At 37.7% G+C, this 57,671-nt stretch carries 58 protein-coding genes, 1 pseudogene, 1 riboswitch and 1 other annotated feature (2 of these 61 cut by a window edge); of the genes and pseudogenes, 48 read left to right on the top strand and 11 right to left on the bottom strand.

The window, feature by feature from the left end; all coding sequences use genetic code 11:
• From ezrA to LBYS11_RS17095, 5 genes are all read left to right on the top strand, one after another.
• Positions 1 to 793 carry the 3' portion of a septation ring formation regulator EzrA gene (gene ezrA, locus LBYS11_RS17115; RefSeq protein ID WP_054549944.1) on the top strand. 908 nt of this gene lie to the left of the window's left edge, so the window shows 793 of its 1,701 coding nt (coding positions 909–1,701); its start codon lies beyond the left edge, outside the window; its stop codon occupies positions 791 to 793.
• Between the two features lie 89 nt (positions 794 to 882).
• A complete protein-coding gene (locus tag LBYS11_RS17110) occupies positions 883 to 1,350 on the top strand; it encodes a GNAT family N-acetyltransferase (RefSeq protein WP_103118661.1) in 468 nt (155 codons plus the stop codon).
• Between the two features lie 106 nt (positions 1,351 to 1,456).
• Positions 1,457 to 2,608, top strand: a complete 1,152-nt coding sequence (locus LBYS11_RS17105; protein ID WP_103118660.1) for a cysteine desulfurase family protein — start codon at positions 1,457 to 1,459, stop codon at positions 2,606 to 2,608.
• Positions 2,609 to 3,817 (top strand): tRNA uracil 4-sulfurtransferase ThiI, encoded by a 1,209-nt coding sequence (thiI, locus tag LBYS11_RS17100; RefSeq protein ID WP_048393538.1) that lies wholly within the window; start codon positions 2,609 to 2,611, stop codon positions 3,815 to 3,817. It begins immediately after the preceding gene.
• Between the two features lie 145 nt (positions 3,818 to 3,962).
• Entirely contained in the window at positions 3,963 to 4,181 is a 219-nt protein-coding gene (locus LBYS11_RS17095) for an alpha/beta-type small acid-soluble spore protein (protein ID WP_004226165.1), read from the top strand.
• A 70-nt stretch (positions 4,182 to 4,251) separates the two neighbouring features.
• Here the strand turns inward: LBYS11_RS17095 and thiE are convergent, their stop codons facing one another.
• From thiE to thiM, 3 genes are read right to left on the bottom strand one after another with little or no spacing between them, the layout of a single operon-like run.
• Positions 4,252 to 4,896 carry a thiamine phosphate synthase gene (gene thiE / locus LBYS11_RS17090; protein WP_103118659.1) on the bottom strand — a complete coding sequence of 215 codons (645 nt, stop codon included), beginning with the start codon at positions 4,894 to 4,896 and terminating at the stop codon, positions 4,252 to 4,254.
• The gene (thiD, locus tag LBYS11_RS17085) at positions 4,886 to 5,710 is read right to left on the bottom strand and encodes a bifunctional hydroxymethylpyrimidine kinase/phosphomethylpyrimidine kinase (RefSeq protein ID WP_066037556.1); all 825 of its coding nucleotides are present in this window, start codon (positions 5,708 to 5,710) and stop codon (positions 4,886 to 4,888) included. The genes thiE and thiD overlap by 11 nt, the downstream gene beginning before the upstream one ends.
• On the bottom strand, positions 5,698 to 6,465 hold the full coding sequence (gene thiM, locus LBYS11_RS17080) for a hydroxyethylthiazole kinase (protein ID WP_048393544.1): 768 nt from the start codon (positions 6,463 to 6,465) through the stop codon (positions 5,698 to 5,700). Before thiM ends, thiD begins: the two co-directional genes overlap by 13 nt.
• A gap of 83 nt (positions 6,466 to 6,548) precedes the next feature.
• Positions 6,549 to 6,646: riboswitch (TPP riboswitch) on the bottom strand.
• Positions 6,647 to 6,836: 190 nt separating this feature from the next.
• On the opposite strand from thiM, the gene mbcS reads away from it, so the two are divergent.
• From mbcS to LBYS11_RS17055, 5 genes are all read left to right on the top strand, one after another.
• Complete coding sequence (gene mbcS / locus LBYS11_RS17075) at positions 6,837 to 8,420, top strand: acyl-CoA synthetase MbcS (RefSeq protein ID WP_103118658.1); 1,584 nt, start codon at positions 6,837 to 6,839, stop codon at positions 8,418 to 8,420.
• 185 nt (positions 8,421 to 8,605) lie between these two features.
• Complete coding sequence (sppA, locus tag LBYS11_RS17070; protein ID WP_048393549.1) at positions 8,606 to 9,619, top strand: signal peptide peptidase SppA; 1,014 nt, start codon at positions 8,606 to 8,608, stop codon at positions 9,617 to 9,619.
• A 12-nt stretch (positions 9,620 to 9,631) separates the two neighbouring features.
• A complete protein-coding gene (locus LBYS11_RS17065; protein ID WP_103118657.1) occupies positions 9,632 to 10,258 on the top strand; it encodes an RDD family protein in 627 nt (208 codons plus the stop codon).
• Between the two features lie 124 nt (positions 10,259 to 10,382).
• A complete protein-coding gene (gene tpx, locus LBYS11_RS17060) occupies positions 10,383 to 10,886 on the top strand; it encodes a thiol peroxidase (RefSeq protein ID WP_004226187.1) in 504 nt (167 codons plus the stop codon).
• An 89-nt stretch (positions 10,887 to 10,975) separates the two neighbouring features.
• Positions 10,976 to 11,905 (top strand): class I SAM-dependent methyltransferase, encoded by a 930-nt coding sequence (locus LBYS11_RS17055; RefSeq protein WP_103118656.1) that lies wholly within the window; start codon positions 10,976 to 10,978, stop codon positions 11,903 to 11,905.
• Between the two features lie 61 nt (positions 11,906 to 11,966).
• On the opposite strand, the gene LBYS11_RS17050 is transcribed toward LBYS11_RS17055, so the two are convergent.
• Positions 11,967 to 12,416, bottom strand: coding sequence for a universal stress protein (locus tag LBYS11_RS17050; protein WP_004226191.1), 450 nt, complete (start codon positions 12,414 to 12,416; stop codon positions 11,967 to 11,969).
• A 421-nt stretch (positions 12,417 to 12,837) separates the two neighbouring features.
• On the opposite strand from LBYS11_RS17050, the gene ald reads away from it, so the two are divergent.
• Positions 12,838 to 13,953, top strand: a complete 1,116-nt coding sequence (ald, locus tag LBYS11_RS17045; RefSeq protein WP_004226195.1) for an alanine dehydrogenase — start codon at positions 12,838 to 12,840, stop codon at positions 13,951 to 13,953.
• Positions 13,954 to 14,004: 51 nt separating this feature from the next.
• Here ald and LBYS11_RS17040 read toward each other — a convergent pair whose 3' ends face one another.
• Positions 14,005 to 15,093 (bottom strand): M24 family metallopeptidase, encoded by a 1,089-nt coding sequence (locus LBYS11_RS17040; RefSeq protein ID WP_103118655.1) that lies wholly within the window; start codon positions 15,091 to 15,093, stop codon positions 14,005 to 14,007.
• A 233-nt stretch (positions 15,094 to 15,326) separates the two neighbouring features.
• Here LBYS11_RS17040 and LBYS11_RS17035 point away from each other — a divergent pair, with 233 nt between their 5' ends.
• Both LBYS11_RS17035 and LBYS11_RS17030 read left to right on the top strand, forming a co-directional pair.
• Entirely contained in the window at positions 15,327 to 16,010 is a 684-nt protein-coding gene (locus tag LBYS11_RS17035; protein ID WP_016994815.1) for a metal-dependent hydrolase, read from the top strand.
• A gap of 152 nt (positions 16,011 to 16,162) precedes the next feature.
• Entirely contained in the window at positions 16,163 to 17,470 is a 1,308-nt protein-coding gene (locus tag LBYS11_RS17030) for a DRTGG domain-containing protein (RefSeq protein ID WP_004226205.1), read from the top strand.
• 55 nt (positions 17,471 to 17,525) lie between these two features.
• Here the strand turns inward: LBYS11_RS17030 and LBYS11_RS17025 are convergent, their stop codons facing one another.
• Positions 17,526 to 17,831 (bottom strand): YtpI family protein, encoded by a 306-nt coding sequence (locus LBYS11_RS17025; RefSeq protein ID WP_048393558.1) that lies wholly within the window; start codon positions 17,829 to 17,831, stop codon positions 17,526 to 17,528.
• Between the two features lie 90 nt (positions 17,832 to 17,921).
• On the opposite strand from LBYS11_RS17025, the gene LBYS11_RS17020 reads away from it, so the two are divergent.
• From LBYS11_RS17020 to LBYS11_RS16985, 8 genes and pseudogenes are all read left to right on the top strand, one after another.
• On the top strand, positions 17,922 to 18,866 hold the full coding sequence (locus tag LBYS11_RS17020; protein ID WP_082148153.1) for a DHH family phosphoesterase: 945 nt from the start codon (positions 17,922 to 17,924) through the stop codon (positions 18,864 to 18,866).
• Positions 18,867 to 18,888: 22 nt separating this feature from the next.
• Positions 18,889 to 21,972 (top strand): DNA polymerase III subunit alpha, encoded by a 3,084-nt coding sequence (gene dnaE / locus LBYS11_RS17015; RefSeq protein ID WP_103118654.1) that lies wholly within the window; start codon positions 18,889 to 18,891, stop codon positions 21,970 to 21,972.
• Positions 21,973 to 22,104: 132 nt separating this feature from the next.
• Positions 22,105 to 22,746, top strand: a complete 642-nt coding sequence (locus tag LBYS11_RS17010; protein WP_048393566.1) for a FadR/GntR family transcriptional regulator — start codon at positions 22,105 to 22,107, stop codon at positions 22,744 to 22,746.
• 24 nt (positions 22,747 to 22,770) lie between these two features.
• Positions 22,771 to 23,627 (top strand): annotated as a pseudogene (gene accD, locus LBYS11_RS17005) (acetyl-CoA carboxylase, carboxyltransferase subunit beta).
• Positions 23,620 to 24,576 (top strand): acetyl-CoA carboxylase carboxyltransferase subunit alpha, encoded by a 957-nt coding sequence (locus tag LBYS11_RS17000; RefSeq protein ID WP_103118653.1) that lies wholly within the window; start codon positions 23,620 to 23,622, stop codon positions 24,574 to 24,576. Before accD ends, LBYS11_RS17000 begins: the two are co-directional and overlap by 8 nt.
• Positions 24,577 to 24,897: 321 nt before the next feature.
• A complete protein-coding gene (gene pfkA / locus LBYS11_RS16995) occupies positions 24,898 to 25,857 on the top strand; it encodes a 6-phosphofructokinase (RefSeq protein ID WP_048393573.1) in 960 nt (319 codons plus the stop codon).
• Between the two features lie 26 nt (positions 25,858 to 25,883).
• Entirely contained in the window at positions 25,884 to 27,644 is a 1,761-nt protein-coding gene (gene pyk / locus LBYS11_RS16990) for a pyruvate kinase (RefSeq protein ID WP_048393575.1), read from the top strand.
• Between the two features lie 203 nt (positions 27,645 to 27,847).
• Positions 27,848 to 28,237 (top strand): FxsA family protein, encoded by a 390-nt coding sequence (locus LBYS11_RS16985; RefSeq protein ID WP_054549955.1) that lies wholly within the window; start codon positions 27,848 to 27,850, stop codon positions 28,235 to 28,237.
• Here LBYS11_RS16985 and LBYS11_RS16980 read toward each other — a convergent pair.
• Positions 28,221 to 29,186, bottom strand: a complete 966-nt coding sequence (locus LBYS11_RS16980) for an AI-2E family transporter (RefSeq protein ID WP_048393721.1) — start codon at positions 29,184 to 29,186, stop codon at positions 28,221 to 28,223. The genes LBYS11_RS16985 and LBYS11_RS16980 overlap by 17 nt on opposite strands.
• A gap of 250 nt (positions 29,187 to 29,436) precedes the next feature.
• On the opposite strand from LBYS11_RS16980, the gene citZ reads away from it, so the two are divergent.
• The 25 genes from citZ to LBYS11_RS16855 all read left to right on the top strand — a co-directional run bounded on the left by citZ (position 29,437) and on the right by LBYS11_RS16855 (position 53,772).
• Positions 29,437 to 30,552 carry a citrate synthase gene (gene citZ / locus LBYS11_RS16975; RefSeq protein ID WP_048393579.1) on the top strand — a complete coding sequence of 372 codons (1,116 nt, stop codon included), beginning with the start codon at positions 29,437 to 29,439 and terminating at the stop codon, positions 30,550 to 30,552.
• Positions 30,553 to 30,631: 79 nt separating this feature from the next.
• Positions 30,632 to 31,894 carry an NADP-dependent isocitrate dehydrogenase gene (gene icd, locus LBYS11_RS16970; RefSeq protein WP_048393581.1) on the top strand — a complete coding sequence of 421 codons (1,263 nt, stop codon included), beginning with the start codon at positions 30,632 to 30,634 and terminating at the stop codon, positions 31,892 to 31,894.
• 178 nt (positions 31,895 to 32,072) lie between these two features.
• Positions 32,073 to 33,011 (top strand): malate dehydrogenase, encoded by a 939-nt coding sequence (mdh, locus tag LBYS11_RS16965; protein WP_004226243.1) that lies wholly within the window; start codon positions 32,073 to 32,075, stop codon positions 33,009 to 33,011.
• A 158-nt stretch (positions 33,012 to 33,169) separates the two neighbouring features.
• Complete coding sequence (locus LBYS11_RS16960; protein ID WP_004226245.1) at positions 33,170 to 33,610, top strand: MaoC/PaaZ C-terminal domain-containing protein; 441 nt, start codon at positions 33,170 to 33,172, stop codon at positions 33,608 to 33,610.
• Between the two features lie 52 nt (positions 33,611 to 33,662).
• Entirely contained in the window at positions 33,663 to 34,379 is a 717-nt protein-coding gene (locus LBYS11_RS16955; RefSeq protein ID WP_016993215.1) for a response regulator transcription factor, read from the top strand.
• A complete protein-coding gene (gene pnpS / locus LBYS11_RS16950) occupies positions 34,376 to 35,911 on the top strand; it encodes a two-component system histidine kinase PnpS (protein WP_103118652.1) in 1,536 nt (511 codons plus the stop codon). Before LBYS11_RS16955 ends, pnpS begins: the two co-directional genes overlap by 4 nt.
• A 350-nt stretch (positions 35,912 to 36,261) precedes the next feature.
• Complete coding sequence (locus LBYS11_RS16945) at positions 36,262 to 36,630, top strand: CidA/LrgA family holin-like protein (RefSeq protein ID WP_103118651.1); 369 nt, start codon at positions 36,262 to 36,264, stop codon at positions 36,628 to 36,630.
• On the top strand, positions 36,627 to 37,340 hold the full coding sequence (locus LBYS11_RS16940; protein ID WP_048393589.1) for an LrgB family protein: 714 nt from the start codon (positions 36,627 to 36,629) through the stop codon (positions 37,338 to 37,340). Before LBYS11_RS16945 ends, LBYS11_RS16940 begins: the two co-directional genes overlap by 4 nt.
• Before the next feature lie 149 nt (positions 37,341 to 37,489).
• The gene (gene hflK / locus LBYS11_RS16935) at positions 37,490 to 38,461 is read left to right on the top strand and encodes an FtsH protease activity modulator HflK (protein WP_103118650.1); all 972 of its coding nucleotides are present in this window, start codon (positions 37,490 to 37,492) and stop codon (positions 38,459 to 38,461) included.
• Entirely contained in the window at positions 38,461 to 39,471 is a 1,011-nt protein-coding gene (hflC, locus tag LBYS11_RS16930) for a protease modulator HflC (RefSeq protein WP_103118649.1), read from the top strand. The genes hflK and hflC overlap by 1 nt, the downstream gene beginning before the upstream one ends.
• Before the next feature lie 185 nt (positions 39,472 to 39,656).
• A complete protein-coding gene (locus LBYS11_RS16925; RefSeq protein WP_048393595.1) occupies positions 39,657 to 40,073 on the top strand; it encodes a hypothetical protein in 417 nt (138 codons plus the stop codon).
• A 280-nt stretch (positions 40,074 to 40,353) separates the two neighbouring features.
• Positions 40,354 to 40,713 carry a hypothetical protein gene (locus LBYS11_RS16920; protein WP_048393597.1) on the top strand — a complete coding sequence of 120 codons (360 nt, stop codon included), beginning with the start codon at positions 40,354 to 40,356 and terminating at the stop codon, positions 40,711 to 40,713.
• A 53-nt stretch (positions 40,714 to 40,766) separates the two neighbouring features.
• Positions 40,767 to 40,919: a hypothetical protein gene (locus LBYS11_RS23150; protein ID WP_158651968.1), complete on the top strand. Its 153-nt coding sequence runs from the start codon at positions 40,767 to 40,769 to the stop codon at positions 40,917 to 40,919.
• Positions 40,920 to 40,923: 4 nt separating this feature from the next.
• Positions 40,924 to 43,551, top strand: coding sequence for a DNA polymerase I (gene polA / locus LBYS11_RS16915; RefSeq protein WP_103118648.1), 2,628 nt, complete (start codon positions 40,924 to 40,926; stop codon positions 43,549 to 43,551).
• A gap of 12 nt (positions 43,552 to 43,563) precedes the next feature.
• Positions 43,564 to 44,436, top strand: a complete 873-nt coding sequence (gene mutM, locus LBYS11_RS16910) for a bifunctional DNA-formamidopyrimidine glycosylase/DNA-(apurinic or apyrimidinic site) lyase (protein ID WP_103118647.1) — start codon at positions 43,564 to 43,566, stop codon at positions 44,434 to 44,436.
• A gap of 13 nt (positions 44,437 to 44,449) precedes the next feature.
• A complete protein-coding gene (gene coaE, locus LBYS11_RS16905; protein WP_103118646.1) occupies positions 44,450 to 45,046 on the top strand; it encodes a dephospho-CoA kinase in 597 nt (198 codons plus the stop codon).
• 203 nt (positions 45,047 to 45,249) lie between these two features.
• Entirely contained in the window at positions 45,250 to 46,272 is a 1,023-nt protein-coding gene (locus tag LBYS11_RS16900; RefSeq protein ID WP_004226274.1) for a glyceraldehyde-3-phosphate dehydrogenase, read from the top strand.
• Between the two features lie 187 nt (positions 46,273 to 46,459).
• Positions 46,460 to 46,930, top strand: coding sequence for a transcriptional regulator NrdR (nrdR, locus tag LBYS11_RS16895; RefSeq protein ID WP_004226277.1), 471 nt, complete (start codon positions 46,460 to 46,462; stop codon positions 46,928 to 46,930).
• A gap of 16 nt (positions 46,931 to 46,946) precedes the next feature.
• The gene (locus tag LBYS11_RS16890) at positions 46,947 to 48,311 is read left to right on the top strand and encodes a replication initiation and membrane attachment family protein (protein ID WP_048393607.1); all 1,365 of its coding nucleotides are present in this window, start codon (positions 46,947 to 46,949) and stop codon (positions 48,309 to 48,311) included.
• A 27-nt stretch (positions 48,312 to 48,338) separates the two neighbouring features.
• Entirely contained in the window at positions 48,339 to 49,268 is a 930-nt protein-coding gene (gene dnaI, locus LBYS11_RS16885) for a primosomal protein DnaI (protein WP_255409672.1), read from the top strand.
• Between the two features lie 553 nt (positions 49,269 to 49,821).
• A complete protein-coding gene (thrS, locus tag LBYS11_RS16875) occupies positions 49,822 to 51,753 on the top strand; it encodes a threonine--tRNA ligase (RefSeq protein WP_103118643.1) in 1,932 nt (643 codons plus the stop codon).
• 171 nt (positions 51,754 to 51,924) lie between these two features.
• Positions 51,925 to 52,073, top strand: a sequence feature (ribosomal protein L20 leader region).
• 95 nt (positions 52,074 to 52,168) lie between these two features.
• A complete protein-coding gene (gene infC, locus LBYS11_RS16870) occupies positions 52,169 to 52,672 on the top strand; it encodes a translation initiation factor IF-3 (protein WP_016994853.1) in 504 nt (167 codons plus the stop codon).
• A gap of 31 nt (positions 52,673 to 52,703) precedes the next feature.
• Positions 52,704 to 52,904, top strand: coding sequence for a 50S ribosomal protein L35 (gene rpmI / locus LBYS11_RS16865; protein WP_004226312.1), 201 nt, complete (start codon positions 52,704 to 52,706; stop codon positions 52,902 to 52,904).
• Between the two features lie 57 nt (positions 52,905 to 52,961).
• Positions 52,962 to 53,321 (top strand): 50S ribosomal protein L20, encoded by a 360-nt coding sequence (rplT, locus tag LBYS11_RS16860; RefSeq protein WP_025114500.1) that lies wholly within the window; start codon positions 52,962 to 52,964, stop codon positions 53,319 to 53,321.
• A gap of 187 nt (positions 53,322 to 53,508) precedes the next feature.
• Positions 53,509 to 53,772, top strand: coding sequence for a DUF1294 domain-containing protein (locus tag LBYS11_RS16855; protein WP_048393614.1), 264 nt, complete (start codon positions 53,509 to 53,511; stop codon positions 53,770 to 53,772).
• Between the two features lie 23 nt (positions 53,773 to 53,795).
• On the opposite strand, the gene LBYS11_RS16850 is transcribed toward LBYS11_RS16855, so the two are convergent.
• On the bottom strand, positions 53,796 to 54,191 hold the full coding sequence (locus LBYS11_RS16850) for a hypothetical protein (RefSeq protein WP_016994855.1): 396 nt from the start codon (positions 54,189 to 54,191) through the stop codon (positions 53,796 to 53,798).
• 105 nt (positions 54,192 to 54,296) lie between these two features.
• Between LBYS11_RS16850 and LBYS11_RS16845 the strand changes: the two genes are divergently transcribed.
• Together LBYS11_RS16845 and LBYS11_RS16840 are read left to right on the top strand one after the other, a co-directional pair.
• The gene (locus LBYS11_RS16845; protein ID WP_054549960.1) at positions 54,297 to 54,782 is read left to right on the top strand and encodes a dUTP diphosphatase; all 486 of its coding nucleotides are present in this window, start codon (positions 54,297 to 54,299) and stop codon (positions 54,780 to 54,782) included.
• Between the two features lie 94 nt (positions 54,783 to 54,876).
• On the top strand, positions 54,877 to 55,965 hold the full coding sequence (locus tag LBYS11_RS16840) for a M42 family metallopeptidase (RefSeq protein ID WP_016994857.1): 1,089 nt from the start codon (positions 54,877 to 54,879) through the stop codon (positions 55,963 to 55,965).
• A gap of 411 nt (positions 55,966 to 56,376) precedes the next feature.
• On the opposite strand, the gene LBYS11_RS24005 is transcribed toward LBYS11_RS16840, so the two are convergent.
• The 3 genes in view from LBYS11_RS24005 to LBYS11_RS16825 are tightly spaced (at most 41 nt apart) and all read right to left on the bottom strand, a layout consistent with a single transcriptional unit that may run on beyond the window.
• Positions 56,377 to 56,715 carry a serine hydrolase gene (locus tag LBYS11_RS24005; protein ID WP_369823921.1) on the bottom strand — a complete coding sequence of 113 codons (339 nt, stop codon included), beginning with the start codon at positions 56,713 to 56,715 and terminating at the stop codon, positions 56,377 to 56,379.
• 41 nt (positions 56,716 to 56,756) lie between these two features.
• Positions 56,757 to 57,374, bottom strand: coding sequence for a serine hydrolase domain-containing protein (locus LBYS11_RS24000; protein WP_103118641.1), 618 nt, complete (start codon positions 57,372 to 57,374; stop codon positions 56,757 to 56,759).
• Positions 57,375 to 57,396: 22 nt separating this feature from the next.
• Positions 57,397 to 57,671 carry the 3' portion of a MarR family winged helix-turn-helix transcriptional regulator gene (locus LBYS11_RS16825; protein ID WP_054549962.1) on the bottom strand. It continues 172 nt past the right edge of the window, so only the last 275 of its 447 coding nucleotides appear in the window; its start codon lies beyond the right edge, outside the window — the gene reads right to left on this strand; the stop codon is at positions 57,397 to 57,399.

Here is a 57,671-nt window from a genome sequence, read left to right as displayed (position 1 = left end):
AAATTATGTAGATCAAAATTGTGATCGTTTATTAAGTTCTATTACCAATGTCATTTCTTCAACAAAATTAGTGAATGACGAGGCAACGTATGTACAGCAAAGTTATCATTTAAATGAAAAAGATGCCGAAATTCCAAAAGCCGCTTTAAAACAATTGGAAGCACTGCAACGTCGCTATGATCTATTAGCTATGCGAGTTAGGGAAGAAAAATCAGCTTATTCTAGCTTACAGGAAGAGTTAATCGAAATTAGTGAAGAGCTTGAACGAATTCACGAAGAACAAGGTCATCTATCGAATACAATGAAGAAACTTCGAATAGATGAAAATAAGGCACGCGCTCAAGTCGAAAACTTAAAGAAAATATTACAGGATACTGATCGTTTATTGAACAAGGCAAATATTCCAGGAATTCCTGAGGAGATGGATGCACGGCTTGATGAGGCAGCAGAGCACATCTATGTTGTCATGCAAAGCTTGCAAGAAGTACCACTTAATATGGGTACTGTTCATAATAATCTAAATGCAGCAACACTCTGTGTAGAGGATGTTAAAGTAAAGGCACATGAGTTAATAGAAAATGTGATGCTCATTGAGCGTATTATTCAGTACGGTAATCGCCATCGCGCATCGAACCCAAAATTGAACGGACGTTTAAGAGAAGCAGAAGAGGCTTTCCATCAATTCCGTTATGCAAAGGCTTTAGAAGAAGCAGGTACAGCAGTGGAAGAAATGGAGCCAGGTGCCTTAAAGCGTATTCAAGAAATGGTTGCCGAAGAATTCATAGCAAAATAATTCAAATAACATTTTGAGCTGTCTAAAAAGTATAGCGATTACTTTTTAGACAGCTTTCTATTTATGCTTAGATTAGGATGTGATTCAGTATGAAATTGTCAATCAAAGAAATGAATGAACATTTCGCAAGTGAAATTTTACAATGGCGATATGTAGCACCTTACGATTTTTACAATAATGAATTATCGGGTGAAAATGTACAAGAAATGCTTGATAATCCTTACTTTGCGATCTTTAATAATCATAGTGAATTAATTGGCTATTATTGTACAGGTAAAGCAGCCCAAGTGCCAAAAGGGCAAGGTTTTGGGGCGTATGAAGAACACTGTATAGATATTGGAATTGGGTTGAAGCCAAATCTAACGGGTCAAGGATTAGGAACGGCATTTTTTTCGTTTATTGTTCAAACAGTTCAAGAAGAATATCAGCTGCCATTACGTTTAACAGTTGCACTATTTAATAAGAGAGCAATCCATCTTTATGAAAAATTTGGTTTTGTTAAAGCAATTGAATTTAGTACACCAACAGAGTTTGTCACGATGGTGAAAAAAATGTAGGATATCAATTAAAATTTAAATAATTGTTAAAGTTAGTGGTCAATCGCCAAAGATTGCGTTATGATAAATACCGTTAAATCAACGTTTTGAAAGTGTGTGAAAAGTTATGGTTAATACAATTTATTTGGATAATAGTGCAACAACTAAGCCTTTAAAAGAGGTTATGCAGGCTTTTATGGTTGTAAATGAGCAGTATTATGCCAACCCTGCTTCCATCCATGCTATGGGTGTTGAAGCAAATGATTTATTAATACGTGCGCGTGAGCAAGTAGCAGATATTTTGCAGACAGAGGCAAAAAATGTGCTATTTACTTCAGGTGGTACAGAATCAAATAATGCAGCTATTTTTGGCATAGCACGTAGTAATACGCATATAGGAAAGCATATTTTAACGACTGAAATTGAACATCCATCAGTGCTAGAAACAATGAAACAACTTGAAAAAGAGGGCTATGATGTTGAATATCTTCGTGTCGATCGAAGAGGTGTGATTTCTCTAGATGAGCTTCGTACTAAAATACGAAAAGAAACAATTTTAGTTAGCATCATGCATGTGAATAATGAAATGGGTGCAATTCAGCCTATTAAGGAAGCAGCAAAAATGATTCATGAAATGAGTCGTGCTGCCTTTCATGTTGATGCTGTGCAAAGCTTTGGGAAATTAGCAATATCCTTTAAAGAAGAAGGACCTGACTGTATTTCTATCTCTGGTCATAAAATTCATGGCTTTAAAGGCTCAGGAGTGTTAGCATTCCGTAAACCCATAAGATGGCAGCCCTTTGCTCTTGGTGGAGGTCAGGAATTTGGTATGCGTAGTGGTACTGTAGCAGTTCCGCAAGCTGTTGCTTTAGCGAAAGCGGCTCGACTTGCTGTTGAAACAATGAACGAACGCACAAATAAATACCGTCAATGGCACGATGAAATCCGAACTCAGCTAGAAAGTTATGGCGAAGCAGTCCATGTTTTATCAACGCCACAGGGAGCTGCGCATATTGTGTCATTTAGTGTTCGTGATTTAAAAGGGGAAGTCATTATTAATGCTATGCAAAAACGTGGTGTCATTGTGTCGACATCAAGTGCATGTTCTTCCAAGCAAACGAAAACAAGTCATGTCGTCGAGGCGCTTCACCTTGATGAGCATTATAAAAAAGGCGTGATTCGCCTTAGCTTTGGCGCACATAACACAATAGAAGATATAGAAAACTTTAAACAAGTACTAGCAGAAGTAATGTTGGAACTCAAAGGAGAAAAAAAGTAAATGATTTGGAAAGAAATTTTAATTAGATATGGTGAGCTTTCTACAAAAGGTCGCAACAAAATGGATTTTATCCGCCGTTTACGTGAAAATATTCGTCATGCCTTTGCAGATTTAGGACAACTGCATATTCGCACAGAACGTGACCGTATGTTTATTGCCATAGAAGACGAAGCACAAATGCAAATGCTAATTACAGGTTTACCTAAAATTTTTGGTATTCAATCATTTAGCCCTGTCGCTGCATGCGAAAAAGATATGGACAGTATGAAAAAGCTCGCTATCACTATTATGGAGACATTTAAAGATGAGCCACATACATTTAAAGTAGAGGTAAAACGTACTGATAAAACATTTCCTTTAGAATCTCATGCCATCCAACGTGAGATCGGTGGCTATGTTTTACCACAATTTCAAAATTTATCTGTTAAAGTGAAGCAGCCTGATATTGAGCTACGTGTAGAAGTTCGCCATGATGCAACTTATATGATGGCACAAGTCATTCCTGGTGCAGGTGGAATGCCTGTAGGATCAAATGGCAAGTCTTTATTAATGCTATCTGGCGGTATTGATAGCCCTGTCGCAGGTTATTTAATGATGAAGCGTGGTGTGCGATTAGAGGCAATTCACTTCTTTAGTCCACCTTATACAAGCCAAAATTCATTGGAAAAAGTTAAGGTGCTTGCCAATGAATTAACAAAATTTGGTGCTAGTATTCGCTTGCATGTCATTCCTTTTACTGAAATACAAGTTCTTATTAAAGAAAAAGTACCTTCTAATGTATCGATGACGACAACACGCCGAATGATGTTGAAGGTTGCTGATCAGGTGCGTGAGGAAATTGGTGCACTTGCTATTGTAACGGGCGAAAGTCTTGGACAAGTGGCGAGTCAAACGCTTGAAAGTTTAACAGCAATAAACGCAGTAACAAATACACCTATCCTTCGTCCGCTGATTTCAACTGATAAATTAGAGATTATTGATATTGCAGAAAAAATCGGCACATACGAAACATCTATTCAGCCATTTGAAGATTGCTGCACGATTTTTACACCAGCAAGTCCAAAAACAAAACCGAAGCTTGAAAAGGTTGAGCATTATGAAAGCTTCTCTGACTTTGATGAATTGATCGAGCGAGCAGTGAAGAATCGCGAGGTCTATATTTTCCCTAAGAAAGAAGAACAACAAGATAAATTTGCAGATCTACTATAAGGATTCAAAAGCCGTCTCAAAGCCCATTTTGAGACGGCTTTTTTGTATGGATATTGTTATTCCAATAGAGGTACAATTTACCTCTAAATTTTTTGTATTAAAAATCTAATATCGCACATTCTATATTCACAAGGAGGTGAGAAACATGGCTTCAAACAACAACCGTAGTTCAAACCAGCTTGCAGTACCTGGTGTACAACAAGCACTAGATCAAATGAAATACGAAATTGCACAAGAATTTGGTGTTCAATTAGGAGCTGAAGCTTCAGCTCGTGCCAACGGTTCCGTTGGTGGTGAAATCACTAAACGTCTTGTACAAATGGCAGAATCTCAATTAAAAGGTATGCCAAACAACAACCAATAAATGCTGATTAAGCATTTATAAACTTAAAACCAGTGACCGTAAAAGGCACTGGTTTTAGTTTGTTTATTGATCATTTATTTATACGAGATAAGGATCTAAATGTAGCTACTGTATGATCAACATCTTTGCTTTGACAAATAGCTGAAATAACAGCAACACCATCAACCCCCGTTTGAAATACAGAATGTACATTTGTGAAATTTATTCCACCAATTGCTACAATTGGTAATTCAGGATGTAATGAATGTGCCTCCTGTAAAAAAGATGTACCACATGGTGGTTGTGCATCACTTTTAGAGGATGTTGGAAAGATTGGACCGATACCAACATAATCAGCTTGATGGTTAATAGCTATTTGCAATTCTTCCTCGCAATGGACAGATACACCAAGAATCATGTTCCCGATTCTTTTACGTGCTACACTTACAGGTAAATCATCTTGTCCGATATGAACACCATCAGCTCCTAGTCGTATCGCTAGATCAACATCGTCATTAATGATAAAGGGCACATGATAGTGATGACATAGTTTTTGACATTGGCGTGCAAATTGTTCATAGGCAAGTCCTGTTAACGCGTGAGGACCTTTTTCACGAAATTGAAACATTGTAATGCCTGCTTGCAAGGCTTTTTCTAGGATATAGATAGGTTGTTCTTGAGGAGGAACATTGCTCGTACCCATAATAAAATAAAGCTCCAAATCCTCACGTTTCATGAATAATCACCTCACAGCCTTCCTTATACTGTTGATAAGCAAAATGATTAGTGGGTCCATGACCATTTCCAATCGATAAATTAAACATAATAGCTAATTGGATAAATTTTTTAGCTTCTATAATGGCATTTTCCAGAGCAAATCCTTGTCCAAGAAAAGCAGTAAGTGCTGCGGAAAATGTACATCCAGTACCATGCGTATTTTTTGTTTGGATTCGTGGAGACTGCAAAGAAAAAGAACGTCCATTTTTGCAAAATACATAATCAATGGCATAAAGTGGATCTGCTAAATGACCACCTTTAATGATGACACATTGTACACCTAGCTGTAACAAGCTTTGAGCTACTTCTTTCATATCTTCAAAATGATGAATAGATCTCCCAGTAAGTGTCTCTGCCTCGGGTATATTGGGCGTAACAACCGTAGCAAGTGGTAATAAAGTTGAGCGTAAGGCATCGATAGCTTCTTGCTGTAATAGGCTTTCCCCACCTTTTGCAATCATCACCGGATCAACAATCAGTGGAATGTTTAGCTCCCTGATCTTGTGTGCAATTGCTTTGATAATTTCTGAGGAATAAAGCATTCCTGTTTTAATCGCAGCGATTGGAAAATCTTCTACTAAGGCCTCTAATTGTTTTTTTATAAAGGAAACGTCAATAGGGCAAACACCTGTTACACCCAAAGTATTTTGAGCAGTTAGAGCAGTAATAACAGAAGTACCGAACACTTCTAATTCCTGAAATGTTTTTAAATCAGCCTGTATACCCGCGCCACCACCACTATCTGAGCCAGCGATTGTTGTTACAATATGCATGAAGCTGCACCATCCTTTGATAAGCGATGTATAGCATTGAGTAAGGCTATTTGAAAATCACCAATGTCTGCAGTAAATGCGGATGCCAGTACACCTGCTTTTTTATAGTAAGTAAGTGTTTCTGTTAATTGTTGGTAAGGATTATGGCTTACACTATAGGCTGCGCCACAAATTGCGCTAAGTAAACAACCTGTACCCGTTACTTCCGTCATTTGTGGATGACCACCAGCGATCCATTGGCTATGCTTGCCATCAGTTATAAAATCGCGTTCTCCTGTGACAATAACAATGCATTGATAGCGTTGAGCCAATGATGTGGCTTCTAATTCCATAGCGATAGTGCCATGACCACTATCGACACCTTTTTGTTGCCAATTTACACCAACTATTGCTGCTAGCTCGCCGAGATTACAGCGAATCACGGCAAAGTGTATGTTTTCCAGTAAGTATCTTACGGTTTCCTTACGATAAGTTGTGGCTCCAACTCCGACAGGATCTAAAATAACAGGAATACCAAGTTTATTGGCTTTTTCACCTGCTAATAACATGGCACTTTTTGTGCGATCATTAAGTGTTCCAATATTAATTAATAATGCTTGAGCAATGGCCACCATCTCCTCTACCTCTTGGTAGTCATCGGCCATTACTGGTGAAGCACCTATCGCTAATAAACCATTTGCTTGAAAATTTGCCACTACATAATTGGTTATACAATGGATAAGTGGTTGCTGTTGACGAATTGTTTGAAAAATCATTGTAGTCCTCCTTTAGGGATGGACGTAAGCATGCAAAAAAGGCTCTTTTTGTGTAAAAATGCACGAAAAGAGCCTTTCATCTGAAAACGATGTTTATTGCTCCCTACGTCAGTATTAACTAACAGGTTCAAAGGGTCAGGTTTTACCTTCTCAACTCTTACGAGTCCCCCTGCAATCTTGCTTTTAGTTGACCAAAATGTACCATACTTTTCATTTGTATTCAATAGCAAGTTTTCCTATAGATAAAATGTGACCGATGCCATATAGGAGGGTATGATAGTTGTCATGACTTTACCGAAATTAAGCACAAACCATTGAAAATGCTGAAAAAAGAGTTTTATAATGTGTCATAACAAAAGGGGGCAATTGCCATGAAAAGACAAGATTTAGTTGCACCAGAATGGTATAACATAGTAGAGGAAATTGAAAAATATGCTCAGGATGCAGCCAAAAATGCTTTAATCATTTATGAAGAAAACCAAGACATCCAATGTATTACATATGCACATTTATTGGAAAAAGCGAATCAAGCAGCACATGTATTCACCAAGCAAGGTTTAAAGAAAGGTGATGTCATTTTAGTAATGGTACCACGTTCGGTTGAAGCATATATTGTGTATATTGCTGCATTGAAAGCGGGTTTAACTATTATTCCAAGTTCTGAGATGTTAAGAACAAAGGATATTGAGTATCGAATTCATCATGCAAATGCTAAAGCAGTTATTGCATTTGAACCCTATATTGAACAGTTCGATAAAGTGGGAAATTTACAAGACATACCGCAATTTGTCATAGGGAATGCACATGAACCTTGGCAGAACATACTTGAAAAAATGAATAATCAACCTACAACCTACATAAATCCTATCCCAACAAAAAGCACAGACAATGCATTTTTAGCCTATACAAGCGGAACAACAGGAAATCCAAAAGCAGCAGTGCATACGCATAGTTGGGGCTATGCTCATTTACGAACAACAGCACCACATTGGTTGGGTGTACAAGAAAATGATATTGTTTGGGCGACTGCAGCACCAGGGTGGCAAAAATGGATTTGGAGTCCATTTCTAGCTACTTTAGGCAGTGGTGCTACTGCATTTGTCTACAAAGGTAAATTTGAAGCAGCTTCTTATTTAGCATTGCTTGAGAGATTCAAAATCAATGTACTATGCTGTACACCAACTGAATATCGTTTTATGGCAGCGCTTGAAAATTTACATGAATATGATTTAAGTGCAATTCGCCAAGCTGTATCAGCTGGTGAGCCATTAAATAGTGAGGTTATTAGAGTATTCTTGGAAGCATTCAAATTACAAGTGCGAGATGGCTATGGACAAACGGAAAATACATTATTGGTAGGCACAATGGTAGGGATGGAAGCGAGAGTTGGGTCTATGGGAAAACCTACTCCTGGCAACACTGTTGAAATTATTAATGATTTGGGCAAACCTGTTACAATCGGAGAAGTTGGTGATATTGCTGTTCATCGCGAAACGCCAGCACTCTTTAAAAAATATTTAAATGATCCTGAACGTACAAATTTACAATTTCGTGGGGATTGGTATATTACAGGAGATCGTGCCTATAAAGATGAAGATGGCTACTTTTGGTTTGACGGACGAGGAGACGATGTTATTATATCCTCAGGCTATACAATTGGCCCTTTTGAAGTAGAGGATGCTTTAATGAAACATCCAACTGTAAAAGAGGCTGCTGTTATAGCGAGCCCTGATAAAGTAAGAGGAAATATTGTCAAAGCATTTATTGTTCTGCGCAATGGTGAAAAAGGTGATGGAGCGCTTATTCAAACACTCCAAAGTCATGTTAAATCATTGACCGCTCCTTATAAATATCCACGTGCTATTGAATTTGTAGAGGAACTACCAAAAACATCTTCTGGGAAAATTAGACGTGTCGAATTACGGCAACAAGAAATCAAACACCTCCAATTATAATCATTTCCTAGGAAATAATGTCGAAAATCAAAGTTCATCAAAGGTATGGACTTTGATTTTTTTATTTTTTTAGGTAAGGTAATATGAGGAAATACATAGCTTAAAGCTTTTTGTGTTTAATTATTGCAAAAAAATGAAACAAATTGGCAAGTCATACGTATTACGTGTTGAGGAGGCGGAAAGACATGAATGTAAAAAGGTGGGTTGCTTTAGTAGTGGCTGGTGTTCTTTTACTATTTTCGTTAGGAATTAATACCATTTTTGCGCTATTTAAAGCAGATTTCCTAGGTAATTTTGATAGCTTAATGGCAGGTAATAGCTTAGATGTATATGAAAATGTTATTGAAGGGGAGAATTTTGATAAGCGAATTGCTTATTTAAAGGTAGATGGAACGATTCAAGATATCGGCTCAAGTACATTGTGGCAACCAGTTGCCTATGATCATCAATTTTTCTTAGAACAATTGGATAATATTTTATATGATGAGTCCATACAGGGTGTTGTTTTAAGCGTTAATTCACCAGGTGGTGGTGTAAAGGAATCTGCAGATATCTATAAAAAGCTACTAAAAATAAAAGAAGAACGACAAATTCCAATTTATGTATCAATGGATTCTATGGCAGCTTCAGGTGGTTATTATATTTCTGCACCAGCAGATAAAATATTTGCCCATCGTGATACAATAACAGGCTCTATTGGTGTCATCATGCAATCAATTAACTATCAAGAGCTGGCTGAAAAAGTAGGAGTCAAATTTGAAACGTTTAAATCGGGAGAGCATAAAGATATGCTAAGTCCAATGCGTGAAGTGACAGCAGAGGAACGTGCAATGATGCAAGATATGATTAATGAAACGTACGAAGAATTTGTAGATATTGTAGAGCAGGGACGTAATATGTCTGAAGCAGAAGTGAAGAAGGTTGCAGATGGTCGTATTCTTGGCGGTACAAAAGCACTTGAAGCAGGGTTAATTGATGAAATTGGTGATGAAGAAGCGGCCATTGCAGCTCTTCGTGAGGATTATGGACTTGAAGATGCAGCTTTATTTGAGTATTCATACGATATGGGTGGCTGGCAATCGTACGTAGGTATGAAAATTGGCTCCATGTTCGGTCCCTCTGCCGAAGAAAAAATGCTAATGAAAATCATGACGGACTATAGCGCTCCGAAAATGATGTATCTATATGGGGAATACTAAGGGGGGAGCACAATGACAAACGATGAAATTGTTATGCAAGGTTCACCCTCATTGGAAAATGGCTTCTATATAAACACTTCAGGAAAATCAGCACATGAAAAAAACTATGCATTAAAAACTGCTGGTTTTTGGGTACGATTTTGGGCATTTTTATTAGACGGATTCATCATTTCTGCTGTAGGTGGAATACTCGTCAATCCTATCTTCTATTTAATGGATTGGTCTTTATCTGATTCGGTTTGGTATGCGCCAATTTCTATTATTACAGCAATTTTCTACTATAGCTATTTTGTGCTGATGACCAAGTTCTTTGGGCAAACACTAGGGAAAATGGTGTTCGGATTACGTGTAATTTCATTAAAGCACGATCAGCTAACTTGGTCAGATGTGTTATTCCGTGATTGGATTGGTCGTATCATCAATAATATTTTTATGCCACTGTATATTTTGGTAGTGATTTTGCCAGAAAATCAAGGCTTACATGATTATTTTGCCGATACAACAGTGGTACACGAAAAAATCTTTATTGAAAAGGCTTCAACACCGACTACTTTACCAAAACAAGAAGAACATATAGAAATTACTGTGCAAGAAGAAAAAATAGACTTAGCCAAGCTAGAGGAAAAAAATGAACAATAAACATAAGACTGTCTCAAATTAGGAGACAGTCTTATCTATTTCTAAGTATGTAAGCTATCATAGTTGCAATTAATTCCCTTCATTTAGTAATATTATGTACATATGATGATTAGGAGGCGTTTAGATGGCACAAGTAACATTTAAAAATGGTCCAGTGACACTAGTAGGAAATGAAGTAAAGGTGGGCGATCAAGCTCCAGATTTTACGGTATTAGCGAATGACCTATCACCTGTAACATTAAATGATTCAGAAGGAAAAATTCGTTTATTTAGTGTTGTACCATCATTAGATACTGGTGTATGTGATGCGCAAACACGTCGATTCAATGAGGAAGCAGCTAACTTAGGTGATAATGTAGTCATTTATACAGTATCTGTGGATCTTCCATTCGCTCAAAAGCGTTGGTGTGGTGCAGCAGGTATAGATGCAGTCCAAACTGTATCAGATCACCGCGACCTTTCATTTGGTGAGGCATATGGCGTATACATTCAAGAATTACGTCTTCTGACACGTGCAGTATTCGTTGTGGATGCAAACAATAAAGTAACATATGTTGAATATGTACCTGAAGCTACAGATCATCCAAACTATGAAGCGGCCATTGCAGCTGTCAAAGCACTAGCATAATAAGCTGCTTTTAGGCTAAGATAATACTAGACAAAGGGGCTGTGACAAGTGTTTGTCACGGCTCTTTTCTGCGTGAAAGGAAGTTAGATATGGAAAATATCGAAAAGTTATTTGGTTTGCTAAATGAGCATGCCGAAAAAATCGAAAAAGAACACAATATAACGTTACTAGAAGGATTATTAGATGGGTTAGAGGCATGGCTTGATGGCGAAGTTGATTTTTCTCAAAAAGATGCAACAAAAGAGGATATTCGTAAAGCTATTCAAATTGCTATTTTAAAAGGGATGCGCAAAGGCTCACAGCCGAATCATCAAATGACTCCTGACACGTTAGGGCTATTAGTGGGCTACTTTGTGGAGCAGATTTTTGCAGAGCGTCTTGAAAATGAAAAGATCTCGATCATGGACCCAGCAGTAGGCACGGGCAATTTATTACTGACGGTTATGAATTTATTAGATGGAAAAGTGGAAGCAACAGGTGTAGAGGTGGATGAGCTACTTATTCGTCTTGCTGCGGCAACTGCTGACTTAACAGAACAACCTATTTCTTTATACCGTCAAGATGCCTTAGAAGATTTATTGGTCAATCCATTGGATGCCGTTGTTTGTGATCTACCTGTAGGTTATTATCCAAATGAAGAAGTGGCGCTCGATTATGAATTATGTCCAGCGGAGGGGATGAGTTATGCCCATCATTTATTCATCGAGCAATCAATGAATTATACAAAGGATGGCGGCTATTTATTTTTCCTTGCACCATCTCATCTGTTTGAGTCAGAGCAGTCTAAGCAATTACACAAATACATTCAAAAACATGCGTGGATTCAAGCGATTATTCAATTACCTGACTCGATGTTTGCAAATAAATCATTAGAGAAGAGCATTGTGATTTTACAAAAACAATCGAAGGAATTGAAAGCACCTAAAGAAGTCCTATTAGCTAAAGTACCAAATATGCAGAATAAGCAGGCACTTGCGCTATTCTTTGAAAAAGTGAAGATGTGGAAAGAGGGCAAGTAATTGCACTTGAGTGCAAGTAAAAAGGTATCCTATACAAGGATACCTTTTTATGTATTACAAATTAGTTTTCAGGCGTACGGATAACTAGTACGTCACATTTAGCTGAACGTACAATAGCCTCAGATACAGAACCGATTAGGAAGCGTTCTACTGCATTTAGACCAGTTGCACCACAAATGATTAAATCTGCGTCTACGATGTTAGAAAGCTCTTTTGTTATGATATTTTTTGGAGAGCCATACTCGATGATAAGATTAACATTCGTTAAACCTTCATCTTCAGCTTGCTTTTTGTAACCATTTAATAGTTCTTCAGAAAATGCTTGAGCACGCTCTGCAATGGAACGGTCATATGCTTCGATAGCAGCAAATGAACGAGTATCGATTACATTTACTAGATTTAACACTGCACCTTCGTTTCGTTTTGCAACATCAATTGATTTACGAAACGCGTATTCAGCTTCTTTTGAACCGTCTACTGCAACAACAATGCTTTTATAATGATTAGCCATTTGAAAAACCTCCCTGATTTGTATATGTTGATTATACCAAATGATTTTCTAAAGGAAATACTTTCCGCAAGAAAAATTATGAAAATGTGAAGGCATTTCATGTAGAAATGTTAATTAATTATAAATATCTAATTCCCACTATTTGCAGTGTGTAAACGTCTTTTGATTGGTTTCAACTACACATGAATCAGTTCCATTAACTGCTACCTATACTCCTTTTTAGTTTTTAAATATAGTAATTTATAATGATATACAACGTTTGAATATTTGTTATTTTGGAAATCTTATAAATTTTATCTGTATTTGCATTAGTTAAAGCTTTTTTTGCAATTGTTTGGTAATATGGAAGTGCAAGGGGTGCATCAAGTTTAGTTACATAAATGATGCTTATTTCTTACGTTATGGAAGGGGATAGGAAACAATGAAGATTGGTATTCCAAAGGAAATTAAAAACAATGAAAACCGTGTAGCAATGACACCAGCAGGAGTTGTCACTTTAACACATGCAGGGCATGAAGTGTACATTGAAACAGGAGCGGGGCTAGGTTCAAGCTTTACGGATGCTGATTACATTGCAGCAGGTGCTCATATTGTTCAAACAGCTAAAGAAGCTTGGTCCCAAGAAATGATTATGAAGGTAAAAGAACCTGTAGCTTCTGAGTATGATTACTTCTACGAGGGTCAAATTTTATTCACTTATTTACACTTAGCGCCAGAGGTTGAATTAACTCAGGCACTTTTAAATAAAAAAGTTGTAGGAATTGCCTACGAAACAGTACAATTAGCAAATGGTTCATTACCTTTGTTAACACCAATGAGTGAAGTCGCTGGTAAAATGGCTACACAAATTGGTGCACAGTTCTTAGAGAGAAACCATGCTGGTAAAGGTATTTTATTAGGTGGTGTATCGGGTGTACAACGTGGAAAAGTGACAGTAATTGGCGGTGGTATTGCGGGTACAAATGCTGCAAAAATTGCTGTTGGCATGGGTGCTGATGTGACAGTTATCGATTTAAGCCCAGAACGTTTACGTCAATTAGAAGATATGTTTGGACGCGATGTTCAAACATTAATGTCTAATCCATATAATATTGCAGAATCAGTGAAAGATTCAGATTTAGTTATTGGTGCTGTATTAATTCCAGGCGCAAAAGCACCGAAACTTGTATCGGAAGAAATGATTCAATCAATGCAAGCCGGCTCTGTTGTAGTGGATATTGCAATTGACCAAGGTGGTATTTTTGCAACATCTGATCGTGTGACAACACATGATGATCCAACATATGTGAAGCATGGCGTTGTACACTATGCAGTTGCAAATATGCCTGGTGCGGTACCACGTACTTCTACAATTGCATTAACAAATAATACAATCCCATATGCACTTCAAATTGCCAACAAAGGCTACAAACAAGCTTGCCTTGATAATGCAGCACTGAAAAAAGGTGTGAATACATTAGATGGACAACTTGTTTATAAAGCAGTGGCAGATTCGCAAGGACTACCATTTGTCAATGTGGATGAATTAATTCAATAAACTTTGCTGGACAGAGAAAAAGGAAGCACACTAGTTGCTTCCTTTTTTGCATTATAGAATGATTAAATCTTTCGGGAATTTTGTTAATACTTCAACGCCATCTTTTGTAACGACAACATCATCCTCAATACGTACGCCTGTTACATCTGATTTATAAATGCCAGGCTCAATCGTAAAGACCATACCTTCTTCCATCGTCATCTCATTGGCACCTGTAACAGATGGGAATTCATGCACAGAAATACCAAGACCATGTCCAAGGCGGTGCGTGAAATATTCACCATAACCAGCCTCTGTAATTGTATCACGCGCAATTTTGTCTAAGTCCATCGCACGAACACCTGGTTTTACTGCTGCGACAGCATTTGTATTGGCAGCTAAAACAGTTTGATAAATTTCTTTTTGTGCTTCACTAGGCTCCCCAAAAGCTACAGTACGTGTAATATCTGAGCAATAGCCATCGTAAATAACGCCAAGGTCAAATAGTACCATATCACCTTTATCAATTTTACGTGCACCTGGCTTCCCGTGAGGAGAGGCAGTTTTTGGACCACTCAATACCATTGTTTCAAAAGACATTTTACAGCCTTTATCTTGAATGGCACTTTCGATTGCTGTTAGGATTTCCATTTCTGTTTTACCTTCAGCAATTTCCTTGCAACCGATTTCAATTGCATAATCGGCCAATTCAGCAGCTTTACGTAATTTTTCTAATTCACTTTCATCTTTGATTACGCGCATCGCATTAATTTTTTCGTCAAGACGCACAAAGCTAGCTTGAGGGAAAGATTGCTGTAAAGCTTCCAAGCGCTCAACAATGAGTTGTGCTTTTTCAATAGCAAATGTAGCTGGGGTGATTTGGCGTGCTACAATCGCTTGAGCAAGAACTTCCATCGAATTTTCTGTATCTTGATGACCAATTACCTCATAAGACCAACCAGCAGCCTTTGCATCTGGAATCTCCATTTGTGGACAAATTAGAAAAGGCTCCGCATCTTTAAAAATCATGACTCCTAGTAATCTTTCATGTGGATTACTTTTAAAGCCTGAAACGTAAAAAACATTGTCAGGTGTTGTTACGAACGCTGCATCGATATGATTTTGCTGCAAGTAACGTTGGATTTCTTCAACCTTTGACATTAATATGTCCTCCTTTTAGTGCATTGAAAATTTTACGTAAGAAAGCTTCGACTGCCGAAAAAAGTAGCGAGGTTTCTTATCGAGTACTGAATAATTATGCTCTAACAGGGTATAAAGCTGTTAAAGAATACTACCATTATTCTCTGTACAAGCATATCAAAAAAAGGGAAAAAGCGCATGGGTAGCGAATTAAAATGTTGGACTGTACTTTGTTAATCGAGGAGGATGTTAAGATGAAAATAAGTTATCATGGACATTCAGTTGTCAAAATACAAACAAATGGAAAAACGATATTAATTGACCCTTTTATTAATGGCAATGGGCAAACAGACTTAAAAGTGGCTGACGAAGCGCCAGATATTATTTTACTTACACATGGCCATAATGATCATGTTGGAGATACAGTAGAATTAGCGAAGAAAAAAGATGCGCTAGTCATTGCGCCAAATGAGCTGGCTAATTGGATTTCTTGGCAAGGTGTAAAAACACACCCAATGCATATAGGTGGTGCGAAGGAATTTGACTTCGGTAAAGTAAAGTTTACACAAGCCTTTCATGGCTCTTCTTATGTAACAGAAAATAACGAAATAATTTATATGGGCATGCCTGCTGGAATTTTATTATTTATTGAAGGATTAACAATTTATCATGCGGGCGATACAGCTCTTTTTGGTGATATGAAACTAATTGGTGAACGACATCCAATTGATATTGCATTCTTACCAATTGGTGATAATTTTACAATGGGGCCAGAGGATGCAGCGTGTGCAGTTTCGTTTTTAAAGCCGAAAATTGTCGTACCGATTCATTACAATACATTCCCACCAATCGAGCAAGATCCACAGATTTTTGCAGATTTAGTACAAAATACAGAAGTTCAAATTTTGAAAGCTGGCGAAAAAGTAAACTGTTTCTAATCGTTGGTAATGCTGTACTATATGAATTGACACCACGCTGGTAGTTGAAATGATGGGGAAAGTTAAACAATTTCATCACTTTATATTAAATATTTTCATAAAAAATATGGTACACTAAGAGCAGAATTGAAGCTTAGGAAATAGGTGATATTTTGTCTACAAAACATGAGAAAATTTTACAATACATCGAATCACTACCCGTGGGCGATAAAATTTCAGTACGGCAAATAGCAAAGGAAATGCAAGTGAGTGAAGGAACAGCTTACCGTGCAATTAAGGAAGCTGAAAATCGTCGCTTAGTAAGTTCTATTGAACGTGTTGGAACAATTCGTATTGAGAAAAAAAAGAAAGAAAATATTGAGCGCTTAACTTTTGCAGAAATTGTTAATATTGTAGATGGCCAAGTTTTAGGTGGTAAATCAGGTCTACATAAAACACTAACAAAATTTGTTATTGGAGCTATGCAATTAGAGGACATGATGCGTTACACTGATGCAGGTAGCTTATTAATTGTTGGTAACCGTATTAAAGCACATGAGAATGCCCTTCGAGCGGGGGCAGCTGTTTTAATCACCGGCGGTTTTGATACTACGGAAGATAATAAGTTGCTTGCAGATTCATTAGATTTACCAATTATTTCAACAAGCTACGATACGTTTACAGTAGCAACAATGATTAACCGGGCAATCTATGACCAATTGATTAAAAAAGATATTCTTTTTATCGAAGACATTTATGTACCGATGACTGACACTGCAGCATTAAAAAATGATGAAACAATTCATCATTTCCAGAAGCTGAATGAACGTACAACCCATGGTGCATTTCCTGTAGTTACCCACCAAAATAAATTGGTCGGTATGATTACCGTAAAAGACGTCATTGGTCGTGAAGAAAACGAGCTTATTGAAAAAGTAATGACGAAAAACCCAATTGCTGGCTCCATGAAAATGAGTGTCGCTTCGGCAGGACATCGAATGATTTGGGAGGGGATTGATCTCTTACCAATTGTAGATGACGACAATATTTTACAGGGTGTTATTAGCCGTCAAGATGTACTGAAGGCGTTGCAATTAGCACAAAGACAGCCACAGCATGGTGAAACGATTGATGATTTAGTGAAAAATGAAATGAAGGTATTAGGTGATGAAGAACTCATCGTTGAATTTAAAGTCACACCACAAATGACTAATCAATATGGAGCAATTTCATACGGTGCTTTTACAACTTTACTAGCTGAGGTCGGTTCATTCGCATTAAAACGACGTAAACGTGGAGATGCAGTGGCAGAGAATATGACTATTTACTTTATTAAACCAGTCCAAATGGAAAGTACGCTAACTGTTAAGCCTCGGATTTTAGATATGAGTCGTAAGTTTGTGAAGATGGATTTTGAAGTGTATAATCAACAAATGCTTGTTGGTAAGGCAATGATGATGTTCCAACTATTAGAACGTTAAGTATTGAAAAGGGATGGCCTAGCGCAATTGCTTGGTCATCCCTTTGTTACATATATTATTGATTAATGCGGAATTCTTCCTCAACAAATTGTCCATAATGACGTGCTTTTTTTATATTTTCTACAATAACTAAGATGCCGAGCGCGGCAAGAATTGCTACAATAATAAATGTAAATAAGCTCGGGAATAAATAAGCTTGATTTAAAGCAAATGACAATATTAAGGAACCTAAGCCGATGTTCGCTTTGCTTTTATACCAGTTTTTAGCAATAGGTAATGGAGAACGGAATTGTTTTGTTTTAAAATAAAAATAAAAAACAAAAGATATGATAATCGCAAACACAAATATTAAATTGAGCATAGTAAACCTCCTAGCATAACTAGACATTATTGTAACGATAATTATGTAAAAATGCTAACGGTTCTTACTATCATTTTGGGGGAAATTATTGTGAAAAGACAAATCATCGACACAATTGAGGCCAATGAAACCATTATTATCCATCGTCATGTACGTCCTGATCCTGATGCTTATGGCTCACAGCAAGGCTTAAAAGAGATTATTTTAGCCAATTATCCTGAGAAAAAGGTTTTTGCTGTAGGGGAACATGATGCTTCTTTATCTTTTATGGCACAGCCTGATGAAATAGCGGATGAAGTGTATGAAAATGCTTTAGTTATTGTCACTGACACGGCTAATACAGAACGTGTTGACGACCAACGCTACACAAAAGGAAAAATGGTGATAAAAATTGATCATCATCCAAATGATGATGCTTATGGTGATCTTTTATGGGTGGACACGACAGCAAGCTCTTGTAGTGAAATGATCTATGAATTATATGAAGAAGGCAAGGAAGTAGCAAACTGGAAACTTTCAGATGCTGCTGCACGCTTATTATTTGCAGGAATAGTGGGCGATACAGGCAGATTCCAATTCCCGAGTACAACAGCTAAAACATTTAAAGTTGCTGCGGATCTGATTACATATGATTTTGATCGAAACCAACTATTTGATGGCATGTACGAAATGGAGCAAAAATTACTTAATTTACAGGGATATATTTATCAAAACTTTACAATGGATGAGCATGGAGCTGCCTATGTGAAGCTAACAAAAGAATTACTGGCAGAGCATGACACTGTGCCATCTGAGGCTTCTTTATTAGTAGGCTGCCTAGGCAGTGTTAAAGATATATGCTCATGGGTTGTTTTCATTGAAGAGGGGGATCAGATCCGTGTACGATTACGTTCGAAGGGTCCCGTTATCAATACATTAGCAAAAGAATTTAACGGTGGCGGACATCCGCTTGCATCTGGTGCTACTGCCTATTCATGGGAAGAAGCAGACCTCGTTATTGCAAGATTAAAAGAGATTTGTAAAGCGTATCATTAACAGAGAAAAGGAAGGGATTCATTTGACACATGTATATACAAAGATGCATACGAGCGCGGATTTATTGAAAAGCACAATTCGGCTTGAGCAATTGATTCCTTTTTTACAAGAACAAAAGACACAAGCCTGTGCAATCGTTAATACGAAATTGTACGGGCTTTTGCCTTTTTGTAAAGCATTGCAGCAAGTAAATATCCATGCGGTTATAGGGCTTTCGGTTAACGTTCAGTGGCATGATAAAACGCTTCCCCTCGTCCTGTATGCGCAGACACAGGAGGGCTATCAACATTTATTAAAGATTAGTAGTGCGATTTCAATTAGACAAGATGATATGCTGCCTTGGAAATGGCTTGAGGGATATTCAGCAGGTTGTATAGCGCTACTTTCTTCAGACGATTTAACAGATGTAGATGACTGGCAGGCAATGGTTTCTGCTTTGGTCCAACTGTTTAACCATCACCTCTATATGGGGATTGCTAGACCTGGAGGGATAAAAGCTGAACAAGAAGATGATTTCGTTTCTTGGTGTGAAGAACATGCTATTGCACTTGTAGCCTCTCAAAGCTGTTATTTTTTGCGTCCAGAAGATCATTTTGCTTATGAAGTAGCAAGAGCAATTGATACAGGAGAAAAGCTTGGTAATACTATGCAAACAGCTGATGTACAGGGCTATTTTGCCCCAACAGCATTCGAATGGCAAAATTGGTTTGCGGATCGTCCAGATTGGCTTGATGCCAGTATGAAAATGCTTGCTTGCTGTAAAGCTGATTTACCAAAAATGCCTGTGCAAATGCCTAGATTTCCTGTACCTGAAGGTGAAACAGCTGAAAGCTTGCTTGTTAAAGAAGCATTTACTGGATTAGAAGAGCGATTCAAGCAACTGGCAATACCCGGTGCTTACCATGAACGATTACAGTATGAACTAGAAATTATTTGCTCTATGGGCTTTGCTGACTATTTTTTGGTTGTGGCGGATTTTATGCGATATGCAAAAGAAAATCGAATTTTGACGGGACCTGGACGTGGTTCTTCAGCAGGTTCGCTTGTGGCATATAGTCTTTCGATTACCCAAGTAGATCCACTTGCCTATGGTTTATTATTCGAACGTTTTTTAAATCCTGAAAGAATTACCTTACCTGATATTGATATCGATTTTGTTGATAGTAAAAGGCATCAAGTCATTCAGTATGTTGCCCAAAAGTATGGCAAAGCAAATGTCGCACAAATTATTACATTTGGTACATTGTCTGCAAAAGCAGTTGCCAGGGATGTTGCACGGGTATTTGGCTTTGATGCGGAAATGCTAGAAAAAATTTCGAAGATGATTCCAAATAAGCCGGGAATTACATTACAAAGAGCTGTAGCAGAGTCACAGGACTTTCAAGGCTGGTTAGCGGAGAATGATAAGCATTTGCGTTGGTACGAGGTGGCGTTAAAATTGGAGGGCCTACCAAGAAACTCGTCTATACATGCAGCTGGTATTGTCGTCGCTCCATCGCCTTTAGTGAATACTGTACCGATTGAAGAAGGGCATGATGGTATTTATAGTACGCAATGGCCAATGGGAGATATTGAAGCATGTGGTCTCGTCAAAATGGATTTTTTAGGCTTGCGCAATCTCACTATTTTAGAGCAAATACGTTGGTCAATTTATAAAGCTGGTGGTCCTTGGATAGAATTCGAGCGAATCCCACTGCATGATGACAAGACGTTTCAACTATTACAAAGAGGGGATACGCTGGGGATTTTTCAATTAGAATCAGACGGTATGAAGCAAGCCTTGCGTGATATCTGTCCTACAACCTTTTTAGATATTGTGGCTGTAAATGCACTTTATCGCCCAGGTCCAATAGATTTTATTCCTGTCTATGCAAAACGGAAGGCTGGCAGAGAAATGGTAACGATGCCACATCCAGTGCTAGAGCCTATTTTACAAGAGACCTTTGGTGTGATCGTTTATCAAGAACAAATTATTAAAATTGCATCAGTACTGGCAGGCTTTACAATGGGACAGGCAGATTTGCTTCGCCGAGCAGTGAGTAAAAAAAATCGACAAGTTTTAGAGGAGCAACGCACAGCATTTGTTCAGGGGGCGCTACACCAAGGCTTTGATCAGCGTTTAGCTGAAGAAGTATACGAACTGATTGTACGCTTTGCGGATTATGGTTTCCCTAAAAGTCATGCTGTGGCCTATAGTGTTATTTCCTATCAAATGGCTTATTTAAAGGCGCATTTCCCTCAAAACTTTTATGCAGCGTTATTATCAAATGCCACGGGAAATGTAGAAAAGATTCAACAATTTGTCCATGAGGCAAAAGATAAGGGCATCCCATTTTATCCACCTTCATTAAAAAGTAGTACGAAATATTTTACGGTGGAAAAGGAAGGCATTCGCTACAGCTTATCAGGAATTAAAGGTGTGCCTCATACATTTATAGAAAAAATACATGGACTCCGTCAAACAAATCCAGAGGTATTAAATAACCTATTTGATCTAGCTGTTGCCTTAAGTGCGCAGCATTTTAAGCCAAAAGTGTTGGAATCATTGATATATGCTGGGGCGCTTGATTATCTAGAAAAAGATAGAGCCGTCCTCATCATGACAGTTGAGGCAGCTTTGAAACACGCAGAACTTTTAAGGCCAACTGAAGATATTGATTTAGCATCAGCAATGGCATTTAGTTTTGGTAAACCAAAATATATGCAGGCAGAAGCAATGTCCCAGAAGGAAAAATTGATGCATGAAAAAGAGAGCTTGGGCTTTTATATTTCTACCCATCCAGTTGCACAGGAAAGACTCTTCTGGGCGGATATCAATAGCACCTGTCGAGAGTTGAAGCAGAAGCGTGATGGTACCTCCATAAAAATGATTGGTCTGATTGAAGAAGTGAAGAAAATCCGTACGAAAAAAGGTGAGCAAATGGCTTTTGTTCAGCTACAGGATGAGTTTGGAACAGTTTCCACTACATTTTTTCCACAAACCTTTCAGTTGGTCCAAGACCTGCTGGTAGAGGAGGAAATGTTATGGATTGAAGGTGTTTTAGAAAGACGTTTTGGCAAGCCGCAAATCAAAGTAAAACATGCGCAAACGACGAAAAAGATATAAAATGAAACAAGAAATTAGAAACTGCATTAAATTTTATGCAGTTTTTTCTTTACTTTTGCACAGTTATTTTGTAAGCTAGAGTCAACGTTAAAAAGTGGTCAGACCACTTTTTTGATAAGGGGAGTTAGTCGTATGGATAAAAAAACCGAACAAAAAAAAGTGTTTTTAGAAATCGTCCAACAACTACGTCAACTCATTAAAATGGAAAAAATTCAAGCAGGTGAGAAGCTACCTTCCGAACGAGTTCTATCAGAGCGTCTAGGTGTCGGGCGATCCTCTGTGAGAGAGGCTTTGCGAAGCTTAGAGTTGCTAGGGCTTATTGAAACGAGACATGGTGGTGGTACTTTTCTTGCGTCCACACATAAGCATCAGCTCGTAGAAATACTGTCGATGTTTATATTAGAAGATGAAAAATCAAAAAAAGATGTCGAATTAACGCGACAAATTCATGAAATGGAAGCAATCCGCGTAATAAGTTGTACAGAGATTCTTCGCACACTACCTGTGTGGGATAGTTTTTTTGTGAAACTAGAAATAGAAGGTACAATTAATTGTCGAGATATTTTAAGAGAACTATTAATTACGACAGGTAATCGTCTTTCATTAAAAATCTGGTTTCAATTAGCAGCTTATGATGGCGACCGTTTAAATCGAAACTCAACAGAAGATGAAAAATTAATCATTCAAACGATGTTGAAATCGATGCAGCTGGGTTACGAAAAAGAAGCATTAAAAGCTTATGAGCAGTGGATGAGTACTGTACAGAGCATTTAGACAACAACAAAGGGGGAGTCGAACATGGCAATACGTAGCTTATTTAGTGGTAATCGAAAAAGAAAGAGGACGGGCAAGAAAAGGCATTTCCAGAAGGGTTAATGACAAAATGTCCTGAATGTCGTCACATTCAATTAACAAAAGAATTAGAAAAAAATCATAAAGTATGTACAAAATGTAGTCATCATTTCAAAATGACTGCTCAAGAACGTGTGGACTATTTCTTAGATGAAGGCTCATTCGAATCCATGGATGATCATTTACAAACAAGTAATCCTCTTAATTTCCCAGCGTATGTTGAAAAAATTGCAGCAGACCAAGAGAAAACAGGCTTGAATGAGGCTGTCCTAACAGGCGTTGGTACAATAGATGGGGAAGAAATTGTCGTAGCGATTATGGATTCGCACTTCCGTATGGGGTCAATGGGCTCTGTAGTCGGTGAAAAAATTACGCGAGCAGTAGAGAAGGCAACTGAACTAGGTGTACCATTTATTATCTTTACCGCTAGTGGTGGTGCTCGTATGCAAGAAGGCGTATTATCATTAATGCAAATGGCGAAAACTAGTGTCGCATTAAAACGCCACAGTGATCAAGGCTTATTGTTCATCTCCATCTTAACGCATCCAACAACAGGCGGAGTTTCAGCAAGCTTTGCTTCTGTTGGTGATATAAATATTGCAGAGCCACAGGCATTGATTGGCTTTGCAGGGCGACGTGTAATTGAAGAAACTGTACGAGAAAAACTACCAAGTGATTTCCAAACAGCAGAATTTTTATTAGAGCATGGTCAGCTTGATGCCATTTTCCATCGCAAAGATTTACGTAAACAAGTTTCTTTACTTGTAAAAATGCATACGAAAGGCGGCGTACAACATGTCTAAAAATTTAGCATTTGAAGAACCAGTCGTACAATTACGTGAGAAAATTGATGAATTAAAAACAATTGCTGCTGAAGCAGAAGTTGATATGACTGGTGAAATCGAGAAGCTTGAAACACGTTTATCACAATTAGAGCAATCGATTTATGCCAATATGAAGCCGTGGGATCGTGTGCAAGTAGCAAGGCATCCAGAAAGACCTACAACGCTTCAATATATTGAAGCAATGTGTGAAAATTTTATTGAATTACATGGTGATCGTACATTTGGTGATGATGCAGCCATTCTTGGTGGGATTGCCATTTTCGAAGGGCAACCAGTAACAATAATTGGACATCAACGTGGTAAGTCTACTAAGGAAAATATCCGTCGTAATTTTGGTATGCCTCATCCAGAGGGATATCGAAAAGCACTACGCTTGATGAAGCAAGCTGAAAAATTCAAACGACCAATTATTTGTTTTATTGATACAAAAGGTGCTTACCCAGGGAAAGCTGCTGAGGAACGTGGTCAAAGTGAAGCAATCGCTAGAAACCTTGTAGAAATGGCTGGCTTAACTGTGCCTGTAATTAGTATCGTTATTGGTGAAGGAGGAAGTGGTGGTGCATTAGCATTAGGTGTAGCAAACCGTGTCTTTATGCTTGAGAACTCGACTTACTCTGTTATTTCGCCAGAAGGAGCGGCATCTATTTTATGGCGTGATGGTAGTCTGGCTAAGCAGGCAGCAGAAGCCATGCGTATCACAGCACCTGATTTGAAAGAACTTGGTGTAATTGATGGCATTATTCCTGAAATTATTGGTGGAGCACATCGCAATGTAGCAAAACAGGCCCTTTCTATTAAAGAATGCATTAGTGACACACTTCATGCATTAAATTCTTTAAATGGAGAACAATTAGTTGAAGATCGCTATGAAAAATTTAAAAAAATTGGACAGTATACAGAAGTGTAAATCTGTTTGTAAAAAGATGAATGTTGTTTACTTTAATAGGATATAAAATTTAAAAGCTATATATTTGCTCGTTAAGAGACAAAATTTGTTTCTTAACATATTAAAAAGCTATAAAAATTAAAGAAGATAATAGCGCATAATAAACGCCAGACTTCTTGAAAAAATGTTAGATTTAGGATGTTTTTAGGTGGAAAGAGTGTGTGAAAGCGCATTCTTTTCATTTTTTATGTAAAAGTTATGTTTTTGTATCCCCAGAACCCTTACATAGTTTGTTTTTTCATGTTAATGTGAATAATAATAGTAACTGCAGGAGGTTCGACAATGAAAAAAATTGCTGTATTAACTAGTGGTGGAGATGCGCCTGGAATGAACGCTGCTATTCGAGCGGTCGTTCGTAAGGCAGCATTTCATGGAATTGATGTTGTCGGAATTAAGCATGGTTATGAAGGCTTAGTAAAAGGATTTATGGAAGAACTTGATTTAGGTGCAGTTGGTGGTATTATCCAACGCGGTGGCACGCATTTGAATTCGGCAAGATGCCCAGAATTTAAAGAAGATGCTGTTCAGCAACGAGGTATTGAGAATTTACGAGCTGCTGGTATTGAAGGACTTGTTGTCATTGGTGGTGATGGATCTTATCGAGGTGCCATGGATTTGGTGAAAAAAGGCTTCCCTGTTGTAGGGGTACCTGGAACAATTGACAATGATATTCCTGGAACTGAATATACGATTGGCTTTGATACAGCCCTAAATACAGTAGTAGAATCCATTGATAAAATCCGAGATACTGCTACATCTCATGAAAATTCTTTCATTGTAGAGGTAATGGGACGTGATGCAGGAGATATCGCTTTATGGGCAGGTCTTGCTGCTGGTGCTGAAACAGTTTTAATTCCAGAAGAAGATTATAATTTAGATGATATTGTCGCACGCTTAGATCGTGGTGCTGCACGTGGTAAAAAGCATAGTATTATTATTGTGGCAGAGGGTGTTATGTCAGGAAGTGAGCTGGCAAAACTGTTAAAAGAAAAAACAGGAAAAGAAACACGTGTTTCAGTATTAGGTCATATCCAACGTGGTGGATCACCTACAGCAAGAGATCGCGTATTAGCGAGTCAGTTTGGCGCACATGCAGTTGAATTACTTATGGAAGGCAAGGCTGGTCGAGCAGTAGGTATTCGCAATCATCAAGTCATTGATTATGATATGCCAGAGGCTTTTGAAAAGAATCATGAGGCTGATGTAAGCCTATATACACTAATGAAAGAACTATCAATATAATTTGTTATAAAACGGAGTGGGCAAAAATGAGAAAAACAAAAATCGTATGTACAATTGGACCTGCAAGTGAGTCACCAGAAATTTTAGAAAAATTAATCGAAGCAGGTATGAATGTAGCCCGCTTGAATTTTTCACACGGATCACATGAGGAACATGCAGGGCGTATTCATTTAATTCGTGAAGTGGCACAAAAATTAAATAAACCAGTGGGAATTTTACTTGATACAAAGGGACCAGAAATTCGTACACATAACATGAAAAATGGCGAGCTTCATTTGTCAGCAGGTCAAGTAATTGATATTTCAATGACAGAAGTAGAAGGTACTGAGACGAGCTTTTCTGTCACATATGAGCGCTTAATTGAAGACGTTGAGCAAAATTCAATTATTTTACTTGATGATGGACTAATTCAACTACGTGTATTAGCAACGGATATGGAAAAAGGATTAATTCATACAATTGTTGAAAATGCTGGCGTACTAAAAAATAAAAAGGGTGTTAACGTACCAGGTGTTTCTGTACAACTACCAGGTATCACAGAAAAAGACGCACAAGATATTTTATTTGGTATCGAACAAGGTGTTGATTTTATTGCTGCTTCATTTGTTCGTCGTGCAAAAGATGTTCTTGAAATTCGTGAATTACTTGAACAAAATGGTGGTAGTCATATTCAAATCATCCCAAAAATTGAAAACCAAGAGGGTGTCGATAACATCGATGAAATCATCCTAGTATCTGACGGTTTAATGGTTGCTCGTGGAGATCTTGGTGTTGAAATTCCTGCAGAAGAAGTACCACTTGTACAAAAGAAATTAATTCTAAAATGTAATCAAGTTGGTAAACCGGTAATTACGGCAACTCAAATGTTAGATTCCATGCAGCGTAACCCACGACCAACACGTGCAGAAGCAAGTGATGTAGCCAACGCAATTATTGATGGAACAGATGCTATCATGTTATCTGGTGAAACTGCCGCAGGTCTTTATCCAGTTGAATCGGTACAAACGATGAATAAAATTGCACAACGCACTGAAAATTCATTAGATTATCGATCAATTGTTTCTACACGTAGTCGTGAGAAAGAAGCAAATATGACAGAGGCAATTTCACAAGCTGTAGCTTATACTTCTATCAATTTAGGGGTGAAAGCCGTATTGGCACCAACTGAAAGTGGTAATACAGCGAGAATGATTGCAAAATATCGACCTGGAGTGCCAATTGTTGCCGTAACAGGCTCTACAAATACAGCTCATACATTAACACTAGTATGGGGCGTATACCCAATTGTGTGTCAACGAGTGACAACAACAGATGAAATTTTAGAACTAGCTGTGGATGAAAGCTTGAAGCATGGTTTTGTTACACATGGAGACGCAGTTGTCATTACAGCAGGTGTACCTGTAGGTGAAGCGGGTACAACAAACTTAATGAAAGTTCACATTATTGGAGATTTACTTGCACGTGGACAAGGGATCGGAAAAGCATCAGTTGTTGGTAAAACAGTGGTTGCTAAAAATGCTGCTGAGGCACTTGCCTACGATACAGACGGATGCATCCTTGTTACAGTCGGTTCAGATCGTGATATGATGCCTGCTTTAGAAAATTGTATTGGCCTAATTACTGAAGAAGGTGGACTTACTAGCCATGCAGCAGTTGTAGGGTTAAGCCTAGGTATTCCAGTAATCGTTGGTGTAAAAGAAGCAACTACATTAATCCGTCATGGTCAAGAAATTACAATGGACGCTGAAACAGGTGTGATATACAAAGGACATGCAAGCGTTCTTTAATAATTAACAAAAAGCTCTAGTGAGGTTTGTTGTACTAGAGCTTTTTCATAAAGGTTGTACACACACTTTATGGAAACTATTAATTTCTTCCTTTAACAGAAGTTGGCTTTATCTTAGAATAGGTCTATTCATTTTTTTATGAAACTAAACGGGCTATAATAACGTATAGAAGGTATAGCTTTTCAAGTAGAAAGGAGAAAAATATGCGAAAAATTTTTCTTGGTTTCATTGTCTACACATTAGCCGAATTGACGTTATTAATAGTCATTGGACAAAATATTGGTGTTTTAAGTACATTATTGCTCATTATTGCTACGAGTGTGATTGGGATTTATGTCATGAAAAATAAAGGTATGAACTCTGTTCAAAATGTGAAAAATACATTGGCACGCGGAGAAGCGCCAGGAGCTGCATTAGTGGATACTTTCTTAACTTTTGGTGGTGGTTTGCTTTTAGCGTTACCTGGATTTTTAACAGATGTCCTAGGTTTATTCCTACTCATGCCATTTTCTCGAAAAATGTTCCAACCCATTGTCTATTACTGGATGCGTAAAAAAATGAAAAAAGGTCAATTCATCATCGTTCAAAGATAGAGTTTTCTTTCAGTTTTACAGCTAGAAATAAAAAGATAGGGCTCAGTAATATACCATAAAAGCCAAATAATAGAATAGAGGCAGCACTGATAAAGAATGTATGGAATGTGCGTAGCTGAAGCGTATTGGACCAAAGCATCGAATCGGCTAGCTGCCTTGTTAATTGTACAAATAAATAGAGTAGTAAAATGGCCACACATAAAAAGGTATTGCCATTGAAATAAAAATAAATGCTCATTGGCACAAGAAAAACGCCAATTCCGAAAAACGGTAGTACATCTGCAAATGCTACAATAAATGCTTTAATAATGGCTTGTTCAAATTGAAGGATCATAAAGCCAGCACAAAGAATGAGTAGGGTAATCGTAAATAATTGAAACTCTACAAATAAGAAATAATGAAAAAGTTGCATGATTTTTGCAAAATGAGATTGCCACTCTTGACGATATTTTTTAGGCACATATTGAAAGAACCAATAGCGTGATTTACGTGTTTCTAGAAGCGCAAAGTAATAAGCGACTAAAAAGATGAAAACCTCAATGACATGCTTCATTAATAATTGGAAAAGATCTGCTGTATATACGATGATGGAATCGAAAATGGACAGTGATTTTTCTTTTAAAACTTGTACAAACATGGATTCATATTCACTGAAAAGCGGGAAATTTTGTAAAGTCTCTCGAATTTCTGGGAAAATGACGATAATACTGTTAATAGATATGACAACTAGTAGAAAAATACAGGTTAATATTAATACTTCCACAATAATTGCTGCAATCCAATACGCAATCCTGCAATATTTGTGTAAAAAATTTATGATAGGATACGTCGAAAATGATAAAAAAATTGCGAGTGACACAGGTAATACAAACCAAAGTATGACTAAATAAAAAATAAATAGCAAAACGCTCGTAGTTCTTTCGTATGAAAAATACTTTAAATTCCTCATTTTTACAAATTCACCCCAAACCAATTGATAAATTAATGTCAAAATATACAAAAAAATCTCTTTAGGACAATTATATAGTCGTTCGGACGTCTTTTTCTTTATTTGGAGGATTTTCATTCACAAAGCTGTCAAAAATGATTATAATAGCAATGTAAGCGATTTACTTAATGGTTCATATGAGCAAAATTCGTAAATGCAACATAAAAAACGCATTTGCAACAAAAAAATAAGTATGAGGGAGCGATAATTTATGTCAGCAACTAAAGGTTTAGAAGGTATCGTAGCAGCGGAATCTAAAATCAGTTCAATTATCGATGACACACTTACATATGTTGGTTACAACATTGATGATTTAGCAGAAAATGCGTCATTCGAAGAGGTAATTTACCTGTTATGGCATACTCGTTTACCAAAAGAGGACGAGCTAGCTGAATTAAAACAACAATTGGCAGACAACATGTCAATTCCGCAAGCGATTGTCGACCAATTTAAAACATACCCACTTTCAACTGTACATCCAATGGCTGCATTGCGTACTGCAGTATCTTTACTTGGTGTATTCGATGAAGAAGCGGATGTTATGGATCCAGAAGCAAACTACCGTAAAGCAATTCGTCTTCAAGCTAAAATTGCTACAGTAGTAACTGCTTTTGCACGTGTTCGTAAAGGTTTAGAACCAGTTTCACCAAAACCTGAACTAGGATATGCGGCAAACTTCTTATACATGCTTAAAGGCGAAGAGCCAGCAGATATTGAAATTGAAGCATTCGACAAAGCATTAGTATTACATGCTGACCATGAGTTAAATGCATCTACATTCACTGCACGTGTATGTGTAGCTACATTATCTGACGTTTATTCAGGTGTAACTGCAGCGATCGGTGCATTAAAAGGACCACTTCACGGTGGAGCAAATGAGCAAGTTATGAAAATGTTAACTGAAATTGGCTCACTTGAAAATGTTGAATCTTATATTCAAAATAAATTAGACAACAAAGAAAAAATCATGGGCTTCGGTCACCGTGTATATCGTAAAGGCGACCCTCGTGCTCCGCATTTACGCGTAATGTCTAAAAAATTAACTGAGCTAACTGGTAAACCAGAGCTTTACGAAATGTCAGTTAAAATCCATGACATGATCGTAGAACAAAAGAAATTACCTGCAAACGTAGATTTCTTCTCTGCGTCAGTGTATGATTCTTTAGGTATTGATCATGACCTGTTCACACCAATTTTCGCAGTATCACGTACTTCAGGTTGGGTGGCACATATCCTTGAGCAATATGCTAATAACCGCCTAATCCGTCCACGTGCTGAGTATGTTGGACCAGGCATGCAAAAATATGTTCCAATCAGCGAGCGCTAAATTGGAAAATATGCTAGAATGTTTGGGACTGTGTTATCACTAACACAGTCCTATGATTATGAATTTAGGAGGCAACAGAATGTCAAACAAAATTGTAGTTGAAAATGGCGTACTTAATGTACCAAACAATCCAGTAATTCCTTTCATCGAAGGTGATGGAATTGGTCCAGATATCTGGGCAGCAGCATCACGCGTAATTGACGCAGCAGTAGAAAAAGCTTATAACGGTGAAAAGAAAATTGAATGGTTAGAAGTTTTAGCTGGTGAAAAAGCATTTAACCAAACTGGTGAATGGTTACCACAAGAAACTTTAGACAAAATTAATGAATATTTAATTGCAATCAAAGGTCCTCTTACTACACCAATCGGTGGTGGTATCCGCTCTCTTAACGTAGCATTACGTCAACAACTTGACTTATATGTATGCTTACGCCCAGTACGTCACTTTGATGGAGTGCCTTCTCCAGTTAAACGCCCAGAAGACGTTGATATGGTTATCTTCCGTGAGAACACTGAAGACATCTACGCTGGTATTGAATTCGAATCTGGTTCAGAACAAGCTCAAAAAATCATCAACTTCCTACAATCTGAATTTGGTGTAAATCAAATCCGCTTCCCAGAAACTTCTGGTATCGGTGTTAAACCTGTATCTAAAGAAGGTACTGAACGTTTAGTACGTTCTGCTATCGAATACGCAATTAAACATAAACGCCCATCTGTTACTTTAGTTCATAAAGGTAACATCATGAAATTCACTGAAGGTGGATTCAAAAAATGGGGTTATGAATTAGCAGAAAAAGAATTTGCTGATCAAACTTTCACTTGGAACCAATACGATGCTATCAAAGCTGAACAAGGTGAAGAAGCAGCAAACAAAGCTCAATCTGATGCTTTAGCAGCTGGCAAAATCTTAGTGAAAGATTCTATCGCTGATATCTTCTTACAACAAATCTTAACTCGTCCAACTGAGTTCGATGTAGTAGCTACAATGAACTTAAATGGTGACTATATTTCTGATGCTTTAGCTGCACAAGTTGGTGGTATCGGTATCGCTCCAGGAGCTAACATTAACTATGTTACTGGCCATGCGATCTTCGAAGCTACTCACGGTACAGCTCCAAAATATGCTGGTTTAGATAAAGTAAACCCATCTTCAGTATTACTTTCAGGTGTATTAATGCTTGAACACTTAGGATGGCAAGAAGCTGCTGACATGATCACTCAATCTGTTGAGAAAACAATTTCTTCTAAAGTTGTTACTTATGACTTCGCACGTTTAATGGACGGCGCTACAGAAGTGAAATGTTCAGAATTCGCTAATGAGTTAATCAAAAACCTATAATTTTCTATTCTACAATAGAATTTATCGCTAAAGCGGATGCTTTTTTCTGCCGATATAATTAGGGTGACAGTAAATTTTAATTGAATATTTACGATAAACTTGTTTAATTGAGGGAGTGAGATGGAAGTCTCCTCCCTCTTTTAAAATATATAACCTAATTTTAAAGGAGCGTATTCAAATGTCTCTGAAACGAAAAAAAATCTCAGTTATCGGTGGCGGTTTTACAGGCGCTACTGCAGCATTTTTAGCAGCTCAGAAAGAACTTGGTGACGTCGTATTAGTGGATATTCCACAAGCAGAAAACCCAACAAAGGGTAAGGCGCTAGATATGTGGGAGGCAGCACCAATACAAGGGTTTGACTCTTATGTGCAAGGTACTTCCAATTATGCAGATACGGCGAATTCTGACGTAGTGATCATTACCGCTGGTGTTGCACGTAAACCAGGTATGAGCCGTGATGACCTTGTTCAAATCAATCAGAGTGTTATGAAAACTGTTTCAAAAGAGATTGCTACGCATTCACCAAATGCTACAATCCTTGTACTGACAAACCCAGTTGATGCCATGACATACACAGTATACAAAGAAACTGGCTTCCCTAAAAACCGTGTAATTGGTCAATCAGGTGTTCTTGATACGGCTCGTTTCTGTGCATTTGTGGCAGAAGAACTTAAGATTTCAGTGAAAGATATTACTGGTTTTGTATTAGGTGGTCACGGTGACACAATGGTACCGTTAACACGTTATTCATTTGCTGGTGGTATTCCGTTAGAAACACTTATTTCTGCTGAACGTTTAGAAGAAATTGTTGACCGAACGCGTAATGGTGGAGCAGAAATTGTCAACTTACTTGGTAACGGCTCTGCCTATTATGCGCCTGCTGCGGCACTAATAGAGATGGCTGAAGCTATTGTAAAAGACCAAAAACGTATTTTACCATCTATTGCTTATTTAGAAGGCGAGTACGGCTATCATGATTTATACTTAGGTGTTCCTACATTACTTGGCGAAAACGGTATTGAAAAAATCTTTGAGCTAGAATTAACGGACAAAGAAAAAGCAGCTTTAGATCAATCGGCAGAAGCAGTTCGTAATGTGATGAAAATTTTAGTGTAGAATATCAGTCTAAGTCTTAAAACGAGTAGGGAATGTTCCTGCTCGTTTTTTTATGTTTCCAGGGTTGAGAAAGGTAAGGTTCTTCTGCTTTTCATTGTACTTTTAGCATAAAATTGATACTATGAATGTAGTATGATAGAAAAGGGGTTGGCGTATCTTTGCTTCAAAAAAATAGTAAACTTGGTCTCACAATCGATGAAATTACAGTTGGCGAGAAAATCCATATCACTGAAAAAATTGAAGATAGGGATCTATTGCTTTATTTAGGCCTTACAAACGATAGTAACCCGCTTTATATTCAACATGATTATGCGGCTATGACACCTTTTCAAAAGCCAATTGTGCCGACAATTATGTTAAATGGTATTATTACATCAGCTGTGTCAAAGTATATTCCAGGACCAGGTGCACGAATTATTGAGCAACATTTGAAATATTTAGGACCTCTCTATCATTATGAATTGTTCGATACGCTATTAGAGGTTACAGCAATCAATAAATATGACAATACCATCACTGTATCTGTCCACTCATATAATGAGCAGAAGCAGCTTGTAATTGAAGGTTTATTGCTTGTGACTCCACCACTTGCGCTATAGACGTCTTGAGATTTGAAATGGGGGTTTCAAATCACTAACGGAGGCATTAGACATGACAAAAACGATTTTAGTAATTGAAGATGAATTTTCGATTGCAACATTATTGAAATATAATTTAGAACAGGCAGGCTATGTAGTGGAAACGGCTGCTGATGGTCAGGAAGGGCTTGAAAAAGCAATCGACTTACAGCCAAATTTAATTCTTTTAGATTTGATGCTTCCAAAACTAGATGGCATGGAGGTCTGTAAACAAATACGACAACAACGTATGAATACGCCAATTATTATGCTAACTGCTAAAGATGACGAATTTGATAAAGTTCTTGGTCTTGAGTTGGGAGCAGATGATTACATGACAAAGCCTTTTAGTCCTCGTGAAGTTTTAGCGCGTGTCAAGGCTGTATTAAGACGTTTCACGCAAAATGTTGTCGCAGATGATAAGGATGAGGCGCAGGAAAAAATGTATGAGTTTGGACAATTGCGAGTGTACCCAGAGCGATTTGAAGTATTTTTACAGGATGAGGCACTGGAATTTACACCAAAAGAGTTTGAGCTACTCATCTATTTACTTGAAAATAAAAATCGTGTATTAACACGTGATCAGCTATTAAGTGCTGTATGGAAATATGATTTTGCTGGCGATACTCGAATTGTGGATGTACACATTAGCCACCTTCGCGATAAAATTGAAGAAAATAGCCGCAAGCCGATGTTTATAAAAACAATTAGAGGTCTTGGTTATAAATTTGAGGAGCCGAAAACGACATGAAATCGATGAGCAACCGCTTATTCTTGACATTCATGCTTTTACTTGGAACGATACTAGCTGTCCTAATGATTGTTATAGGTCAGCTTTTTCCTATTTATATCGAGCAATATAACGAGCAAGCAACCACTGAGATACGGACATCAATGGACCAAGTAATCGATGAACGCAAAATGGATTTAACGAAGGAAGATCAGGAAGCTTTGTACGCAGCTCAGGCTATGGAACGAGACGAATCCTTATTGAACTATGTGCGTGCTCGCCTTTACGGAGTACTGGCTATTCTCTTTACCATCACGTTGATATTAATAGCAATTATAAGTCGTTATATGATACGTAACTTTACTGCACCGATTGATAATGTGACAGACACTGCCCTTGAGCTTGCAAAGGGTAACTATCGTGCACGTGCTCAAGAAAATGAGCATGAACGGATGATACCACTGAGTCATTCCATAAACATATTGGCACGGAATTTGCAAGATATTACAACGATACGTGAAGTAGAGGAAGAAAGACTGAAAACCTTAATTGAAAATATGGGGAGCTCCCTTATGATGATTGGTCGTGAGGGGAATATTTCCATTGTAAATCGAGTATTTCTGGAGCGCTTTGGAATGCAGATTGATGATGTACAAGGAAAGGTTTTTCGTACAATAGGCTTACCTAAATCATTAGAACAATTTATCGATCATGTTTTTCTGACAGAAATGCCTTATCGACAACAAATTAAAATGGAAGTACAGCAAGAACTTTATAACAAAGAAGTTTATGGGGCACCGGTCATCGGGGACCATGGACGATGGCTAGGCGTTGTTATCGTTATGCATGATATAACGGAACTAGTTCGATTAGAACAAATTCGGAAAGACTTTGTTGCGAATGTATCACATGAATTACGCACACCTATTACATCTATTAAAGGCTTTTCAGAAACTTTATTGGATGGGGCCTATAAAGACGAAAAAATGCTGATTTCCTTTTTGGAGATTATATATAAAGAAAGTAATCGACTTCAAATGCTGATTCAAGATTTACTAGAGCTCTCAAAGATCGAGCAGCATGGTTTTACTGTCAATATTATGCCGATGGGCTTACAGGATGTTCTAATTCGTGGAGCAGAATTGACAGCTCCGCGATTGGATGAAAAAAATATGAGCTTCCAGGTGGATATCGAACGAGATGTCCAGGTTATGGGGGATGCCAATCGTATCATTCAGATTGTGACGAATTTAATTACCAATGCGATTACATATTCACCTGAAAACACGACTGTTTCTATTCGATTAAAGGAAAATGAAACACATGGCATTATCGAAATAGAGGATCAAGGAATTGGTATTGAAAAACATGAAATAGCGCGCGTTTTTGAAAGATTTTATCGGGTGGATCGAGCGAGAAGTCGTAATTCTGGTGGAACAGGCTTAGGCTTAGCGATTGTTAAGCATTTAGTCGAGGCGCATCATGGCCGAATTCAAGTAGAGAGTGAAGTCGGCATAGGAACTAAAATGATTGTCATGATTCCGAAAAATTAACAAATCCTTTACATGAACAACATGTTACATTCATATTTGGGCACTATACTTATTTCTAGAAACCCCCAATATGATTGTTAAGACGATGACCATAAAAATCTAATAGAAGATTTTTAACTGCTTTATATTCCCCACAGAAAGAATTTAGTGTTTTTTAGACACTAGGTTCTTTTTCTGTTTTACAGGGAACGTAAATAGGTGTAAAGTATAGTAGCATAAAGTTTAACAACCATCTAACCCGCGATTGTCTGTTAGACGAACGCTTTGACAGTCAGTGAATTAACCTTCTTATCATTTGAATCGTGTTTTCCTGACTGTTGAGGCAGAGAAAAAATGAGAGAAGGATGACCATGAAAATCGTCAAAAGTATCGTGCAAATCGGCTATCTTTATATCCTATTATTAATCGGAAATACTATTGCACGCCTACTTCACTTGCCGATTCCAGGGAGTATAATAGGACTTGTCCTATTATTTTTACTGTTACAGTTTCATATAATCAAGCTTGAATGGATTGAATTAGGAGCAGCCGTACTATTAAGTGAACTCTTATTATTCTTTATTCCATCTGCCATTGGTGTTATTGATTATCATGCCTTATTTGGTGTGCAAGGAATGAAGGTTGTGCTTGTCATTGTTGTGAGTGCCATTGTGGTAATGTTTGTAACGGGGTATACAGCACAATGGCTAGAGCGGCGAAAGAAGGGTGATGCGATATGACTTTATTAATCGCCATTGTCAGCTTACTTGGGACCGTTGCTATTTTTTATATTTGTAAAATGTTTTATAAAAAATATAAAAAAGAATGGCTGACACCTATGCTGATTACACCTTTAGTCATTATAGGTATTTTACTACTGACAGGTGTATCTTATAATTCCTACAATTCTGGAGCGAGTGTCTTAACAAATTTACTAGGACCAGCAACCGTTGCGTTTGCCGTTCCTATATATAAAAATGTCAACCTATTAAAAAAACACGCATTTGAAATTTTCATCAGCATTGCTGTTGGTTCAGCGGTTGCTATTGTGTCATCCTTTATGATGGCTCTATTGGTGGGCTTAAATGATGAGTTGGTGCATAGTTTAGTGCCACGTTCTGTAACAACACCTATTGCGATGGATATTTCTAATATGATTGGTGGTTCTCCTACGCTTACAGCTGTTTTCGTTATGACGACTGGTATTTTAGGAAGCTTGTTAGCACCAATCGTTATCAAAGTATGTCGTTTTCACAGACCTTCATCTAGAGGATTAATGCTTGGTATGGGTGCTCATGGAACGGGTACATCAAAAGCATTTGAATTTGGAGAGCTAGAAGGCACATTTGCTAGTCTAGCGATGATCGTTGCTGCATTAATTAGTATTGTATTATCCACTACCATTTTCCCAGTATTTGAACATCTGGTTATCAATATCCTGTTGCCCTAAAGGTAACAGGATTTTTTTGCATTGATAAGCTTTTGTTAAGAGTGAGATACAGAGGATTCTGTCCTTTACAATCATTATATGAAAATATTTTGAAACTTTTTATAAGGGTTCACCGTAAACAATAGTACTAAGCAAAAGGAGGAACAGACATGAGTGTGAAAAGGACACTAATGATTGTTGGACTTGGAATATTTGGAATTATTGCACTTATTACAGTTTTTACTTCATGGTACACGGTAGATGAATCAGAGCAAGCTGTGGTTATTACATTTGGTCGTGCCGCTGATACAGTAACAAATCCAGGTCTTCATTTTAAATTACCTTGGCCCGTCCAATCCGTAGAAATTTTGTCAAAAGAAACGTTTAGTCTGCAATTTGGTTATAAGCAAAATAAAGCAGGTGAGTTAGAGGCATACGATGCCGAAACAAAAATGATTACGGGGGATGAAAATATTGTCTTAACAGACCTTGTTGTTCAATGGAAAATTACAGAGCCTAATAAGTTTTTATTTAATTCGCAGGATCCAGAAAGAATATTACATAGCGCGACATCGAGTGCCATTCGTTCTATAATCGGAAGCTCTTCTATCGATGCAGCGTTAACAGAAGGTAAAGCTGACATCGAAGCAAATACTCGCCAATTATTAGTTTCTCTTATTGAAAAATACGATATTGGAATAAGCGTTTTAGGTGTGAAATTGCAAGATGTAGAATTGCCAAATAAAGATGTGCGTGCTGCATTCACTGCTGTAACAGATGCACGTGAAATGAAAAATACAAAAATAAATGAAGCTGAAAAATATGAAAACCAACGCATTAGTGAAGCTGAAGGCGAACGTGATGCTATTATGTCGAAAGCAAAAGGAACTAAAACAGCCCGTATCGAGCAAGCACAAGGGGATGTAGCGGTCTTTAATAAAATGTATGAGCAATACAAGGGTAATCAGCAAATTACACGAGAGCGGTTAATTATAGAGACGCTTGAAAATGTCCTACCGAAAGCACAAATTTACATTATGAATGATGATGGTAGTACGATGAAGTATTTACCACTACAGCAACTACAGCCTCAACAGTCGCAACAGACACAAACAGAGAAAAAAGAGGGGAGCGGTAACTAATGGACCAAAAAAATAATGATCTAGAAAAATTCCTCAATTTCTTATCTGGCAAAAGTAAAAAAGCTGCTCCTTCAGAAGGTGATTCGGGAGACAATGTAGTTAAAATGTCGAAGAAAGGACCGAAGAATCCTAAAAAATATATCTCTCTAGCTGTAACCTTAACGGTCATATTCGCTCTAGTGATTACTTTATTAACGAATATTTATATAGTTAAAGAATCAGAGTATGCTGTTGTTCGGCAGTTTGGAGAGGTTGTTAAGTTTGAGCGTGAACCAGGTTTAAATATGAAAATTCCTTTTATTCAAAGTGTCACAAAGTTACCAAAAAACCAAATGACGTATGAGATTTCGGAAGAAGAAATTAATACAAAGGATAAAAAACGAATTATTATTGATAATTATGCTGTATGGCGTATTACGGATCCTAAGCTCTTGATTTCGAATGCTGGTACGATAGAAAAAGTTGAATCACGTATGGAAGAGTTCATTTATTCTGTTATTCGCTCTGAACTTGGCCGAATTAACTATACGGAGATTATAAATGATGAGGATTCTTCTCGAGGCAGCATAAACGATCAAGTAACTGAACGTGTTAATGAACTTCTTTCCAACGATAACTATGGTATTGAAGTAGTAGATGTACGTATACGTCGCATTGATTTACCGACTGAAAATGAACAATCCGTTTTTACGAATATGATTTCAGATCGTGAATCAATTGCACAAAAGTATCTTTCAGAGGGAGATGCACAGAAACGTCGTATTGAGGCACAAACGGATCAACACGTACAAGAAATGCTTGCTAAAGCAAGTAAAGAAGCTGCTTTAATTCAAGCTGAAGGAGAAGCAGAGGCTGCAAAGATTTACAATAAATCTTTCTCTCAAGATCCTGAATTTTATTCTTTATACCGCACATTAGAATCCTATAAGAAAACGGTTGGGGAAGATACGGTTATTATCTTGCCAGCTACTTCACCATATGCCAACATCTTGTCTGGTTATATTAAATAAACGCAGTTTAAAGTCGTCTCTGTCTTGAAGGAGACGACTTTTTTGTTGTACTAGAATTATAACTATCCATGAAATCGAATTATTATAGTATGAAAATAATAGAAATTTATAAGTTTGTATTCCCGAATCAACTATAATTTGATAGAATGATAATGTTTAAAAAAGAATAGTTGGGGGTAAGGGCTTTGAAATTACAAATTAGCAAATGGCTCCAAAATTTAGGGATTGCTTGTAGTATAGCTTCGATATTAACACTTTTCTACCGTCTATCCGATTTTTCGTGGGTGACGAAAAGTGTTTATCATATACCAGTATTTTTTGTTTGTATCTTTTTAATCAGTATCATTATTGCAGATGATGTAAGAAACCTTTTTAAGAAATTATTTTGGTATGAAAAAAGAAAGGTCAAGCGTCCTATTTGGCAAGTTGGAATTGGCTTAATCTTCTTTTTGGCACAAATTAGTACAGTAATGGTATTTAATCAAGAGCTAACATATCCACAATTAGGCGGCATGCCGTTATTTCTTGTGTTTGCTTTTATGAATGCATTTATATTAACTGTCATCTATGAAGAAGTTTTTTATCGTACTTCAAATCAATAACAACTATTAAGAACTTTCATTTACAGGAGACTTGTCCTTGAATGAAAGTTTTTGCTTTTTAGTAATGGATGTAATACGTCTTATGCCTTGTTAATACGAAAATTATTAACATTTGTCAGTATTGCCCTTATTTAATCTGTAGTACAGTCAAGTTATTGAGAATAGTCAATGACTAAACTTGATAGGCAGATGCATACATACCATATTATATTTTTTAACCTAGTTTTAACCTTTAGTATGTATGATAAGCAAAGATTCATTTTAATAGGAGGTAATAAAGATGAAAAAGGTCGTGTTTGGAAGTGCTTTAGCAGTCGGATTATTATTTAGTGGGGCAGGGCAATCCTCTGCTAATAGCCTAATTCAACCAATTGATATTCAAGGCATGGATCTAGAATCAGCATTACAGGCAGTCCAATCACAGCGAGCACAGCTGTTAGAAAATCAGCTTAAGGATCAACTAGAGGATGTTCAACAACGAAATCAACAGCTAGCTGATTTGAATGCACAGCAAGGTCAAATGGATATGCTCCGTTTACAAAGCATGAATAGTAAACGAAATGAGGCTTTTGATGTAATGACTAATTTTGTAAAAAAAATGCAGGATAGTCGTTCATCTATTATAGGTAATATGCGTTAAGGAGTTAAAATATTTTAAACAAGTCAACCGCTGCGCGCGGTTGGCTTTTTTGAATGAATAGGAATGCTAAAGTAGCGGATAAAGTCTTTAAAGTGGTGGATAAACCATTAAAAATAATGGATAACCTTGAGGATGGACGCCTGCTTTTTTTACTTGAAATGTATTGTTATGATAAAGTAGAAGAAGAAGACAACGCAGGAGGATAAAATCATGACCAAGGAAAAATTACTATTATTGGACGGTAATAGTTTAGCGTATCGCGCGTTTTTTGCGTTGCCATTGCTAACGAATGATAGTGGCATTCATACTAATGCTGTATACGGCTTTACAACAATGCTACAAAGAATATTAGAGGAAGAACAGCCAACCAAAATATTGGTTGCTTTTGATGCTGGGAAAACAACATTCCGCCATGAAACCTTTACAGAATATAAAGGAGGACGTCAAAAGACACCACCAGAATTATCAGAGCAATTTCCTTATTTACGAAAGCTCATTGATGCGTATGGTATTAAGCAATATGAGCAGGAGTTATATGAAGCGGATGATATTATCGGAACGCTTGCTAAAGAGGCTTCGTCGCAGGATATGGATGTTATCATCGTTTCTGGAGACCGTGATTTAACTCAGCTGGCGACAGAGCAAGTAACCGTTTATATAACGAAAAAAGGTATTACGGAAATAGAGAAAAATACACCAGCCTTTATTGCGGAAAAGTATGGGTTAACGCCGCTCCAAATTATTGATATGAAAGGCTTGATGGGGGATTCCTCCGATAATATTCCTGGTGTACCAGGCGTCGGGGAAAAAACGGCTGTAAAATTATTAAAAGAGCATGGCTCCGTTGAAGCACTTTATGAAGCAATGGATACATTGAAAGCTTCTAAAATGAAGGAAAAGCTTGTAGCTAATGAAGAGCAAGCCATCATGAGTAAGAAGCTGGCAACGATTTATACGGATGCTCCAATCACCATTTCACTGGCTGATCTTGCATATAATGGGCCAAAAGAAGATGAATTAATCAATGTGTGGCGTGAGCTTGGCTTTAAATCGCTGCTTGATAAAAGTGACTTTACAGTGCAAGAAGAAGAACAGGCGCCTCTCGATTATGACCTAGTCCAGGAAGTTCGACCTGAGGATTTAAAAGACGTGATGGCCGTGCATGTAGAGCTTGAAAACGAGCACTATCATACTTGTCAGCAGCTGGGAATTGCCTTATCAGATGGCGTAAAGACGCAATATATTCCATTTGATAAAGCAGCAAAATCAGATATTCTCCGTCGTTGGCTAGAAGATGCCACAAAAATAAAATATATATCCGATTCTAAGGCAGCTCAAGCATCATTAAAGCGAGCTGGGATTCAATTAGCTGGCGTTGACTTTGATTTGCTACTTGCCTCTTATATTAATAATCCAGCATTAAGTGGCGATGATATCGCAACACTTGCAAGGGAATTAGGCTACTATGATGTCCAAGCAGATGAAGCGGTATATGGAAAAGGTGCCAAGCGTGCAATTCCTGATTTGGACCAACTTGCACAGCATGTTAGCCGTAAAGCTTTTGCAGTATGGTCATTACAGCCGAAACTGGAAGCCTTATTAAAGGAAAATGAACAATTCGATCTTTATAAAAACCTAGAGCTACCATTGGCAGGAATTTTAGGTGAAATGGAAAGCGAAGGGATTACGGTTAACCGCGCTACGTTAGAGAAAATGGGGCAAGAGCTTAATGATAAACTTGTAGTAATTGAGCAAGAAATTTATGCAGAAGCTGGAGAAACCTTTAATATTAATTCACCAAAACAATTAGGTGTGATTCTATTCGATAAGCTAGGGCTACCTGTGATTAAAAAGACTAAGACAGGCTATTCAACTGCTGCAGATGTCCTAGAAAAATTACAGTCAGAGCATGCTATCATCGAACATATTCTGTTGTATCGCCAACTTGGAAAATTACAATCCACATATATTGAAGGCTTACTAAAGGAGATTCATGTATCAGATAGTAAAGTGCATACGCGCTTCCAGCAAGCTTTAACTGCAACAGGGCGTTTAAGCTCAACAGATCCGAATTTACAAAACATCCCAATTCGTTTGGAGGAGGGCCGCAAAATTCGTCAAGCCTTTGTACCTTCAAAAGATGATTGGATATTATTTTCTGCTGACTATTCGCAAATTGAATTACGTGTTCTTGCGCATATGTCAGAAGATAAAAACCTTGTTGAGGCTTTCCGTGAAGGAATGGACGTTCATACACGTACAGCTATGGATGTATTTCATGTGTCAGAAGATGAGGTTGATAGTAATATGCGTCGCGCAGCGAAAGCTGTTAACTTTGGAATAGTCTACGGTATTAGTGATTATGGTCTATCACAAAACTTAGATATTACGCGTAAGGAAGCAGCTAATTTTATTGAAAAGTATTTCGCAAGTTTCCCTGGTGTAAAACAGTACATGGATGACATTGTACAAAATGCAAAATTTAATGGTTATGTGACAACGATATTAAATAGACGCCGTTATTTACCGGATATAACAAGCTCAAACTTTAATTTAAGAAGCTTTGCTGAGCGTACGGCGATGAATACGCCAATTCAAGGTAGTGCAGCTGATATCATTAAAAAGGCAATGATTGATATGGATGCTCGATTGAAAAAAGAAAAGATGCAGGCAAAACTGCTACTTCAAGTGCACGATGAGCTAATCTTTGAGGCACCAAAGGAAGAGATTGCCTTACTCGAAAAAATTGTACCTGAAGTCATGGAAAACGCTATTGAGCTTGCTGTACCGCTTAAAGTAGATTTTAACCATGGCTCAACTTGGTACGAGGCAAAATAAGGAGGGATTCAAATGCCTGAATTACCAGAGGTAGAGGGTGTCGTCCAGGCATTGAAGCCAACAGTTGAAGGACGTACCATTCAACAGGTTCAGCTTTCTGAACGAGTACATTTCTCTTTTAGTGAGGGTAAACAATGTATTGTCAAACAAGCAGCGCCTGATGCATTTGAAAGTACTTTGTCCCAGATGACCATTACCAAAATTGAACGAAGAGCAAAATATATTTTCTTTCATTTGCTGAAGGATGATGTTCCATATGTTCTTGTTAGTCACTTAGGGATGACAGGTGCTTGGTTTGTTGTGAATTCACCCGAAGAAATCAATGAGGCGAAATTTCAAAAGCATATCCATGCGACATTTGAAATGGCAGATGGGGGATACTTGATATATTCAGATATTCGTCGATTCGGTGAACTTCGTTTTCTGACAAAAATTGAAGATCATGCGCCATTGACAAAAATGGCACCAGAGCCATTTGATAAGCATGCATGTGATTTTTTTATAACAAAATCTAAGCTACCGAAATATGAAAATAAAGCCGTAAAAGAAGTAATTATGGATGGGCAAGTCATTTCGGGCTGTGGCAATATTTATGCAACAGAGGCATTGTTTGCTCAGAAAATTCACCCTGCACGCAAAATGAGCCGCATTAGTGAAAAGCGGAAGCGAGCATTATTTGAGGAGATTGTTGCTGTCCTACGTCAAAGCATTGAAGCGGGTGGTTCAACTATTTCTGATTATCGGAATATTAATGGGGAAGCAGGGAGTATGCAGAATCGATTAAAAATGTATGGGAAAAAGGTATGTCCAGCATGTGAAACGGCAACAAGTCAAATGACAATTGGAGGGCGTACCTCTGTCTATTGCCCAAATTGTCAACATTAAAGGGGATTTAGCAATGATTATCGGACTAACAGGAAGTATTGCAAGTGGAAAAAGTACAGTAGCTAAAATGATGAGCGAACTGGGTTTACCGATTGTTGATGCAGATGTTGTAGCACGAGATGTCGTAGAACCTGGAACTGAGACATTAGCATTGATTGCTGAAAGCTTCGGACAAGCTATCTTGCTTGAGGACGGCAATTTAAATCGAACTATGCTGGGAGATATCATATTTCATGAGCCTGCCAAACGCAAAACGTTAAATGATATCATGCATCCAGCAATCAGAAAAGAAATGTTACGTCAGCGTGATGCTTATTTAGAAGCAGGACATGAACATGTTGTGATGGACATTCCTTTGTTATTTGAGAGTAAGCTTCAACATTTTGTGGAACGTATCATTGTGGTATCGGTCAGTGAAGAAGTTCAGCTTCGACGTTTAATGGAACGAAATAATTTATCTAAAGAAGATGCATTGGCACGTATGCACTCTCAACTGCCGATGTCTGTCAAAGAAAAGGGTGCACATGCGGTCATTTATAATAATGAAAATATAGAAAGTACAGAAGAACAATTAAAAAAAATCCTGCATTATTGGGATGTTATTTCATGAGTTCTTTTATAATGCGTAGCAAGCCGACCTTGCTACGCATTTTTTTATGGGGAAACGCCATAATAAAGAATAATTTTTCAGAAAATAAGAACTTTTATATTCTCAATATATAATGTTCATCTTTTTTAAAATTGTGTTATACTAATCACCATAAAGTATATAATTAATTAATCTGAGTATGTACTCACAGGAGGATATTATAAATGACAGTATCAATTGCTATTAATGGTTTCGGGCGTATCGGACGTATGGTTTTCCGCCAGGCTATCGTACAACAAGATTTAAACATCGTTGCAATTAACGCTAGCTATCCTGCAGAAACGTTAGCACATTTGATTAAGTATGACACAAATCACGGAACATTTGAAGGTACGGTAGAACCAGCAGGCGATGCTTTAGTTGTAAATGGTAAACGAGTTCAAATTATTAGTGAACGTGATCCTTTAAAATTACCTTGGTCTACAATGGGTGTAGATATCGTTATTGAAGCTACAGGAAAATTTAATGAGCGTGATAAAGCAGCGATGCACTTAGCAGCTGGCGCGAAAAAAGTAATTTTAACAGCACCAGGTAAAAACGAGGATGTCACAATTGTTTTAGGTGTAAATGATGACAAATTGGATATTGCGAAACATGATGTTATTTCAAATGCTTCTTGTACAACAAACTGCTTAGCGCCAGTAGCAAAAGTATTGAATGACACGTTTGGTATTGAGAATGGTTTAATGACAACAGTTCATGCTTATACAAATGACCAAAAGAACTTAGACAATCCGCATAAAGATCTACGTCGTGCACGTGGATGCGCCCAATCCATTATCCCAACATCTACAGGTGCAGCGAAAGCATTAAAATTAGTGTTACCTGAATTAGAAGGTAAAATTCATGGTATGGCACTTCGTGTTCCAACACCAAACGTATCTTTAGTTGACCTTGTAGTAGATTTAAATACAGATGTAACAGTTGATGCAGTTAATGCAGCATTTGTAAAAGCGGCAACAGAAGGTCCAATGAAGGGTATCCTTAATTTCTCTGTTGAGCCATTAGTATCTTCTGATTACAATACAACAACTTATTCTTCAACAGTTGATGGACTTTCTACAATGGTGTTAGGCAACCGCAAAGTAAAAGTACTTGCTTGGTATGATAACGAGTGGGGCTACTCTGCACGCGTTGTTGACCTTGTGAAAAAAGTGGCAAATGCTTTAGAAACGGTAAACGCGTAATAATTTCTATAGATAGCACATTGAAATCGAAAAGGTTTCAATGTGCTCTTTTTTTACAGAAACTTTTCTTGTACTTCAGGTGCTTTAGATTTATCATGAGGCCACAAACGTGAATGCACTTTTCTTACATGTAGGAAATTTGTTATAATAGATATATTAAATTGTTGTAAACCAGGAGAGTAAATATATGAGATGTCCATCTTGCCAATTTAACGGAACGCGTGTTGTGGATTCGAGGCCAGTAGATGATAATAAAGAAATTCGTAGACGTCGTGAATGTGAGTCATGTGGCTTCCGTTTTACAACGTTTGAAAAAATTGAAGAGACGCCATTAGTCGTTGTGAAAAAGGAAGGTTCACGAGAAGAGTTTAGCCGTGAGAAGGTACTTCGTGGGCTTATTCGTGCTTGTGAAAAACGTCCAGTGGCACTTGATGTGCTGGAGGAACTTGTTCTGTCCATTGAAAAAGATCTTCGTCGTATTGGAAATTCGGAAGTACGCTCAGAAGATGTTGGCGAAATGGTCATGGACCGCTTAGCCAAAATTGATGAGGTTGCCTATGTGCGTTTTGCGTCGGTCTACCGTCAGTTTAAAGATATCAATGTCTTTATTGAAGAAATAAAGGACATTATTCAACGTCAAACGGAGAAGAAATCATAGCAAACAGAGAGGATGAATGACGTTGATTCATTTATATAAGGAATTGCAGCCTGGCGATCCTTTCGACATTCGTCTACCTCATGCATTTTCTACACAAGAGCGTCAATTAGTTACATTATTTTATCAACCATTAACGGGATCAGAGCCAGTTAGCCTCTATTTAACATTATGGGCAGAAGCAGAGCAAATGCCAAAGCAGCAAATGACACATTATTATTTAATGAATGTGCTAGGGCTACCAATTGGTAAAGTGTTTGAGGCTCGTATTGCTTTAGAAGCTATTGGTTTGCTGCGTACATGGAAAAAAGAAAATGCTGGTGAGCGTAGTTTTTTATATGAGCTACAGCGCCCATTAGATGCAGATAGCTTTATGAAAGACCCGCTGCTGTCGATGTTTTTGTTTAGTAAAATTGGAGAGCAGGCTTATCGCAACTTACGTCAGCGCTTTATGTCACCTGTAAAGGACTCGGCGTTTAAGGATGTATCTCGTGCTTTTATTGATGTCTATAAGCCTGTTCATGCCAATATCCCATCAGATTTACAAGTGGATACGAGTCATAAGGATAAACAACAAAAAGTATATCCTTTTTATTTGGAGCAATTCGATTTTGATTTATTGCAAGCTGGTTTGTCTGAGCAATTGGTACCTTCCAATTTGTTGACATTTGAAGTGCGTGAAGCTATAGCCAAGTTGGCATTTTTATATCATTTAACAGCCCTTGATATGCAAAAAGTAGTCATACTTGCTTTAGATGATGATTTAGGAATTTCTCAGGAACGTTTACGAAAGGCTGCTGCTGATTTTTATAAATTAACCGTATCCAAGGAGCCGCCAAAACTTGCCCGTGTCACCGATCCTCTACCAGTAGCAGAAGCGGGACAAAAAACCAAGGATCAGGAACTTCAACACTATTTAGAAACAACGGCACCTGTCCAAGTTTTAAGAGATATAAATAATGGTAAAGAACCATTACAAACCTCAGTCCAACTTGCAGAAAATTTAATCGTTCAACATGGCATGCCAATTGGAGTGGTTAATGCATTGTTAGAATACGTTATGCTAACAACAGATATGAAGCTCCCTAAAAAATATGTGGAAACGATTGCTGATCATTGGGTACGAAAAAATGTCCAGACCGCTAAGGAAGCAATGGAACTTGCACGTCAAGAGCATGATAAATATACAGCTTGGAAAAACAAGCCGCAAACGTCCAATAAAACGAGTCAACAGACTAAAGGACGTTCAAGATATCAACGTGAAGAAAAAGTGCCTGAATGGTTCTATAAACGAAATGACAATCAAGAGGAATCTACCTCTAGTACTATAGATTTTGAAAAAGAGCGACAAAAAATATTAGAGATGCTAGGAAAAAGCGAATAGTAAAGAAGGTGAGCAGTAATCGAACCTATAAATGGACCACTAAAGCGAGCAATTAATGTACCCTCGTTCCAAGAACGCTATGAAGCCATGCGACGTGAAATTTTAGAGCACCCGCATGTGCAGGAATTTTTAGCGCAGCATGCAGATGAATTAAACTATGACAATGTTGAGCGAAATTTACCTAAACTGCATGAGTTTATTAGTCAATCTACTGAGTGCTGTGGGTGTGATAATACCGAACATTGTACAAACTATTTAAAAGGATTCATCCCGACATTAAGGGTTGTTCGGAATTCTATTGAAATGGACTATGTGCGCTGTGAGCAAAAGATTAGGGAAGAAGAACGCCGAGATGTTGCGAATATGATTGCAAGTATGCATATGCCAAAAGATGTGCTACAAGCAACAATTCATGATTTAAGTATTGATGATGAATCACGTGTGGCGATTGCACAAAAAGCAGCTCAATTTGTTAAAATAACAAAAGAAACTGGTCAATTACCTGCAAAAGGTTTTTACCTATATGGTAAATTTGGTGTAGGGAAATCCTTTGTACTTGGTGCATTGGCCAATGAATTAGCATCTATTAAAATCCGCTCTGTGGTAGTTTTCGTTCCAGAATTTTTACGAGAAATGAAAAATGCCATTGGCGATAATACATTGAATGAGAAAATAGATTATATTAAAAAGGCTCCTGTCTTAATGCTAGATGATTTAGGTGCGGAGACAATGACTTCCTGGACACGTGATGAAATATTGGGGACTATTTTCCATTATCGGATGGCAGAGCAATTACCAACTTTTATTACGTCTAATTTTAACTATGAAGAATTAGAGCATCACTTAGCTCAGTCACAAAAAGGTGATATTGAGGTTGTCAAAGCGGGACGAATTATGGAGCGAATTAAAGCCCTAACAGTGCCGATCGAAATGCGAGGCAAAAATCGTCGGATGTAACATTGATAGTTGCATTTTTCGACAATCGAGCGTATACTGACTCATATACTTAATATCAATATGCATTGATGAGGACATGGATTTTGTGTATCAGCTTTTAGAGAGGGAAGTCATCGGCTGAAAACTTCCTAGTATGGGCACATTATTTACTACCTACTGAGCAGCGAAAGGGATAATCTTTCGCCGGTCCCTAGCCCGTTAGCTAGCCTTGAGCTTCGTCTGACTTTATGTAAGTCGGAAGGAAGAAGGGTGGAACCACGAGCATACGCTTCGTCCCTTTTGTGAGGGACGGAGCTTTTTTATTTTTTTCAGATTTCATTGAAATAGTGGTGGCTCCGCTCATATAGGGAGATAAGTCGCTCGCGAAAGTGGTAAATTCGCTCATAGAGAGTAAGAAACCGCTCAGAAACAAGAAGATGCCGCTCCGATTGAACAGAGAAATGCTTAAAAAAGCAATGACTCCGCTCAAACCAAGCCGTAGAGTCACACAAACATTGCTCCAGCCAATCATCAAGCATTATGTATTTATCAAAAACAAAGGAGTGCAAAGGATATGTCAGAAATGATTAAATTAACTTTCCCAGATGGCGCTGTAAAGGAATTTGCAAAAGGCACATCAACTGATGACGTAGCATTATCTATTAGCCCTGGCTTACGGAAAAAAGCGTATGCAGGTAAAATTAATGGTGTGTTAGTGGATTTAAAAACACCAATTGAAGAGGATGCAACAATTGCAATCATTACACAAGATGATGAGGCAGCACTTGAAATTTTACGTCACTCAACTGCCCATTTAACAGCGCAAGCTATTAAACGTCTATTCCCAGATGTAAAGCTTGGTATTGGTCCAGTAATTGAAGGTGGTTTCTACTATGATATCGACTCACCAACACCAATCACTGCTGAAGATCTACCAGCCATTGAAAAAGAAATGAAGAAAATTATTGCTGAAAACCTTGAGGTAGAACGCAAAAATGTAAGCCGTGCAGAAGCACAAGCCCTTTATGAAGAAATTGGCGATGAGTATAAATTAGAATTACTTGAAGCCATTCCTGCTGATGAGCAAGTATCTATTTATTATCAAGGCGAGTTTTTTGATCTTTGCCGTGGTATCCACGTACCATCTACGGGTAAACTTCGTGAATTCAAGCTTTTATCATTAGCGGGTGCTTACTGGAGAGGGAACTCTGATAACAAAATGTTACAACGTATTTATGGTACAGCGTTCTTCAAAAAAGAGGAATTAAAACACCACCTTCAAATGCTAGAAGAAGCAAAAGAACGTGATCACCGTAAAATCGGAAAAGAATTAGAACTGTTTACAACTTCCCAAAAAGTTGGCCAAGGTTTACCACTTTGGTTACCAAATGGTGCAACAATTCGTCGTGTTATTGAACGTTATATTGTCGATAAAGAATTATCACTTGGCTATAAGCATGTTTATACACCAGTATTAGGTTCTAAGGAGCTTTATCAAACTTCTGGTCACTGGGATCATTATCAAGATTCAATTTTCCCACCAATGGAAATGGATAATGAAACATTAATTATGCGTCCAATGAACTGTCCTCACCATATGATGGTGTACAAAAACAGCATGCATTCATATCGTAACCTACCATTGCGTATTGCAGAGCTTGGCACAATGCACCGTTACGAAATGTCAGGGGCTGTTTCAGGCTTACAACGTGTTCGTGGGATGACATTAAATGATGCCCATATTTTTGTTCGCCCAGATCAAATTAAAGCGGAATTCCAAAAAGTAGTACAGTTAATTTTAGAGGTTTATAAAGATTTCGACCTTAATGATTACTCATTCCGTTTATCTTATCGCGACCCAGCAGATACTGAGAAATACTTCGATGATGATGCAATGTGGGAAAAAGCACAAAGTATGCTAAAAGAAGCAATGGATGAACTTGGCTTAGACTACTTTGAAGCGGAAGGTGAGGCTGCATTCTATGGTCCTAAACTGGACGTTCAAGTAAAAACAGCGATTGGGAAAGAAGAGACTTTATCTACAGTTCAATTAGACTTCTTATTACCAGAACGCTTCGACCTAACTTATGTTGGGGAAGATGGTAAGCCTCATCGTCCAGTTGTTATCCACCGTGGTGTTGTATCAACAATGGAACGTTTTGTTGCCTTCTTAATTGAAGAATACAAAGGAGCATTCCCAACTTGGTTAGCACCAGTACAAGTTGAAGTTATTCCAGTATCGAATGAAGCTCACTTCGACTATGCAAAGCAAATTGAAGAGCAACTTACAGCGGCTGGTTTACGTGTCGAAATGGATGATCGTGAAGAGAAATTAGGCTATAAAATCCGTGAAGCACAAATGAAAAAGATTCCTTATATGCTTGTTATCGGGGATAAAGAGGTAGAGGCAAATGGCGTAAATGTGCGACGTTATGGCTCGAAAGATTCCGAAACAATTAGCTTTGAGGATTTCCTAGCAGCTATTAAAGCAGAAATTACAAAATAAGCTTCAACGAGAAACCCTTGCTTGCCAAAGTGAGGGTTTCTGTATAAAATAAATCTTGCATTTGTATAGAATAGCTTCATTTTGGTTATGTTAGCACTGATAAGGAAATAAATATTTGACAGCTTATCATATACATGCTAATATAATTAAGGTTAATGAATACAAAGTTTGTGGTTGAAGTAGAGGCTGCCCGCTTCTCACCTGATACAACGCTTTAAAGGCTGTGAACAGGTATGACACGTTGAATTGTTTTGCGTAGACTTGCGCATGCACATATAGCGGGCGGACATCTTCAAAAATGTCCGTCCTTTTTTTATGGACATGACGAGAGGATGTACCGTTCAACCGGGCAAGGCTTTGCCCAAACCATGTATTCGCGACAACTACTTGGAGGTGGATTACTATTAGCAAAGACATGTATGTAAACGAAGGCATTCGCGCACGTGAACTTCGATTAATCGATCACAATGGTGACCAGCTTGGTGTAAAGACACGTAATGAAGCGCTAGAAATCGCCGCTCGTGTAAACTTGGATCTTGTCCTTGTGGCCCCTCAAGCCAAGCCGCCAGTCGCTCGTATCATGGACTATGGTAAATTTAAGTTTGAACAGCAAAAGAAAGACCGTGAAATTCGTAAAAATCAAAAGGTCATCGTAATGAAAGAGGTTCGTTTGAGCCCAACAATCGATGAGCATGATTTCCAAACGAAGTTACGTAATGCGATTAAATTCCTTGAAAAAGGCGATAAAGTAAAATGTAGCCTACGTTTCAAAGGTCGTGCGATCACACATAAAGAGATTGGTCAACGTGTGTTAGATCGTTTTGCTGAAGCTTGTGCTGAAGTATCAACGGTAGAACAAAAACCGAAGATGGAAGGCCGAAGCATGTTCTTAGTTCTTCAACCAAAGAACGAGAAATAATATTAGACGAACAGTTTAGGAGGAATTCGACATGCCAAAAATGAAAACTCACCGTGGAGCTGCGAAACGTTTCAAAAAAACGGGTTCAGGTAAATTAAAATACGACCGTGCTTATGGAAGCCACTTATTCGCAAACAAATCTACGAAACAAAAACGTCACCTACGTAAAGCGAACATCGTATCATCTGGTGACTTCAAACGCATCAAATCTTTACTTGTTTACATGAAATAATTGACTACAAAAAAATACTAACATTCATTTTTTAATGAAAAGCAGGAGGTAATTCATATGCCACGCGTAAAAGGCGGAACAGTGACGCGCAAACGTCGTAAAAAAGTATTGAAATTAGCTAAAGGTTACTATGGTTCAAAACATACATTATACAAAGTTGCTAACCAAGCAGTAATGAAATCAGGTCAATATGCATACCGTGACCGTCGTCAGAAAAAACGTGATTTCCGTAAATTATGGATCACTCGTATCAACGCAGCTGCTCGTATGAACGGTCTTTCTTATAGCCGTTTAATGCACGGTTTAAAAGTTGCAGGTATCGAAGTTAACCGTAAAATGTTAGCTGACCTTGCAGTAACTGATGCTACAGCATTCACTCAATTAGCAGACGCTGCTAAAAAAGCAGTAGCTAAATAATAGCTGACAACATTCACTATTATTTCTGCACCGAAAGCGTAGCGACAGGTGCAAAAGAGGAATTTTCTGCACCGAAAGCGTAGCGACAGGTGCAAAATATCATAAGTGCAATAAAAAGACTGATGGGTTTTTCCATCAGTCTTTTTTGTGTTAGATTAATAGTATCACGGTTTTAAAGGAGTAAGAAATGGGACAAGCATTATTAGCTTATATGAGCATTGTATCAATTGTATTGCTCATATTAATGGGGATGGATAAATCACGCGCAAAGAATCATGAATGGCGTATAGCAGAGCGTACATTATTTACACTAGCCATAGCAGGAGGGGCAGCTGGAGGTGTATTGGGTATGTATTTATTCCGCCACAAAACACGTCATAATCGTTTTGCATTTGGTTTTCCCCTACTTGCAGCCATACAAATTTTTATCATTGTGCAGCTTTGGACATAAATGAGAATAATTAAAACACATCCTCATGATGAGGATGTGTTTCGCATAAGCTGTTCAATGGGCTGCTTCCAATTGATTTTGGCGCTTGGATAGTTCAATAATATTTCTTGCTGCAAATATTCAAAGTCGCTTTTGCTGAAGCCTTGTAATGTGGCAGCATCACGCGCACCGACGAAAATGGTTACAACCTCAAATGCATCCTCTGTTGTGCCTAGGTATTTTTCACCTTCAAAAAGAGCACCTTTATAGGAAATAAAGAAATTTTTTCGGACATTTTTAACGTCATCATAGAAATAATACTGGCCTTTTTCATAGGCTTCATCAAGTTTGCGTTTAGGATCGGTTATATAACGAATCGCTTTGTAAAATACATAGATAATAAGCGCTATTACAGCAAGTCGAATTAGTAACGGCAACATGTTTAAATTTCCCCCTTGAAGAAAGGTTATTCTTTCCTATACGGTTAGAAGGGTCAAATAGTTTCACTTTTTATAAAAAATTTTTTAGAAATTTAGGAGAAAAAAATGAATTTACAACAATTGTTTACCATGCAAAAAGAGCTTGATGATTTTATCGAGCAAACACAAAATATTCAGCAAGATGTGTTTCAGGAAAAGGGCTTAGCCTTACTAGTGGAACTAGCTGAGCTTGCTAATGAAACACGTTGCTTTAAATTTTGGAGCACAAAGGGACCATCAGCACGTGAAGTCATTTTAGAAGAATATGTAGATTCGATTCATTTTATCTTATCTCTTGGCTTATTAAAGGGCTATACATCGATTGAAATGTGGCCTTTCGTAGAAGAAAACAAAGATTTAACAGCTACTTTTTTAGAAACACAAAGTGTTATTTTAGCATTTATTCATCAACCTACAGAGGAGCGTTATTTAGCTATTTGGCAATACTATGGATTACTAGCGTATAATCTCGGTTTTACATTTGAGGATGTAGTTGGTGCTTATCTTGAAAAAAATCAAGAAAATTATCATCGGCAGCGTTCAGGTTATTAAATTAAGAAATACACCAATTTTCAGACGATTAAGCTAGGAATATTTCGGTAAACGAAGTATAATAAAATAGATACAAGAAGTAGGAGGCAAAAGGATGACACAACTAGATCCAACATTACAAATGTTTAAAGATTTAACAGATGCGAATGGTATCGCAGGTAATGAACGTGCACCGCGTGAGGTCATGAAAAAATACATTGCACCATATGCAGATACTGTAGAAACAGATAACTTAGGTAGTGTCATTGCTAAAAAAGTTGGCGATGAAAACGGTCCTAAAATTGTTGTAGCAGGACATTTAGATGAAGTAGGCTTCATGGTTACACAAATTGATGACAAAGGCTTTATCAAATTCCAAACAGTGGGTGGCTGGTGGAGCCAAGTTATGCTTGCACAGCGTGTAACGATTACTACACGTAAGGGCGATGAAGTGATTGGGGTTATTGGTTCAAAGCCACCTCATATTTTACCTGCGGATGTACGTAATAAGGTAGTAGACATTAAAGATATGTTTATTGATATTGGTGCAGCTTCTAAAGATGAAGTACTTGAGTGGGGCGTACGTCCTGGCGATATGGTAACACCGTACTTTGAATTTAATGTAATGAAAAATGATAAGTATCTATTAGCTAAAGCTTGGGATAACCGTATCGGCTGTGCAATCGCGATTGATGTTATGAAAGCGTTACAAAATGAAAAGCACCCTAATATTCTTTATTCTGTAGGGAATGTACAAGAAGAAGTTGGACTTCGCGGTGCAAAAACTGCTACACATAAAATCCAACCAGATATTGGATTTGCAGTGGACGTAGGTGTAGCAGGAGATACTCCTGGAGTTACAGCAAAAGAATCAACGAGTAAGATGGGTGCAGGCCCTCAAATCGTTGTGTATGATGCATCTATGGTTTCACATCGTGGCTTACGTGAATTCGTATTAGATGTAGCAGATGAGCACAATATTCCATATCAATTTGAAGCGATGGCTGGCGGTGGTACAGATGCTGGCTCCATCCACGTAACAGCAAATGGTGTACCAGCACTATCAATCGGTATTGCAACACGCTATATTCATTCACATGCAGGTATCCTACATCGTGATGATTATGATAATGCCGTTAAATTAATGGTAGAAGTCATTAAAAAATTAGACCGTGATGCCGTCAATAAAATTACTTTTGACTGATACTGCTAAATAGATATAGCATGATTTTGCCTTCTAACAAAATGTTAGGAGGCTTTTTTACTCATTCCAAGACAATTAGACTTGCTAATATGAATAGTAATTATAAACACAAGTCCCATTCTTCTTAGTGAGTAAGACTCTTATAGAAATCAAAATATAGAGAAGTATTAATTTGTAGGTTAATGGAAAATATCTGCAAGTAAATTGATTGTTGCTGTGCTGAGCAACAGCCCATGTTAAGTTAGCTTATGACAAGAATCATTGCAAGCTTCTAGAAGCGTTTAACAAGCATAGAACTATTAAGAATGAGTAAAGGTTGACAGGTTTCAAGCTATGTATAGGAGCTACAAGTAGTTCTTGTGAAGAATGGGGTATTCCCGTTTATACCATTCAAGAAACACCCCATTATCGCTATAAAGAATTTTGCAAGAGCTGTAGAATATTTTTCCCCATTTCAAGAGGGTTTGTTGCTAGTATAGAGGATCGATAATTGGATAGAATCACGACACCTGTTTGCTGTTTTTTATTAAATCCTAGATAACTAGAGAAGCCTTTCGTTGATCCGTTATGCCAAATAATATCGTCTTCAAGTACCCATCCTAATCCGATCCTTACATCTTTTGAAATAGTATGAGTAGCTTGATGTGTTAATAGATAGCCTGAATTTTGATTGCCAATGTGTATTTTTAAAAATTTTAATAAATCATCAACAGTGGATCGTAGAGCGCCAGCTGCCATAAATTCATTCATTTCAAGTGGGGGCTTGTTATGTCCCCGAACAGAATATCCCTTCAATACGGTATTTTCTTTAGAGGGGGGATAGAAATAAAGGTATTCGTTAAATTTAAAGGTTCTACGATTCTACGAGTAATGGCTGTTTCAAAGTCAGTGTGAAGTTCATTTGCTAATAAATATCCTAAAAGGCCCATTCCTACATTAGAATATCTAAACTTAACTTTAGGCTCCTGGGTATGGGTTTTAAAATACTGTATTACCTCATTCAATGAGTAGGGACAAAAGGGGTCACGAGGCGTTTGGCTATCAAAAAGATTATAGATGTTCTTCAGTACACCAATTCCCGGTAGACCAGATGTGTGATTTGCCAAATGCCTCAAAGTTACAGGGTGATTATCTGGAATTTCAGAAAAGTATTTGGCGATAGAATCTTCTATCTTCACGATTCTTTCTTGAATCATTTCCCCAAACATGGATGTTGTTAAAACTTTAGAGATTGACCCAATTTCATAGACATAGGGTTTTTTATCATATGTGACATTTGAGCCGTTGAATATAAAAGCAGCATCTAGATTACGACAAATAACACCAATGGATAGGATTACATTCGGACGAGTCTTTACGTAAGGATAAGCAATTTTAAAAATATCCTTTTTTAAATCATTTAAATCCACAAATATTCCTCCTTTTCAATCTCTAATTTTTTTGATCGCTAGAGACGATAGCATGGAGTTTCGTGTATATTTCTTTTAATTGCAGTAAATCCTCTTTAGAGAGCTGTGAATAGTATTTATTGATAATGGCTAGTTCAATTTCTTCCTGTTTTTGAAAATAATCAAAGCCCCGCGTATCTAACTCGATGATGATCTCTCTACGGTCCTTTTGATTTATGGTTCTTTTTATAAAGCTCTCCTGTTCTAATCTTCCTACTAATTGACTTACAGCACTAGCAGAGGTCCCCATCAACTTTG

Source organism: Lysinibacillus sp. YS11 (assembly GCF_002896375.1).
Lineage (GTDB): Bacteria > Bacillota > Bacilli > Bacillales_A > Planococcaceae > Lysinibacillus > Lysinibacillus capsici.
The sequence above is the reverse complement of the archived record's forward strand: the minus strand, read 5'-3'. Positions and strand labels throughout refer to the sequence as shown.

What these genes read in the sequence shown, in the direction of transcription:
- LBYS11_RS16855 (WP_048393614.1), top strand. Translation starts at nt 53,509, where the DNA reads ATGGGACAAGCATTATTAGCTTATATGAGCATTGTATCAATTGTATTG.
- LBYS11_RS17110 (WP_103118661.1), top strand. Translation starts at nt 883, where the DNA reads ATGAAATTGTCAATCAAAGAAATGAATGAACATTTCGCAAGTGAAATT.
- LBYS11_RS17000 (WP_103118653.1), top strand. Translation starts at nt 23,620, where the DNA reads ATGTCTAAAAATTTAGCATTTGAAGAACCAGTCGTACAATTACGTGAG.
- tpx (WP_004226187.1), top strand. Translation starts at nt 10,383, where the DNA reads ATGGCACAAGTAACATTTAAAAATGGTCCAGTGACACTAGTAGGAAAT.
- LBYS11_RS23150 (WP_158651968.1), top strand. Translation starts at nt 40,767, where the DNA reads ATGAATAGGAATGCTAAAGTAGCGGATAAAGTCTTTAAAGTGGTGGAT.
- LBYS11_RS16945 (WP_103118651.1), top strand. Translation starts at nt 36,262, where the DNA reads ATGAAAATCGTCAAAAGTATCGTGCAAATCGGCTATCTTTATATCCTA.
- LBYS11_RS16980 (WP_048393721.1), bottom strand. Translation starts at nt 29,186, where the DNA reads ATGAGGAATTTAAAGTATTTTTCATACGAAAGAACTACGAGCGTTTTG.
- nrdR (WP_004226277.1), top strand. Translation starts at nt 46,460, where the DNA reads ATGAGATGTCCATCTTGCCAATTTAACGGAACGCGTGTTGTGGATTCG.
- rplT (WP_025114500.1), top strand. Translation starts at nt 52,962, where the DNA reads ATGCCACGCGTAAAAGGCGGAACAGTGACGCGCAAACGTCGTAAAAAA.
- thrS (WP_103118643.1), top strand. Translation starts at nt 49,822, where the DNA reads ATGTCAGAAATGATTAAATTAACTTTCCCAGATGGCGCTGTAAAGGAA.
- coaE (WP_103118646.1), top strand. Translation starts at nt 44,450, where the DNA reads ATGATTATCGGACTAACAGGAAGTATTGCAAGTGGAAAAAGTACAGTA.
- pyk (WP_048393575.1), top strand. Translation starts at nt 25,884, where the DNA reads ATGAGAAAAACAAAAATCGTATGTACAATTGGACCTGCAAGTGAGTCA.
- LBYS11_RS16845 (WP_054549960.1), top strand. Translation starts at nt 54,297, where the DNA reads ATGAATTTACAACAATTGTTTACCATGCAAAAAGAGCTTGATGATTTT.
- LBYS11_RS16920 (WP_048393597.1), top strand. Translation starts at nt 40,354, where the DNA reads ATGAAAAAGGTCGTGTTTGGAAGTGCTTTAGCAGTCGGATTATTATTT.
- thiM (WP_048393544.1), bottom strand. Translation starts at nt 6,465, where the DNA reads ATGATTTTTCAAACAATTCGTCAACAGCAACCACTTATCCATTGTATA.
- LBYS11_RS24005 (WP_369823921.1), bottom strand. Translation starts at nt 56,715, where the DNA reads ATGAATGAATTTATGGCAGCTGGCGCTCTACGATCCACTGTTGATGAT.
- rpmI (WP_004226312.1), top strand. Translation starts at nt 52,704, where the DNA reads ATGCCAAAAATGAAAACTCACCGTGGAGCTGCGAAACGTTTCAAAAAA.
- mdh (WP_004226243.1), top strand. Translation starts at nt 32,073, where the DNA reads ATGTCTCTGAAACGAAAAAAAATCTCAGTTATCGGTGGCGGTTTTACA.
- citZ (WP_048393579.1), top strand. Translation starts at nt 29,437, where the DNA reads ATGTCAGCAACTAAAGGTTTAGAAGGTATCGTAGCAGCGGAATCTAAA.
- LBYS11_RS16850 (WP_016994855.1), bottom strand. Translation starts at nt 54,191, where the DNA reads ATGTTGCCGTTACTAATTCGACTTGCTGTAATAGCGCTTATTATCTAT.
- LBYS11_RS17065 (WP_103118657.1), top strand. Translation starts at nt 9,632, where the DNA reads ATGACAAACGATGAAATTGTTATGCAAGGTTCACCCTCATTGGAAAAT.
- thiI (WP_048393538.1), top strand. Translation starts at nt 2,609, where the DNA reads ATGATTTGGAAAGAAATTTTAATTAGATATGGTGAGCTTTCTACAAAA.
- mbcS (WP_103118658.1), top strand. Translation starts at nt 6,837, where the DNA reads ATGAAAAGACAAGATTTAGTTGCACCAGAATGGTATAACATAGTAGAG.
- LBYS11_RS17025 (WP_048393558.1), bottom strand. Translation starts at nt 17,831, where the DNA reads ATGCTCAATTTAATATTTGTGTTTGCGATTATCATATCTTTTGTTTTT.
- polA (WP_103118648.1), top strand. Translation starts at nt 40,924, where the DNA reads ATGACCAAGGAAAAATTACTATTATTGGACGGTAATAGTTTAGCGTAT.
- LBYS11_RS16890 (WP_048393607.1), top strand. Translation starts at nt 46,947, where the DNA reads ATGACGTTGATTCATTTATATAAGGAATTGCAGCCTGGCGATCCTTTC.
- thiE (WP_103118659.1), bottom strand. Translation starts at nt 4,896, where the DNA reads ATGAAACGTGAGGATTTGGAGCTTTATTTTATTATGGGTACGAGCAAT.
- LBYS11_RS16940 (WP_048393589.1), top strand. Translation starts at nt 36,627, where the DNA reads ATGACTTTATTAATCGCCATTGTCAGCTTACTTGGGACCGTTGCTATT.
- sppA (WP_048393549.1), top strand. Translation starts at nt 8,606, where the DNA reads ATGAATGTAAAAAGGTGGGTTGCTTTAGTAGTGGCTGGTGTTCTTTTA.
- pfkA (WP_048393573.1), top strand. Translation starts at nt 24,898, where the DNA reads ATGAAAAAAATTGCTGTATTAACTAGTGGTGGAGATGCGCCTGGAATG.
- LBYS11_RS17050 (WP_004226191.1), bottom strand. Translation starts at nt 12,416, where the DNA reads ATGGCTAATCATTATAAAAGCATTGTTGTTGCAGTAGACGGTTCAAAA.
- LBYS11_RS16900 (WP_004226274.1), top strand. Translation starts at nt 45,250, where the DNA reads ATGACAGTATCAATTGCTATTAATGGTTTCGGGCGTATCGGACGTATG.
- hflC (WP_103118649.1), top strand. Translation starts at nt 38,461, where the DNA reads ATGGACCAAAAAAATAATGATCTAGAAAAATTCCTCAATTTCTTATCT.
- LBYS11_RS17040 (WP_103118655.1), bottom strand. Translation starts at nt 15,093, where the DNA reads ATGTCAAAGGTTGAAGAAATCCAACGTTACTTGCAGCAAAATCATATC.
- LBYS11_RS17055 (WP_103118656.1), top strand. Translation starts at nt 10,976, where the DNA reads ATGGAAAATATCGAAAAGTTATTTGGTTTGCTAAATGAGCATGCCGAA.
- icd (WP_048393581.1), top strand. Translation starts at nt 30,632, where the DNA reads ATGTCAAACAAAATTGTAGTTGAAAATGGCGTACTTAATGTACCAAAC.
- thiD (WP_066037556.1), bottom strand. Translation starts at nt 5,710, where the DNA reads ATGCATATTGTAACAACAATCGCTGGCTCAGATAGTGGTGGTGGCGCG.
- infC (WP_016994853.1), top strand. Translation starts at nt 52,169, where the DNA reads ATGTATGTAAACGAAGGCATTCGCGCACGTGAACTTCGATTAATCGAT.
- LBYS11_RS17010 (WP_048393566.1), top strand. Translation starts at nt 22,105, where the DNA reads ATGGATAAAAAAACCGAACAAAAAAAAGTGTTTTTAGAAATCGTCCAA.
- LBYS11_RS16955 (WP_016993215.1), top strand. Translation starts at nt 33,663, where the DNA reads ATGACAAAAACGATTTTAGTAATTGAAGATGAATTTTCGATTGCAACA.
- hflK (WP_103118650.1), top strand. Translation starts at nt 37,490, where the DNA reads ATGAGTGTGAAAAGGACACTAATGATTGTTGGACTTGGAATATTTGGA.
- LBYS11_RS16840 (WP_016994857.1), top strand. Translation starts at nt 54,877, where the DNA reads ATGACACAACTAGATCCAACATTACAAATGTTTAAAGATTTAACAGAT.
- LBYS11_RS17035 (WP_016994815.1), top strand. Translation starts at nt 15,327, where the DNA reads ATGAAAATAAGTTATCATGGACATTCAGTTGTCAAAATACAAACAAAT.
- pnpS (WP_103118652.1), top strand. Translation starts at nt 34,376, where the DNA reads ATGAAATCGATGAGCAACCGCTTATTCTTGACATTCATGCTTTTACTT.
- LBYS11_RS16985 (WP_054549955.1), top strand. Translation starts at nt 27,848, where the DNA reads ATGCGAAAAATTTTTCTTGGTTTCATTGTCTACACATTAGCCGAATTG.
- LBYS11_RS17105 (WP_103118660.1), top strand. Translation starts at nt 1,457, where the DNA reads ATGGTTAATACAATTTATTTGGATAATAGTGCAACAACTAAGCCTTTA.
- mutM (WP_103118647.1), top strand. Translation starts at nt 43,564, where the DNA reads ATGCCTGAATTACCAGAGGTAGAGGGTGTCGTCCAGGCATTGAAGCCA.
- ald (WP_004226195.1), top strand. Translation starts at nt 12,838, where the DNA reads ATGAAGATTGGTATTCCAAAGGAAATTAAAAACAATGAAAACCGTGTA.
- LBYS11_RS17095 (WP_004226165.1), top strand. Translation starts at nt 3,963, where the DNA reads ATGGCTTCAAACAACAACCGTAGTTCAAACCAGCTTGCAGTACCTGGT.